The sequence below is a fragment of the Rhodococcus sp. JCM 9793 genome (assembly GCF_055380405.1).
In genome coordinates this window covers 2,637,870-2,695,540 of the sequence record NZ_AP043721.1, presented here as the reverse complement: position 1 = coordinate 2,695,540, position 57,671 = coordinate 2,637,870, and the positions used below count along the sequence as shown (strand labels likewise).

Here is a 57,671-nt window from a genome sequence, read left to right as displayed (position 1 = left end):
CTCGACGGAATCGACCTGACCGTTCCCCAGGGGACGGTGTTCTCACTGCTCGGCGCAAACGGCGCCGGCAAGACCACCACGGTCCAGATCCTGTCCACTCTGATCGGCGCCGACGCCGGTGAAGTCCGGGTCGCGGGTCACGACGTCGCCCGCGAACCCGACGCGGTACGTGCCGCAATCGGTGTCACCGGTCAGTTCTCGGCCGTCGACAACCTGATGACCGGCAGAGAAAACCTCGCGCTGATGGCAGATCTGCACCACCTCTCCCGCGGCGACGGGCAACGGCGCGCAGCGGAACTGCTCGAACAATTCGACCTGACCGGAGCCGCAGGGAAACCTGCATCCACATACTCCGGTGGCATGCGGCGGCGCCTCGACCTCGCGATGACCCTGATCGGCAACCCACAGGTGATCTTCCTCGACGAACCGACCACGGGCCTCGATCCGCGCAGCCGCCGGGACATGTGGCAGATCGTCCGCGATCTGGTGGCCACCGGTGTCACCGTCTTCCTGACCACCCAGTATCTGGAGGAGGCCGACGAACTGGCCGACCGGATTGCGGTCCTCGACCACGGTCGGCTGGTCGCCGAGGGAACCGCGGACGAACTCAAACGGCAAATTCCCGGCAGCCACATCCGTCTGCGATTCGCTGATTCACACAACCTCGAGGAGGCTGCACGCATCCTCGAGCAGACCTCGCGTGACGGCGACGCACTCGCCCTGCGAGTACCCAGCGACGGCAGCGTGCGGTCGCTGAAAACTGTGATCGATCGTCTCGACGACAAGGCCGTCGACGTCGAGGAACTCTCGGTGCACACTCCCGATCTCGACGATGTCTTCTTCGCCTTCACCGGCAACCGCGACGACCAGAAAGCGATCTCGTGATGAGCATTCCCGCCTATGCGTTCGCCGGGCCGGCCCCGGCAGATCTCCGGTTCCATCCGCTGCGCGACTCGGCAACGATGCTGCGCCGCAACCTGCGGCACATGCAGCGATATCCCTCGATGACCGTGACGCTCATCGGGATGCCGATCGTCTTCCTACTGCTGTTCGTCTATGTGTTCGGCGGCACCCTGGGCGCCGGGATCGGCGGAATATCCGGTGGCCGTGCAGAATACGTCAACTATGTCACGCCGGCCATCATCCTGATGACCGTGGCTGCGGCCGTCCAGGGAACTACGATCTCAGTCGCGATGGACATGACCGAAGGCATCATCGCACGGTTCCGCACCATGCACATCGCCCGCGTCTCGGTGCTGACCGGCCACGTCCTCGGCAGCCTCGTCCAAACCATGCTCAGCATCGCAGTCGTCATCGGTGTCGCACTGCTCATCGGTTTCAGGCCCTCGGCCGGGTTCGTCGAGTGGCTTGCCACGGCCGGCTTCCTGACGGTGGTGGCGTTCGCGCTCATCTGGCTCTCGGTAGCGCTCGGCCTGGCGAGCAAGTCCGTCGAGGCCGCAAGCAATGTGGGCCTGCCGCTCGTTCTGCTGCCCTTCCTCGGCAGCGGGTTCGTCCCCACCGACTCCATGCCCGCCGGGCTGCGATGGTTCGCCGAGTACCAGCCGTTCACCCCGATCATCGAAACCCTGCGCGGACTGCTCATGGGCACCCCCATCGGAAACAATGCGTGGATCGCACTCGGATGGTGCGCCGTCCTCGCCCTCGGCGGATACCTCTGGTCGAGAAAGCTCTTCGACCGCGAATACACACGCTGATCGAATTGCGCTCTGGCCTTTCCTCCAGTTCCACGGGTTCCCAAAGGTTCTGAACCAACGGAAACCCGCGGGACGGGAGGAAAGTTCAGTCGGGACTCGAGCACGTATCGTCGACGACGAACCGCCACCGAAGGAGCGCCTCGTGTACACCGCCGTGGGAATCATCGCTGTGCTGCTGCTCGTGTTCGCGATCGATCGTCTCGGCCTACTCGCCGAACGACGCGGCTGGGTCTACTGGCGCAAGCGCAACCGCCCCGCCGGCACGAGCGCAGGTGTGTTCGGGGAGATGCAATCGTTCCTCTCGCCGGCGTACCAGCACGTCGTCGAGGAGCAGCACCGGCAGCAGACATCGCGACAGGACCACTCCACGGGGGCTCCCCCGCTCGGCATCGATCTCGAAACAGGTACCGCAGGCTTGCCTGTCAGTATCCCGCGCCCGGTTCGACCCGAGCGAGCAACTCCTCCCCGGCGATGAAGCGGCGCACGTTCTCTCGCAGCGTCGGCGCGAAGTTCGCGGTGAGGTGACTCCGGGTGTTGGCGATGTGCGGGGTGATCACCACATTGTCGAGATCCCACAGCGGGTGGCCGTCGGGCAAGGGTTCGGGATCGGTCACATCGAGAACGGCCCCGGCGATCTGCCCCGATTGCATCGCGTCGACGAGTGCATCCGTGTCGACCAGGTTGCCGCGCGCGACGTTGACGAGCCACGCGGTGTCCGGCATCGCTTCGAGCACGGCGGCGTCGACGAGACGATCGGTTTCTCCGGTTGCGGGAGCCGCGATCACGAAATGATCGGCCATGGACCACACTTCGCCGGTGCGGCTCGCCGGCAATGTCACCTTCGCTCCATCGACCGGACGACCTGATCGATTGACGGCCACCACCTCCACACCGAGGGCGTGCAGCCGCGGGATCATGGCCCGGCCGATCCCACCGGCTCCCACGATCGCCACGGTCGATCCGTGGAGTGTCCGCACCATCGGGTCGATGTCGTCCTTGCGCCAACTCTTCGCGGCCAACGACGTGTGGAACTGCCGCAGACCGACGAGCAGACCCGCAACCGCGTACTCGGCGACATTGTCGGCATACACACCCGAGGCATTCGCCCAGAGGCGCCGATCGTCGATCAGACCCGCCCTGAAGAACGGTTCGATGCCCGCGTAGGTCAGCTGCACCCAGCGGATGCGGTCGGGCAGATCTCTCGGGAAATCATCGGGACCACCGTCCCACACAAGGGCGTCCGCGTCGTCGAGTTCAGCGAGGGTCCCCCCACCCTCGACGATCGCAGTCGCGAGATGGTCGTCGTGCCCGGGTCCGAGATGAATGCGCATGGATCGAGATTAGTGGCTCGCCGAACCGTGGGCAGGCCAACTGTCGATCGGACACCGCGCGGATGCTCGTCTGCCACTGCCACTGCCACGTCATCCGAATCCTGCTCGACGAACACAGCCGCCGCTGCCTGTTCGGCCGTACTCCCGAGTAGTGGTTCTCCCCCATCCGGAAATCAGGTTCCACACCTGATGTGTACACACTGGCCGACGACCAGGATCGAAGATGTGAAATTACTCGGGCGGATCGTGGCGACCCTGTTCGCCATCGGCGCGACGCTGATCCTCGGCGCGGCAGGCGCCGGACTCTACTTCTGGAACACGACCACGATGGACACGACAGGGCAGGTGGCCTTCGATCGGCCGCTGAAGATTCCCCCACTCGCCCAGAGCACGGTGTCCGACGACGGGACCCGAGTGTTCGACCTGGCTATGCAGCGGGGTACCAGCGATCTCGGGCACGGTCCGGACACGGAAACCTGGGGCGTGAACGGCGACTACCTCGGTCCGACCCTGCGTGCCGACCGCGGCGAGAACGTCCGGGTGAACGTGACGAACGACGTGGGTGAGACGAGCACACTGCACTGGCACGGGATGCATCTGCCGGCCGCGATGGACGGCGGCCCTCACCAGACCGTCGAACCCGGCACCACATGGTCTCCGCACTGGACGATCGACCAGCCTGCCTCGACGCTCTGGTACCACCCGCACCTGCACGGCTCGACGGCATCGCACGTGTACCGAGGTCTCGCGGGCATGTTCCTCGTCGACGAGCAGGACGGACCTGCACTCCCCGGCGAGTACGGTGTCGACGACATCCCGGTCATCGTGCAGGACAAGAAGTTCGATGGAAATCAACTCGACGAGGACGGCGCGATCTTCGCCAACGTCGGGACCCTCGGCGACGAGATCCTCGTCAACGGCACCCCCGGCCCGTTTTTGGACGTGACCACCGAACGTGTCCGGTTACGCCTGCTCAACGCGTCGAACGCTCGCATCTACAACTTCTCGTTCGACACCGGCCTGCCGTTCCGTCTGATCGGCACCGACGGCGGCCTCCTGGAGGCACCTGTCGCGCTCCGCAGCCTCCAACTCTCCCCCGGCGAACGAGCGGAGATCGTCGTCGAGGCACCGGCAGGCACCCGGAACGTGCTCCGCAGCACTCCGCCCGATCTGCGCGCCGATTTCTGGCAGACCCGCTTCTCGGGCGGCGACGACAGCGTCGACGTTCTCGAACTGCGCGCTGCGGCCACCCTGGAAGCGAACGAATCGGTCCCGGACCGATTGACGACACTCGAGGATCTCGGCGAGGCGACTGTCACCCGCACATTCGACCTCACCAGCACAACCGAGATCAACAGCCGCGAGATGGACATGACCCGCATCGACGAGGTGGTTGTCGCCGGCACCACCGAACTGTGGGAGATCAACAACGTGAGCGGGATGATCCACAACTTCCACATTCACGACGTGCAGTTCCAGGTCGTCGAGGCAACCGGGATGCCTGCCGACCATCCGACACTGACCGGCCGAAAGGACACCGTCTACGTTCCACCCGGTACGACGGTGCGTCTGCTCATGCGGTTCGACGACCACACCGACCCCAACGTGCCGTACATGTACCACTGTCATGTGCTCCGGCACGAGGACGACGGCATGATGGGCCAGTTCGTGGTCGTCGGCGCCGAAGAGGTCGATCAGGTGGGTGTCCTCCCCGTCCACTCGGCCCACGGCGGTGCCGGACACAGCGAAGAGGGCCACACCGGCTAGTCGATGTGTGCCTCATCGCACGACGCGGCACCCGGAATAGATCCTCGTACGACCGCGTTGACCCATTCGGATCGGCGCGTCGCGTACGCCCCGGAGCCAATGTGAATTGCCTTCGTGGGATACCGTCCGGCTGGAACCACGTTGCGCCCCGTGCCGTGAGGCATCCGGCGCGTCGGTCCGCCTTTCTTCCCGCCCAGCCCTGCTTCCCGCCCCCACCGAGGATCACCCACGTCCTGCTCGCGATTACAGTTGCCGTTCGGCAGCATCGAGCGAAGCGGGAGTACGTATGAATCGTTGGGCCGAGATCGTCGTGACGAGAAGCCGGTGGGTCCTCGCTGCCGTCCTGCTCGTGGTGCTCGCCGCCGGCGTCTGGGGGGTCGGGGTCTTCGGCAAGCTGTCGGGCTCCGGCTACTACGTCGCCGACAGCGAAGCCATGCAGGCCCAGCAGATCATCTACGACACGTTCGGATCGCAGACCGCCGACATCATCGCGATGTACACCGCGCCTGAGGGCAGCACCGTCGACGACATCCGGCCCGACATCGAACAGACACTCGCTGCGTTCGACGAGCAGTACCCGTCCGAGTCCATCACGACCTACTGGACGGCACCGCCACCGACGAATCAGCTGTTGCTCTCGACAGACGGGCAAAGCGTGGCGGCAACCATCACACTCGGCACGAACTCGGGTGTGACGTCGGCAGACTTCCAGTCTGCCCTCGACAAACTCGAAGTGCCCGGAGTCGAATCCCAGTTCGCGGGCAATACTGTCGTCTCTGTCGAATTCACGCACACTCTCGAAAGCGATCTCGTCAAGGCCGAGGCCATTGCCATTCCGATAACGCTCATCCTGCTCGTCTTCATCTTCGGTGGCGTGGTGGCTGCGGCCGTCCCCGTCTTCGTCGGTGTCCTGGCCATCTTCTCCTCCCTCGCGACGCTGCGCCTGCTGTCGACGGTCACCGAGGTGTCGTCGTACGCGCTCAACATCACGTCGCTGATCGGTCTGGGTCTGGCGATCGACTACGGGCTGTTCATCGTCAGCCGATACCGCGAGGAACTCGCATCCGGATCGGACCCCGCCGCCGCGACGAAACGAACGATGCTGACCGCGGGGCGCACGGTGATGTTCTCGGCTGCGCTGCTCATCTGCGCGTTCGCCGGCATGCTCGTGTTCCCGCAGGCGGTGCTCAGATCACTCGGCCTCGGCGCCATGGCGTCGGTGTTCAGCGCGGCCGTCCTGTCGCTGACGGCAGTGCCGGCTGTGTTGGCCCTCCTCGGTCACCGCATCAACTCGTGGACCTGGGACCGCGAGGCCTCGACACGTAGCGAGGCCCGCGCACGCAAGTTCTGGGGCGGCCTCGTACGCAAGGTGATGAAGCGGCCCGCCATCATCGCGATCACCATCACCGCAGGCCTGCTGTTCCTCGCCACCCCGGTCTTCCAGGCACAGTTCGGAGAGGTCGAGTACACCGCGTTGCCCGAGGACAGTGCCGCGCGCGCAGCCACCCAGACGCTCCTCGACGAATTCCCGAGCACCGGTAACGGCCCGACGCTCGTCCTGCGCGACGAAGACGGACAAGCAACCGACCCCGATGCCATCCGCACGGTGTCGCGTGAGGTCGCCGGCATCGACGGGATCTCACAGGTCGTCACTGTCGGACAGCAGGGCGACGTCGCCGTGGTGCAGGCCATCTACGCACAAGGTGTGGACGGCACGGATCGGGCCAGCGAGATCACCGACGAACTGCGGGCGATCCCTGTGCCGGACGGCACGGAACTGCTCGTCGGCGGCGGCCGAGCACTGGTCGACGACGCCAATACTGCGGTCTCCGACGCACTGCCGTGGATGGTCCTGATCATGGTGGTGTCCACCCTGATCCTGCTGTTCCTCGCATTCGGATCGGTGGTGCTGCCGATCAAGGCGGTTCTCATGGCGGGCCTGAGTCTCGCCGCAACCTTCGGCGTGCTCACCTGGGTGTTCCAGCTCGGGCACGGAGCGTCCCTGCTCGATGTGGTACCCAACGAACTCGAGCCGACGTTCGTCGTGCTGATCCTCGCCGTGGTGTTCGGTCTGTCCACCGACTACGAGGTGTTCCTGATGTCGCGCATGGTCGAAGCGCGCGCGGCGGGGGCGACGACGGTCGAGGCCGTCGAGTACGGCATCGCACGCACCGGACGTGTGGTCACGTCCGCTGCGTTGCTGCTGATCGTGGTGACCGGCGCGTTCACCATCTCAGGATTGTCGATCATGCGATTCCTCGGTGTCGGCATGATCATCGCCCTGGTCATCGATGCGACCGTCGTGCGCATGCTTCTGGTGCCGTCACTGATCAAACTCATGGGCGAAGCGAACTGGTGGGCTCCGCAGTGGATGAAGAGGATCCACGAGAAGGTCGGGCTCGGTCACTGACAACCCGTCACTGCAGCGGGTAGTCGGGCACGCTGTCGTCGGTGGCGAACAGATCGGTCAGGCGCATCATCGTGCGGAAGAGTGTCCGGTTGGCGAAGGTGAGGTCGTGCAGGCGAATCCGCAGCCGTGAGGGAGGCGCCAGGAACGGGCCGGCACTACCTCGGCGCGCCACCGCGGTCAGTGACCGCATCCGCTGGTCGTACGCGGCGAATGCGGCCACGTGGTCGCCGCGCGCAGCGACGAGTTCACCGGCGAGGACGTAGGCACCGACCATCGCGAGCCCGGTTCCGAATCCGCCGAGCGTGTTGGCGTACCCGGAGTCGCCGACGAGCGCGACACGACGGCGAGTGAACGACGTCATCGTGGTGCGGGCCAGTTCGTCGAGATAGAAGTCGTCGGCGACGAGGGCTGCGTCGAGCATGGTGGGTACCCGCCAGCCCGCGCCCCGGAAGTGCCGGGCAAGGAACTCCTTCTGCGTGCGCACGTCGTGTCGGTCGTAGCCCGGTACGTCGGGGTCGGTGCGGAAGACGAACATCTGCGAGGCTTTCGGTCCGCCGAGCGTCGCGAACCGCCCGGGTTCGTTGTAGCCGTATCCGACAGCTCGGCCGTCGGGCAGCAGGGTGACCAGGTCGTCCGTCGACATGTCGCCGTTGACGACGACGTAGTGATAGCCGAGCCGGCGCAGGTGGTCGGTCTCCGGCCCGAAGGCCAGGGCCCGAACGACGGAGTGGATTCCGTCGGCGCCGACTACGAGGTCGAAACGGTCGTCGCGGCCGTGGGCAAACGAGACCGCGACCCCGCCGGCGTCCTCGGTCAGTGCGATGATCTCGTCGTCGAAGACGAATCCGGCGTGCTGTGCGGCGTGCTCATGGAGCAGTGAGGCGAGGTCGCCGCGAAGGATCTCGACGTCTCCGCCGATGAACTCGCCGGGCATCACCGCCTTGATGCGCCCGTCCGCGTCGACCAACCGGATGTCCGTCTTCGGTGTCTGCGCGGCCAGTACGGCGTCCATGACGCCCATCCGCTCGAGTACCCGGCGGTGGGTACGCCCTTTGAAGTCGACGGCCTGCCCGCCGGGCCGTACGGCCGGCGCCCGTTCGACAACGGTGACGTCGTATCCGTTGCGTCCGAGCAGCAGTGCCAGTGCCGGTCCGGCGATGCTCGCTCCGGAGATCAAGATCTTGAGTGGAGACATGACACTCCCTTAATTGTGTCCGTTAGACGCTTTTAAAAGTAGCGTACGGTAGACGCAGTTTCAAGAGTTGGACGGGAGGAACCATGTCCGAGGCAGCGCCCGAGCCGGGGAGTCCAGCATCACTGACAGAGACCCTCTGGCCCGACCCCCCACGCACCAAACGCGGCCCGAAGCCCCGCCTGACCCGCGACGAGATCGTGGCAGCCGCAGCAGCAACCGCCGATACCGATGGGATCGACGCCGTCACGATGCAGCGGGTCGCCGACACGCTCGGCACCGCGAAAATGAGCCTGTACCGGTACGTACCGGGCAAGGCCGAACTCGTCGCACTTGCCCTCGACCACACCCTCGGCGACCCGCCTGCACTTCGATCCGACTCATGGCGCGACCGACTGCGCGAGTGGGCGATCGCATTACACGGCCGTATGCGCGCCCACCCGTGGTCGCTCGACGTCACTGCCGGCACCCGCGTACCCGGGCCGCACGAGCTCGCCTGGTTCGAGGAAGGGCTCCGTGCGTTGCGGGCGACACCACTGGACGGCTCACAACGCCTCGACGTCCTCGCCATGCTCACCTTCCACGTACGGGGAAGCGCGCAGCAGGGATCAGGCAGCGCACGCCCCGAGGCGGAACTCGCCGAGCTTCTCGGACCCGTGCTCGCCACCCACAGCGACCGGTTTCCCGAGACAGCGGCGGCGTTCGCGGATCCCGCCGGCAGAGCGCGGCGCGACGACGCATTCTCGTTCGGTCTCGACCGGATCCTCGACGGTGTCGCCACACTGATCGCCGAATGATGCTGCTCTCACCAGAGTTACAGGGCAGTCACTTTCGTGGCGACCACCGGATGCACGGGCTTGGGCGCGGCCCCACAACTCGCGGGTCGCGCGGCGAGCTCCCGGGTCTCGACGTCGACCCGCCAGGCCCGACCGTCGCGGTGTCGTACCAGCGGCTCCGTGCCGGTCTCGTCGACGGCGAAGGCATCCATCGAGTGGTCTCCGACAACGTCACGAACCGCGAGTTCGGCAACCTGGCCCGCCGCTCCCCACGTGCTGCGACCACGCGCGCCGGGCACATAGACCTCACCGCGTGCCGCCGCGCGCACCGCCTCGACGCTCTGCACAGCGTCGAGGCGACCGTACGAGTATCCGGTGGGTAGCACGATCATCGACGGGGCGAATCGGTGCCCGCCGGTGTGAGAGCACTCCCATATCGAGTCCGAGAATTCCGTCTGTAGCGCCGCCGCAATCGGGCGCCCGAGGACGGCACAGCACTGGTCGCGCTTGCCGTGCGCACAGACGAGCACAGTCGGGCCCGACACCGCCTCCCCCAGCCGCGGAGAGGGTCCGGCCACCACACGCGGCACGATATCGAGCAGCTCCGCCGGATCGGCGACTTCGAGACGTTCGCACCACGCGTTACCCGGTTCGGTGCGAGCGAGGAGCACGGCCTTAGCCGGTCGCGGCATGTCGCGGCCCGGACGTCGGATGAACATGATCCGTAACCCGGCAGCATCCGCGCGGGCCGAGAGTTCACTCGACAACTCTGCACCGAGCGCAGTGCCGTCGAGTACGTCGCGACCCCAAGCCGACGGGAATTCCAGGCATACGTAGCCGGGGGCTGTCGCGGTGGTGCCGGGCAGCGGTTCGTCGACGGCGGACAGCGCAGAGCAGGTGGGGGCAGCGGTGGTCACGTCGCCATTGTGTCCCGCCCGCACATCCGAAGAAAGTCGGGCGGCGACAGTGTCAGCGAGTGCGCCGCAGTCGCCTGACCCCCGCCTGCGTCCAGACTCTGAGGAAGCCCTGGGACAGATAGGCGAGGCAGCCGACGGCGAGCGTCCATTTGGTGACGCTGATCGTGGATGCGGCGCGCACCGTATCGTCGGTGATCTTGTCGCGGTGGTCGAGCAGGTACAGGCCGGCGACGTTCTCCGCGTAGTCGCCCGCCGCGGCGATCACGGGTGCGGTGAGCAGGATTCTGCGCACGGCCGGCGACAGCGACCGATGGTGATCGAGTGCGCGAGCACCGGCCCGCAACGCCACCGCGAAGGTCAGCGGATGGAACATGTCCCAGTAGTAGTGCTCTCGGTAACGGGAAATTTCACCGGGACCGAGATTGTCGAGGATCTTCCGGTACTTCGACGCCGAGAACGTCGTCTGCACCGTGCCGACGGTCAGCGCGGTGGAACCGAGGACGCGGGCGATGTTCGCCTGTGAGACGACGAACAGAGCGGAGGTCGCGAGAAGCTTCCGGTCGGGCGAAGACAAGGCCATGCCCCGATCGTAGGCCAGGTTCGACGAGCTCAGTCGGTGAGGAATGGCATCACCGCTGCTGCGAAATGCTCCGACCGATCGCGATGAATGCTGTGCCCGCACGGAATCTCCTGCACCACACCGTTCGGAAGCAATGACAGCGCGTCGGTGAGCAGACGCGGATCGACCATGCTTCCACGGCGCACGCCACGCAGCAGCATCGTCTGAGACTTCATCGACGGAAGTTGTTCCCACCAGACCGGATTCGGGGTACGGAACTGGAACATCACGGACTCGGTCATCGATCGGTCGAACGAGAACACCGCCCGCGGATTGAGCACCATGCTGGTCGTGGCGTGCCACAGTTCCGCGGGAGTGGGCCGGTGCGCAGGAATCTCGGGTATCGGATCACTCTCGCGCAACGGCATCGGCGCCTCCTCCAGGACAAGGCGGCGCACCAACCCTGGCTGATGCTGCGCCACCAACGAACCGGTGTGCCCGCCGAGGGAATGTCCGACCAGATCTACGGTGTCGAAACCCAGGTGCTCACACAGTCCTGCGACATCGGCAGCGAACTCCGAGAACCGGTACGACGACGCGCGCGCGCTTCGGCCGTGACCACGCAGATCGACAGCGACCACCCGACGCCCGGCTGCGGTCAGCCGCCGGGCGAGCCTGTCCCACGTGCGTCCGTCACCTCCCAGGCCGTGCACCAACACGACCGGAACTCCTGTGCAGGCACCTCGAGGCGCCGAGTCCCGGTAAGCCGTCGCGACGCCGTTCGGCGATGCCGTGAGCACAGAGGTTTCCACAACCCGCCAGAGTAGTCAGTCGTAGACACCCTCCACCTTCCAGCCGTCGGCTCCGCGGACGATCAGCAGAGCCCGCCCTCCGTCGAGCAGCACCTGCAGTCGCGCGATATCGCGGGCGGTCTCGGGATCCCACCAGTATTCGTCCACCGGCCAGGGCCCCGCCCATCCTGCCACCTGCCAGCTGCGACTTCCCCATCGCAACTGCGTAGGCCGACCGCTGAGCAGACCTCGCTCGGTGATCGTCACCTCCTCACCCACGTCGTCGTCCACCGTGATCGGCGGTGGCACGTGCATCACCATGGCGGGAGCCGGGGGCGGGAGCCGTCCCGGCCAGGGCTCATCCGGATCCGACGACGGCACCGCCTCCTCCCCTACCGGGACGAGCGTGATCCGTTCGACGGGCCCGCGCCCACCGCTGAGCACTCCCACTCTGACCGCGTCTCCTCCGAGCAGACCCTGTACTCGGACCAGCGCCCGTCGTGCCCGTTCGTCCTCGTCCCCGACGCCGCCCCACAGGCCCAACTGCAAGGCACCGGAGGTCACCACCTCCACAGGCTCGAGACGTAGCATCGTGACCCCCGCAGTGGGGCGGTCGGCGCTGCGCCCGGTGAGCCAGCCGTCGAGTTGCCAACGCACTCTGTCGGCGGTCCCCTCGGGGGTCAGCGGTTCGGCACAGCGCCACGTCCGCGCCAGTTCCTCCCCATTGCCGGTGCGGGCAGAGACGAGCAGCCGCGTGCATGCCACACCGGCCGCGGCAAGGCGGGTGTGCAGCAGTTCGGCAAGCATCCGGCCGATGAACGCCGCCGTGTCCACTCGCTCGACCGGAGGGTCGCATGCGTGCTCCACGGTGAGATCGGGAGGAACAGCGCGCCCCGCCGGCGGGCGTTCGGGTAGTCCACGTGCACTCCGGTGCGCCGCCACCGCGTCGGCACCGAACCTCGACGCCACATCGGATCCGGACAGCGCCGCAAACGCACCGACCGTGCGCACTCCGAGCCGACGAAGCAGATCCACCAGTTCGGCTCGTTCCGGAGCGGCCAGCGCCGGTTCCACCGACAGCTGGGATATCGGCAGCGGAGCGAGGAACTCGGGGCCGGCGCCGCTCGGCACCAACGTGGCCCGACGGGCGGCGAGCACAGCGGTGGACAGTTCGTCGGCGACACCCACCTGGCATTCCACTCCGACGGACGCGACCTCGTCGACGAGACGTTCGGCGGCGGACTCCTCCGATCCGAACCATCGCACGACGCCGCGCGCCGCGAGAACCACGAGGCCCGGACGTAACACCTCGACACCGGGGGCTGCCGCATCGATCGCCGCGACCACCGGTTCGAACAGTCGCGCATCACGATCCGGATCATTCTGTGCCACATGTAGTTCGGGGCATCTTCCTTGCGCTTCACGGCGCACCGCGCCTCGTACGACGCCGGCCGCCCGGGCCGACGCCGAACATGCAACCACCCGATTCGCGGACACCACTGCAATCGGGGTGGTCGCAGGAATACCCGCTACCGCAGCCGCAGCCACCGCAGGCCAGTCCGGGCACCACACCGCCATGACACGCGGCGACGGCCGGTCGCTCCGGCTCACCGGGCCACTTCGAGGTTCGGGGTGGCATCGATGTTCGCCGCGCGCCGTTGCTCCCCGGAGGCCCACCGCACGCCGCCGGGTTCGGCACAGACATCGATGCGCGCGGCCCGGGGAGCGGCGGCACGTCCCAGGGCTCGCACCGACAGTCTGGTACCGCACAATCGCGCCCGCCCGGGTCCGGTCAACCCCTCGTAACCGCTCACCTGCGCCTCGAGACGCACCTGCGCGCCGTCCCAGTGCCCGTCGGTGACCACCAGGACCGCACCTTTGCTCCGTACACGAGCAGCGACGACGCGGGTCCGCGACGGCGGAACCGACATTCCTCCCAGACCGAGTACCACCAGGTCCAGCCCGTCGAGCAGTACCGCGGCGACTTCCACCGGATCGGGTCCCGGGTCGGGGATCACCGCCACCCGGCTCAGCCGGGCCCCCATCTCCACTGCCGCGAGCAACCCGAGTCGCCGCTGGCCGATGACAGCGGCGTGCCCACCCGTCGCTGTCACCGCCGCCACCAGACCCAACAGCAACGATGCCGACCCTGACACGGACACCACGGTGCCGCGGACCAATCCTCCGCGCGGAAGCAGTTCGGTAAGGGGTTCCGGCACCGGAAGCAGCCTCTCGACCGGACTGTGTGCCGGAGCAGGCGCGGAGGCTTCGCCTTTCGCCGGAACCGCGGAGATCCGGCGTCTCAACGCCTCTATCCGCTCCGCTCGACTCGGTTCTCCACTGCCGTCGACCGCATCTTCGCCGACCGGAAATTCGGCCACTTCGCCCACATGTACCCCTGTCATCCGCCTGTCGCATTCGCTCACGACCTGCCGACCACGGGGAAGACGTGGCCCAGCCCGAATTGAATTCGAACGTATTTTCGAACTCCCTCAGTAGACCCGATGCCGGCACCTGCCGTCAAGTGACCACCCGCACCTCGATCCGTCGACCTGCCGAGGTATCCGTCCGGATCGATTACCCTCGTGAGGTGGCAGAACAGGAACGAGAGGGAAGGGTCGTCGGTCCGGATCACCTGGTGGCCGGGCGTTATCGACTCGATTCCAAGCTCGGTGGCGGAGGTATGGGCGCCGTATGGCTCGCCCGCGACAACCGACTCGGACGGAACGTGGCCGTCAAGCAGGTGATCTCCACCGCAGATCTCGATCCTGCCGCCGCCGAGGAGATCCGCCGGCGCGCTCTCCGCGAGGGCCGGGTCGCTGCCCAGCTCACCCACGAGCACGCGATCTCCATGTACGACGTCGCACTCCACTACGGCGAACCGTGGCTGGTCATGGAGCATCTGCCGTCCCGCAGCCTCGCTCAGGTCATGAACGCGATCGACACCCTGCCGCCGTACGTGGTCGCGCAGATCGGTGCCGACGTAGCCGATGCTCTCGCAGCAGCACACGAGGCCGGTATCGTGCATCGCGACGTCAAGCCCGGCAACATCCTCATCGCCGAACGCGGCAACGACGCAGGTGTCGTGAAGATCAGCGACTTCGGCATCGCCCGCGCCAAGGGCGACAACGACCCATCCAGCGTGATCATCGGCACTCCCGCATATTTCGCGCCCGAGGTCGCACGGGGAAGCGACCCCACCGAGGCCAGCGACGTATTCTCTCTCGGCGCCACCCTCTACACCGCGATCGAAGGGCAGCCACCCTTCGGCTACGAAGCCGACTCGATCGCACTCCTGCACCGTGTTGCCCGCGCCGAGATCATCCCGCCCACCAGAACCGGACTCCTCACCGACACCCTGCTCGCCATGCTCGAACCCGACCCGAAACGCCGGCCGACGATGATCGAGGCACACAATCGTCTCACCGAGGTGGTGCTCGGCCCCGGCGGGAGCCCGGCCATGCTCCGCGGCCGGCCGATCGTGTCCCAGGACGGCACTGTCCCGTCCTGGGCGCAACGTTCGACTCCGGTCGACGACCAGACACGCACCCGCAGTTCGTTCATGGACCAGCCCCTGACCATGCCCGCGACACCCCGGACCGGAAATACCGGTTCGCCCGCGTCCTGGATGGCCGGAGTACTCGACCGCCTGGCGCCCAAGGGCGACCTCCCGGAATCGACACAGGAAAAGGTCCTCGCGTATGCACCGATGGCGATGGCGGTGATGGCTGCGATCATCCTGGTCGCGCTCGTCGTCGCACTCGTCATCGCGTTCCTCGTGGCCTGATCCCCGCGCCGTGTCGGTGCCGTGTGCCACTCTTCGTCACACCCAGCGACACAGCGAGGAGACCCATGCCCGCCCCTGATCCGACCATGGCCGCCATCACCGAAGCCGTCACGGCAGGCCGCTCCGGCGACACTGCCGCCGCACGCCTTCGTCTCGAAAACCTGTGGGACGAGATCGGCCCCGGCGGCGACGCGCTGCACCGCTGCACTCTCGCTCACTTCCTTGCCGACCTGTACGACGACCCCGCCACGTCCCTCACGTGGGACATCAGGGCACTCGAGGCCGCCGACTCTCTCGACGACACCCGGGTGCAACAGGAGCACGTGTCGCTGCAGATTCGCGGGTTCTACCCGTCGCTGCATCTCAATCTCGCCGACGACCACCGCCGCCTCGGCGATTTCGATGCCGCTACCGAACATCTCACCGCGGCACGTATCTACACCGACGCCCTCGCTGATGACGGGTACGGCGCCACAGTCCTGTCCGGCATCGACAACGTGACCCAGGCGATCGCGGCGAGAAGCACCGAGCGCCTCGTCACGCACTGACGGAGTCTGCGAACACCCGGCCCCGCATCAGTCGATACGCCGCCGGTGCGCCCACCGGGTGAGCGCATTGCGGTTGGACTGCTGCGTCTTCCGCAACACATTCGACGCGTGTGTCTCGACGGTCTTCACCGAGATCACGAGCTCCTCCGCGATCTCTCGGTACGTGTATCCGCGGGCGAGCAATCTCAGTACCTCGAGTTCGCGCGGGGTCAGCGAATCGAGTTCAGGATCCAGCGGAGGCTCCGGCGCGGTGGACCTACCGGTGAACGAATCCAGCACGAACCCGGCCAACCTCGGGCTGAACACCGCGTCTCCCCCGGCCACCCGCCGGACGGCGTCGGCAAGATCCCGCCCGGAGATCGTCTTGGTGACGTAGCCGCGGGCACCCGCCCTGATCACCGCGATGACGTCCTCCGCAGCATCGGACACGCTCAGCGCCAAGCACACCGAGCCCGGGTCGATACGGCCGAGCACCGCAACACCGCCGCCGTCGGGCATGTGTACGTCGAGCAGCACCACATCGGGTTTCGTGGAGTCGATCCCCGTGACGGCCTCCACCACGCCGCCGGCTTCACCGACGATCTCCATGTCATGTTCACGCCCCAGTTCGGCTCGGACGCCGGACCTGAACACCGCATGGTCATCGACGAGAAAAACCCGGAAACGCCGGGTCGATTCAGAGATCTCGGACGGTGTCGAACTCACTGGGGCTGCTCCTCGTGGTGGGGCTGTGTCACCCCCCACTCTAGGGTCGTCTCCTCCGTACCTGTCGCCTCCGGGGTCGTCACTTCAGCGTCTCTCCCACCGGATCGCGGCATATGGATGCGGACCTCCGTGCCCTTCCCGAGCGCGGACTTGACCACGGTGCGTCCGCCTCGTCGCTCGATTCGTGCTGTGATCGAACGTGCCAGGCCCTGCCGGTCTTCCGGCACGGTATCCGGGTCGAAACCTATTCCACGATCGCGAACGAACACGCTGATCTCGTGAGATTCGACCTCTGCGAACAGGTCGATGTTGTCGACCTGTGCGTGCTTCGCAGCGTTGACAAGGGCTTCCCGTGTGGCGCCGAGCACCGCAGTCAACGCTTCGGCCGATACGTCTTCGTCGTCGGGTGCCACGTCGCCGACGATCACGGGAGCCACGGACACACCGCGCTGGTCCTCCACTTCCCCCGCGATGGTGCGCAGCGCTTCCGCCAGGGACGTGCGCGGAGTCTCGTCACCGCCGAAGAGCCAGCGCCTCAGCTCGCGTTCCTGGCTTCGTGCGAGCCGCACGACCTCCTGCGGGCTGTCCGCCTGCTTCTGGATCAAAGCCAACGTCTGTAAGACCGAATCGTGCAGGTGCGAGGCGATCTCGTCGCGCTCCTCGGTACGGACCCGCGCCGCGCGCTCGGTCTCCAGTGCCCGCCACATACGGATCCACAACGGTACGGACAGCAGCGCAGCCCCGACCAACGTCACGATGACGGCGAGCAGCGACGACCGCAGTGCCTCGACGTCCACCTGAGCGAGGACGACGACACCGAGACCGGTGACCACGAGGGTGAGGCCGCCGAGGACTCGCGCCCACGTGAGCACGGTCGGTTTCGCAGGCAGGCCGAACACCGAGCGGGGACCTTCGGCGTCGAACTCCCGCCAGATGAGGGCAGCGCCCACCGACACGACGACGACCGGCGCAATCGCCGAAGCCGCACCCCCGCTGAACACCCAGGACAAACCGATGGCCAGTGCGATACCCATGACCGCGAGCCCCACGGCGCGGCGGCGTTCGGTTCCGGACGGCCGATCGGTGTCGGCTCCGGGCGGAACGAACATCCACAAGAGCCCGTAGGCGACGATACCCAGCCCACCGAGAGCGGCGAGCACCGTGAACGCGACGCGTACCTTGGTGACGTCGATATCGAGATGGTCGGCGAGTCCACCTGCGACCCCACCGACGACTCGCCCGCCGACTCTCCGTTGGAGGCGGTCGACAGGCACGGGTAATCCGGATACAAGGTCCACATATCGATACTGACACGATGTACCGTCCCGGGGCATCGGGGATCAACCCTGAGGTCCAGGCCGACGATCACTGTCACGAAATCAGGGTTCGTCCCTGATGTGCGGAACGATCTCGGCCGACAGGATGGATGCCATGACCACGCGAACCTTCCCAGAACAACTCACAGATATGTGGCGCACCCGCCCTGTGCGGTTGCCCGAGCAGGGACACGTCGCCGGTGTGTGCGCCGGTATCGGCGTGCGGTACGGCATCGACCCTGTGCTGGTGCGGATAGCGTTCGTCGTGTCAGCGCTCTTCGGTGGCGCCGGCATCGTGCTGTACCTGGCGGCGTGGGTACTCTTCACCCGACACGGCGATCAGGTATCGGCGATCGAGTCGCTCGTCGGCCGCGGACACAGCTCCGATTCGAGCACCAAGGTGATCGTCCTTCTCGTTGCACTCGCCATCGCAGCAAGTGCGGTCGGTCCGGTCGGCGTCGGTTCGGGTGGATCCGGCTTCATCAGCATGGTGCTGATGCTCGGAGGCTGGTGGTTGCTGTATCAGCGCCGACCCGAACCTCCCACTCTCCCGCCACCTGCCAACGGGTTCTCCTTCCACCGCAACATGTTTCCGCCGCAGCCGTTCGGTCAACCGTTTCAGACACCGTACGCCCAGACACCGTACGCCGAACCGACGTTCACCGAGCCGTTCCAGTCACCGTTCGTGTCGGAACCCACGACCGCCCAGCGTGACGCCACCGGCGGTGCGACCGACAGTCCGGGCAACAGCGACCCGGACAACGACCACCCTGAGCACGACAGCACCGTCTCGTTGTCGAAGGACACACCCGAGTCGGACGACACCACACAGGTGCAGAAGGAACAGCCCTTCCCCACCGGTAGTGCAACCCCGCCCGCCTGGGATCCGCTCGGAGTCGCGCCGTTCGCGTGGGACCTCCCTGAGCCGGCACCATCTCACTCTCCGGTTCCCGTCGAGAAGAAGCCGCGGTCGCGCCTGACCACGATGATTCTGGGTTTCGCGGTGCTGGCCGCGGCGGCTGCCGGGACGGTCGCCGTCTCCACCGACATCCAGTGGCTGACCCCGGCACGGATCGGGGCAATCGCTCTGGCCGTGATCGGTCTGGGTCTGCTGCTCGGGGCGTTCCTGCACCGCGGATACGGCCTCCTCGTGGTGACCGGCCCGCTGATGGGGTTCGTCATCCTGGGATCCCTGGTCGGGCCGCTCGACATCCAGTCATCGGGCGAACAACGATTCGCACCCAGCACTGCCGCCGAGTTGGACTCCGAATACTCGGTACAACTCGGAGATCTACAGCTCGACCTGAAGAATCTCGATCTGAAGCAGGACCACGAGATCTCGATCGATACCCGACTGGGCGACTCGCAGATCTTCCTGCCGCCGAACCTCGACGTCGACATCACGTGCAACTCGACCGCCGCGTCACCGTGCACCATGCAGGGATTCGACGGTGGAGCCGACGGCCCCGGAGGACCGGTCCTGTCCATCGACATCGACACAGTTATGGGAAACACGGAGGTGCATCGTGGCTGATTTCGACACCACATTCGACGCCGGGACCGACGACGCCGGCGCAACCGACAAGTCACGACGCGGACCCTCGATCCTGCTTCTGCTCTCCGCAATCGCAGCACTGGTGGTCAGCGGATGGGCCCTCATCGGTCCCTTCTCCCTCGACTTCCTCGGCACATTCGACACCGGGTGGATTCTCGTCGGAGGCGCAATCGTCATCGGCGCGATCCTCGTGCTGATGCCGGGACGCCGGAAGAACCACCACTAGAGACGAATACGTCTGTGCCCCGGACCGTGAAGGGCGGGTTCTAACGGTGGTCGCAACACCCCGAGTTTCGGGAGGTTGCGACCACCGTGTCGTTTACAGACAAACGCGAGGAGTTCCTCGCCCTACTCGATGTGGTCAAGAGCGTCACTCCAGCAGCGCGAGACCTGGGTATCAATCGCAATACCGCGTACGCGTGGGCGCGTGCAGCTGGCGTCTCTTCGAGGCGAACCGAGGACCCTCGCAAAGCCGAATTCCTGTCGTTACGCAGGGAGGGCCTGACCAGGAAGGCCGCGGCAGAACGTGTAGGAATCAACATCCGGACGGCCAGGGACTGGGACCGTGGAGTCCGACGACTGAAACGCGGTCGGCTCTATCCCGACGGAACGTTTGTGGACTACACCACCAACACGACGACGATGAGATCCATGACGAGTCCACCGTCGACGGTTCCGGAGCAAGTCGGATCGCGGCTGCTGTCACTTCAAGAACGAGAGACGATCGCTGATCTCAAGCGGCTCGGCTGGTCATTACGGGCGATCGGCCGAAAACTGGGACGATCGGCATCGACGATCAAACGCGAGATCGACACGCGCTCGACGGACGGCGTCTATCTGCCGCATGGTGCTCATCGCGACGCCGCCACGAAACGGATGCGCCCGAAGCCGGCGAAACTTGCCCAGTCCGGGCGGCTGCGGGACTACGTGTCGGACCGGTTGAGGGAACAATGGTCTCCGGAGCAGATCAGCGGCGTCCTGTCGCGAGATTTCGCGGATGACGAGAGTATGCAGGTGAGCACGGAGACGATCTACCAGGCGATCTACGTCCAGGCTCGCGGCGGGCTGAAACGTGAGGTCGCTGACGCGTTGCGCACCGGCCGAGCCCGCCGTAAGCCGCATCGCTCGCCTGAGCAACGCACCAGCCGGTTCGTTGATCCGATGGTGATGATCAGCGAACGCCCGGCGGAAGTTGAGGACCGTGCTGTCCCAGGGCATTGGGAGGGCGATTTGGTGCTCGGCGCGGGCAACAAGACAGCGATCGTCACCCTCGTCGAACGGTCCACACGTTACGTCATGCTCGGGCATCTTCCCGGCGAACACACGGCCGAAGCCGTCCGCGACGTCCTCGTTACTCTGATCGGCACGCTGCCCGAGCATCTGCGCGGCTCGCTGACCTGGGATCAGGGTGCAGAGATGGCTGCGCACAAGGCGTTCCGAGTGGCCACCGGTGTCCCGGTCTACTTCTGCGATCCCGCGTCACCCTGGCAGCGAGGATCGAACGAGAATACCAATGGTCTGCTGCGCCAGTACTTCCCCAAGGGCACGGACCTATCTATCCACGGCCTCGAAGACCTCGAGCACGTCGCGCAGAAGCTCAATAGCCGCCCACGCAAGACGCTCGGCTGGGATACCCCAGCCGAGCGTCTGTTAGAACTTGTCTAGTTCGCTTGGTGTTGCGACGACCCCTGGAATCCGCCAAGGTCCGGGGCACAGACGTATCTCACGACACCGACAGTGCCGTCACTCCCACTCGATGGTTCCCGGCGGCTTGCTCGTCACGTCGAGCACCACGCGGTTGACGTCGGCCACCTCGTTGGTGATGCGTGTGGAGATCCGTTCGAGGGTCTCGTAGGGCAGGCGCGTCCAGTCGGCGGTCATCGCGTCCTCGCTGGACACCGGACGCAGCACGATCGGGTGCCCGTAGGTGCGTCCGTCGCCCTGGACTCCGACGCTGCGCACGTCGGCGAGCAGCACCACCGGGCACTGCCAGATCTGACCGTCCAGACCCGCGGAGGTCAGTTCCTCGCGGGCGATCGAATCGGCGTGCCGCAGGATCTCGAGGCGCTCGCGGGTGACCTCACCGATGATGCGGATACCGAGGCCGGGGCCGGGGAACGGCTGACGGCCCACGATCTCCTCGGGCAGGCCCAGCTGACGACCGACCGCGCGAACCTCGTCCTTGAACAGCAGACGCAGCGGCTCGACGAGCTCGAACTGCAGGTCTTCGGGGAGCCCGCCGACGTTGTGGTGGCTCTTGATGTTCGCGGTTCCGGATCCGCCGCCGGATTCGACGACGTCGGGGTACAGGGTGCCCTGCACCAGGAACTCGACTTTCTCGCCCTTCGATGCGCCTTCGCCGAGGACCTCGGACACTGCGCCTTCGAAGCTACGGATGAACTCGCGGCCGATGATCTTGCGCTTGGTCTCGGGGTCGGTGACGCCGGACAGTTCACTCAGGAACGTCTCGGATGCGTCGACGGTGACGAGTCTGGCGCCGGTCGCTGCGACGAAGTCGCGCTCGACCTGCTGCCGCTCGCCCTCACGCATCAGACCGTGGTCGACGAACACACAGGTCAACCGGTCGCCGATGGCGCGTTGTACGAGCGCGGCCGCCACCGCCGAATCGACACCGCCGGACAGCCCACAGATCGCGCGGCCGTCGCCGACCTGCTCGCGTACCTGCTCGATGAGCGCGTCCGCGATGTTGGCGGCGGTCCACTCACCGGGGATGCCCGCGATCTCGTGCAGGAACCGGCTCAGGACCTGCTGGCCGTGCGGCGAATGCAGCACCTCGGGGTGGTACTGGACGCCGGCGAGCCGACGTGCGCGGTCCTCGAACGCGGCGACGGGTGCACCTGCGCTGGTGGCAGTCACCTCGAATCCTTCGGGTGCGACGGTCACGCCGTCACCGTGACTCATCCACACCGGCTGCGTCGCGGGCAGACCTTCGTGCAGCACACCGCCGGACACCGACAGGTCGGTGCGGCCGTACTCGCGGGCTCCGGTATGCGCGACCGTGCCTCCGAGGGCATTCGCCATCGCCTGGAAGCCGTAGCAGATCCCGAACACCGGAATGTCCAGGTCGAACAGCTTCGAGTCGAGTTTCGGGGCGCCGTCTTCGTACACGCTCGAGGGGCCGCCGGACAGGATCACCGCAAGGGGTTCCTTGGCTGCGATCTCTTCGATGCTCGTGGTGTGCGGAACAACTTCCGAATAGACATTGGCCTCGCGCACGCGTCGTGCGATCAGCTGCGCGTACTGGGCTCCGAAGTCGACGACGAGTACGGGTCGGGACTGCTGGGTTTGCGACACCCGAACAGTCTAAGCGGCCGCGCCCGGCCATCCGGACGCGGCCGCTCAGGTCCCACGTAGATCACATGTGAGGTGGCGCTCAGGCCGCTCCCGACCCGCCGGTGATCTCGACGATCGGCAGGGACAGCGCGCCGGGCGCGCCTTCCGGGACAACGGGATTCTTCGGCGCGGTCGGCTGCAGCCGACCGTACGACTCGCCCTGCGCGGGACGCAGATCCTGCTCACCCTTGTTCGGCCACAGCGACGCCGCACGTTCCGCCTGTGCCGCGATGGTCAGTGAGGGATTGACTCCGAGGTTCGCCGAGATGGCAGCCCCGTCGACAACACTCAGCGTCGGGTAGCCGTACACCCGGTGGTACGGGTCGATGACACCGTGCTCCCGGTCGGTTCCGATGACCGCGCCGCCGAGGAAGTGCGCGGTGAGGGGGATGTTGACGATCTCGCCCCAGGTGCCGCCGGCGATACCGTCGATCTTCTCTGCGATCCGGCGCGTCGCCTCGTTTCCGGCCGGGATCCACGTCGGGTTCGGCTCTCCGTGACCCTGCTTGCTGGTCACCTTGCGTCGTCCGAACACGCCCTTCTTGGTGTAGGTGGTGATGGAGTTGTCGAGGTTCTGCATCACCAGCGCGATGATGGTCCGCTCGCTCCAGTCCTTCACCGAGAGCATCCGCAGCATCTTGGCGGGGTTCTTCGCGACCTGGCCGAGGAACTTCACCCAGCGCGGAACCGGGCCGTCGCCGTCGGTCATCAGTGTCTGCAGCAGACCCATCGCGTTGGAACCCTTGCCGTACCGAACGGGCTCGATGTGGGTGTCCGAGGTGGGGTGGAACGACGAGGTGATCGCGACACCGTCGGTCAGGTCCATCTCGGGATCGACCTTCAGCTTGCCCGCGCCGACGATGGACTCGGAGTTCGTGCGGGTGAGTTCACCGAGGCGGTCGGACAGTTCCGGCAGTGCCCCGGTGTCCTTGAGATGATGCAGCAGGTGCTGTGTGCCCCAGGTTCCGGCGGCCAGCACGACGTATGACGCTGTGAAGTTCCGCTTGCCCTTGCGCACCGACGCCCCGGTGCGTTCGGTGTGCACCGTCCACGTACCGTCCACGCCCTCGCTCAGATCGGTCACGGTGGTCATGGGGAGGATGTCCGCACCCGCGCTCTCGGCGAGTCCGAGGTAGTTCTTGATCAGGGTGTTCTTCGCTCCGTGGCGGCACCCCGTCATGCATTCGCCGCATTCGATGCAGCCGGCACGGTCCGGGCCGACGCCGCCGAAGTACGGGTCCGGGACAGTCCTCCCGGGTTCACCGAAGTACACACCCACCGGTGTCTGGATGAACGTGTCGCCGACGCCCATGTCGTCGGCAACTTCCTTGATCACTCTGTCCGCCGCGGTCATTCGGTGGTACTGCACGACGCCGAGCATGCGTCGCGCCTGGTCGTAGAACGGACTCAGTTCGTCGTGCCAGTCGGTGATCTCCGCCCACTGCTGGTCCTGGAAGAACGAGGCCGTCGGCTTGTACAGCGTGTTGGCATAGTTGAGCGATCCACCGCCGACGCCCGCTCCCGCGAGGATCAGGCAGTCGCGAAGGAGGTGGACCCGCTGAATACCGAAACATCCGAGCTTCGGCGCCCAGAGGAATCGCTTCAGATCCCAGCTGGTCTTGGCGAAGTCCGCGTCGGCGAATCGGCGACCGGCCTCGAGAACACCGACCTTGTATCCCTTTTCCACCAACCGCAATGCGGTGACACTGCCACCGAAACCCGAACCGACGATCAGAACGTCGTAGTCCGTGACCTGTTGTCCACCCATAGGAGCACCTCCGCCGAACCTGCGTTGTTACCGGCCAGTATGCACTCCCCGACTGTGACTACGCACACAAGGGCATCCTCACTGTTACGGAGAGTTGCAGAAACTGCAGGTCACTCGATACAAAAGTGGCCGGATGCGACATCTGTGCACTACAACGCACACATAGTCACATCCGGCCACAACGTCACGGCGGATCGGGTCAGGCTCGCACCGACAACCCGACCTTCTGGAATTCCTTGAGATCCGAGTAACCCGACTTCGCCATCGCCCGTCGCAGGCCACCGACGAAGTTGAGCGAACCGTACGGGTCGTCGGACGGCCCGGTCAGCACACGCTCGAGGCTCGGTCGCTCGTCGAACGCGACCTGGAGTGCTGCGCCACGCGGAAGCGACGGATGCGCGGCTGCGGACGGCCAGTACCATCCACGCCCCGGCGCCTCTGCGGCGATGGCGAGCGGTGCACCCAGCACCGCAGCATCAGCACCGCATGCGATCGCCTTCGCGAGGTCACCGGAGGTCTCGATGTCGCCGTCGGCTATGACGTGGACGTACCGACCCCCGGTCTCGTCCAGATAGTCGCGGCGAGCCGCAGCAGCATCCGCGATCGCGGTCGCCATGGGAACACCGATCCCGAGTGATGCGCTCGTGGTGGTGGCTCCGTGCGTCGATCCGAAACCGACGATGACGCCCGCGGCACCCGTACGCATCAGGTGCAGAGCCGTGCGGTGATCGCTCACACCACCTGCCACGACCGGAACATCGAGTTCCGAGATGAACGTCTTCAGGTTGAGTGGTTCACTCTCATTGTGTGCCACATGCTCCGCGGAGATGATCGTGCCGTGCACAACTAGAAGGTCGACGCCGGCCTTGACCAGCTCCGGTGTCAACGTCCGGGCGTTCTGCGGACTCACGCGCACAGCGGTGGTGACACCCGAGTCGCGTACCTGCGCGACGGCCGCGGCCAGCAGATCGGCCTGCAGCGGCGCTGCGTGCAGCTCCTGCAGGTACGCGATGGCCGCGCTCGGATCGGGATCGCTCTCGGCGATGTCGACGAGACGGGAGATCACTGCGTCGACATCGGCGTGACGTCCCCACAGTCCCTCACCGTTGATCACACCGAGGCCACCGGCGTTCCCGAGTTCCACGGCGAAGGCCGGTGACACCAGCGCGTCGGTCGGGTGCGCGAGCACAGGGATGTCGAATCGGTAGGCGTCGATCTGCCACGCGGTCGACACTTCCTTCGACGACCGGGTACGACGCGATGGCACGATGTCCACATCGTCCAGCTCGTACGTGCGGCGGGCCGTCCGGCCCATGCCGATTTCAACGAGGTCGCGCACGCGCGCCCCTTTCTCGTGAGAATGCGGTTGTCCCGTCGACCGAGACGGGACCTACTGCGAACGCACCGAACCTACCGAGCGGCGTAGTTCGGCGCCTCGGCAGTGATCGTGATGTCGTGCGGATGGCTCTCCTTGAGTCCCGCAGCGGTGATCTGCACGAACTGAGCGCGCTGCAGTTCCTCGATGGTCGATGCTCCGGTGTAGCCCATCGCGGCACGCAGACCACCGATGAGTTGGTGAGTAACCTGCTGCAGCGGCCCACGGAAGGGTACCCGTCCTTCGATGCCTTCCGGGACGAGTTTGTCCTCCGACAGGACGTCGTCCTGGAAGTAGCGGTCCTTGGAATACGACTTGGCCTCGCCTCGGGTCTGCATGGCTCCGAGCGAACCCATTCCGCGGTAGCTCTTGAACTGCTTACCGTTGACGAGGATCAATTCACCCGGCGATTCTGCGGTACCAGCGAGAAGTGAGCCCAGCATCGCGGTGGACGCACCGGCAGCAAGAGCTTTCGCGACGTCGCCCGAGAACTGCAGCCCACCATCGGCGATCACCGGCACACCGAGGGCCGTCGCGGCCGCGGTGGCTTCGAGGATCGCCGTGATCTGCGGCGCCCCCACGCCTGCGATGACGCGGGTCGTGCAGATCGAGCCCGGTCCGACACCGATCTTGACAGCATCGACACCGGCTTCGATGAGCGCAGTGGCTCCGGCGCGGGTGGCGACGTTTCCGCCGATGATCTGCACGCGGTCACCGACCTCGGCCTTGAGCTTCGAGATCATGGCCAGCACCCCGGCGGAGTGTCCATGGGCGCTGTCGACGACGATCACGTCGGCTTGGGCGTCGGCGAGCGTCATCGCGCGGGTCCAGGCCTCGTCGCCGACACCGACGGCAGCACCGACGAGGAGCCGCCCGTCGCGGTCCTTCGTGGCGTTGGGATGTTGTTCGGTCTTGACGAAGTCCTTGACCGTGATCAGACCGGTGAGCTTGCCCTGCCCGTCGACGATCGGCAGCTTCTCGATCTTGTGGCGACGCAGAAGCCCGAGTGCGGCCTCCGCCGTCACGCCTTCACTCGCGGTGACGAGCGGTGCCTTGGTCATCACCTCGGCAACCGGTCGGTTCTGATCCACCTCGAACCGCATGTCACGGTTGGTGATGATGCCGACGAGCTGGCCTGCATCATCGGTCACGGGCAGACCCGAGATCCGGAAACGCGCGCACTTCGCGTCGACGTCGGCGAGGGTGTCGGTGGGCTTGCAGGTCACCGGATCGGTGACCATGCCCGCCTCCGAGCGCTTGACCGTCTCGATCTGCGCTGCCTGCGTCTCGGCAGGCATGTTGCGATGCAGGACGCCCATGCCACCGGCGCGCGCCATGGCGATGGCCATACGCGATTCGGTGACCGTGTCCATGGCGGAACTGACCAGCGGGATCCTCAGTCTGATCTCCCGGGTCAGCTGACTCGAGGTGTCGACCTGGCTGGGAACGATGTCCGAGGCCGCGGGCAGCAGCAGCACATCGTCGAAGGTCAGACCGAGCATTGCGACCTTGTTCGGGTCGTCGCCGCCGGTGTGCACATGCCCTCCGGTACTACTCATGCGGTTCGGACCCTCCGTGGTGATCGATGGGTGCGGACGGACGGACCGTCCGGCAGTGGGATTGTGTGAACGACAGCGCCGAAGGTGGCGTAGCCGTCGACGACCATGGTATCTGTTTGCAACCGCGCGACTTGCCGCAACCCTGGTCGGCGTGCTCGAGATCTCGCTGATACGCCCCGTTCATCGGCGTGTCCACCCTCGACGGCTGGCGCGGACCCCCTCGAACTGCGTACCGTGGTGGCGTGCGTGATCAGTTGCCCCCCGGTCTGCCACCGGATCCGTTTGCAGGAGATCCCGACGATCCGTCCGCCGCATTGGACGCGATCGAGCCGGGTCAGCCCTTGGACCCTGCCGAACGACTCGCGGTCGAAGAGGATCTTGCCGACCTCGCGGTGTACGAGGCGTTGCTGGCTCCGCGCGGAGTCCGTGGCCTCGTCGTGTGCTGTGAGGATTGCCATCAGGAGCACTACCACGACTGGGACATGCTCCGCGCGAACCTGCTCCAGCTGCTCGTCGACGGCACGGTCCGCCCCCACGAGCCCGCTTTCGATCCGTCCCCCGACGCGTACGTCACCTGGGACTACTGTCGCGGCTACGCCGACGCGTCGATGAACGAGGCCATGCCGGTCGATCCCTACGGACTCGATTCCTGACGACCCGACCCGACGACGCAGCGACGAAAGGCCCGGCAGCTCACACTGCCGGGCCTTTCTCGTTGGTCCGACGTCAGGCGCCGCCGGACGTCGTCTCGTCGATGTCCAGGTCGGCCGATGAGGGCTGTGCGGTGCTCGAGCCCTGCGTGTCGGACCCGGACGACGTACTCGGTTCCGGCGTGGACACCGTGGTCGTCGGAGCGGGTTGGGTCGTCCCGGTCGAATCCGGGGTGGATGTATCGGTGGCCGGCGGCACGGACGGAGAGGTTGTCTCCACCGGCGACGTAGGCGCATTCAGGATCGTCGGATCCACGGTCGACTCCGGCTTCGCCGTGGGTTCGACAGGTGCCGACGTCTGCGGTCCACCCGGGGTGCTCTGCTGCACCGGTGGGACAACCCCGGCTTCGGGACCGGGAGGCAGTGGCATTCCCGGGAGGGCGGGCGGTACCGGCAGCGTCGGCACGATGCGGTTCATCTCTTCGGTGAGCCGCTGCATCCAATCGCCGAGCTCGTTGCGTTGACCCGTATCCTTCACGCCCGACGAACGGGCCTCCGCCGATCGAAGTAGTTCGTTCGCGGCCTCGGTATCGCCTTCTGCAATCAGTTCCTCGGCCCTCTGCAGGCTCGAACTGGTGTCGAGCCTCGCCATGGTCGACTCGGCCTGTTCGCTGAACACGACTTCCTTGACGCCCCAGAGCGCGTCTCCCGGTTCCGCGCTGTACGAGACCGTGGCGGCACCACCGATGGCGGCTGCGATGAGCGCAGCGGCCCCGGCGAGAGGGCGAATGAGTCGAAGCTGTCCCTTGGAGCGTGAAGGCGGTTGCGCCGCCAGGGCCTCGCGCGCGCCGAGTTCACGGTTGACCGCTGCGACGACCTCATCGAAATCGGGGCCGGCAGGTAGGGGATCTGCCAGGATCTCCGCCCGCCACCCTGCGAGCATCGTGGCGAGTTCGTACTCCTCGGTCGACTGGGTCTCCACTGGACCATCGCCCGAGATCGCATCGATGAGGGCGTCATCGCGCCGCACTGCCGCGATGTCCACGGGGGTGCCGTCGTCGGGAAAATCGTCGGATATGCCGTGCCCCGCGCCGCGCCTCCTACCCATTCCTCTCACCTGCTCTCGTCACTTCCTTCTTGAGTTTCGCGATGGCCCGGTGCTGGGCCACACGGATCGCACCTGCAGTACTCCCGAGCGCCGACGCCGTCTCTTCGGCCGACATCCCCATGACCAGACGCATGATCAGGATCTCCCGCTGCTTCTCGGGCAGCGTGCCGAGCAGATCCTTCATCTGCCGGCTCGCTTCCGAGTTCAACGCGTGTTCCTCGGGACTGTCGTCGAGCGACATCACTTCGGGTACATCGGCTACCGGATCCGCACGGTTACGTGCAGAGTTGCGGTGCGCATCGGCGACCTTGTGTGCGGCAATGCCGTACACGAACGCCATGAAAGGACGCCCCTGATCCTGGTAACGGGGCAACGCCGTCATCACCGCCAGGCACACCTCCTGCGCCACATCGTCTGCCGAAAGCTGTCCACGCTCGGCAGATCCGACCCGCGCCCGGCAATACCGGACGACGAGAGGCCGAATACTTGCTAGTACTCGAGCGAGAGCAGTCCGATCGCCCTGCGCAGCCGCAGCAACGGCGGAGCCCAACTCCTCACCCATAACAGTCATCGAATGCGCAAGTCCTGGCGTTACAAGTGGCACGGTCCCCCAACCGGGCGTGCTTCCACCTGGCAGTGGAACTCCTCCAGAGTAACGACACCCCTTGCCTAACCATTGCGTGCGGGCACCGAACTAGGGCCGGATCGTTGCGAAGTTGCCACCACCACGCGCCACAGCCGTGGCGCATTCGCTCCGCACACGTTCGGCGTCGGTACCCGCACCCAGCCCGACGAGCAACATCGACGCCGCCCACCGCAGCGGAATCAACCCGTGGACAGCAGCCCGATCACACACTTCGGCCGCAAGTTCGAGAGCCGGGGTCGGGTCTGCAGAATCGGTGAGTGCGGCGGCCCGGAGAAGGTCGGACTTCACCCGGTGGCGCACCGACCCGAATGTCTCGGAGTCCGCCGCACCACGCGCCGCGAACGCTCGCGCGGTCTCGAAGTCGCCGGAGGCCAGGGCGGTCTCCGCCGTGACCCAGGACAACCGGATCCGCTGACGCAACAATCTGTCGTCACCCGGCCGAGACCCGGCGAGAATCTCGGCACACCGATGGAGCAGCCGATGTGCCTGCGCAAGTCGCCCGCGGCCGAGCGCATCGGCTGCAAGGCCGGTCAGTGCGTCGCAGCGCGCCTCGGCGACTCGCGCCCTCAGGTCGGAACCGCGGGCACCGGCGGCACCGGCGTCGATTCCTGACACTGCCGCCAGGGCGCGACCGTCATGCACCGCGGCAGCGCGGTGCCACCCGAGTTGACGCAGGAACGATGCTTCGGTGCTCTCGGCGAGCGACGCCCATACCCCCCGTGAGGCCGACCGCCTCACCAGTGCCAGTTCTGCGCGGGCAGCACTGTATCGACCCTGACCGCCGAGCGCGACCGCACGCAACCAGTGCTCTTCGGGTGCGGAAGCAGTCCATGGGGGCACGTGAGCAGGGACATCACCGAAAGCGGCTGCGCGCAACGACGATGTGGCGCCCGGTGGCACCGTATCGATTTCGGATTCCGAGTTGCTGAGGATCGACATAGGGAGAATCATTGCACCGGCACTGCAAAGTTTCCCATTCCTCAGATTCGACAATTTCGCACTGGGAGCGCAACAATTCTCAAACAATGGATTCGGACCTTTCTCCGGTCCTGATACCGACATCCAGTTGAACAAAACATGAATTGCATACATATTGCATGTATGTTCACCGAAGGTAAATCGCGAGCCCACACACCGAATACCACGGCCCATCCAAGGCTGCACTTCAAGCATAAACCCAGGTCAAGCACCTTAAACATCCACATCGTGGCGCCATTGCGGCCATTCGGACCCGTCGGCACGCTCACACTGCAATCATGATCACCGACCAAAGTAAATATTGCCGACGTTAATTCTTTCCAGTTTCGTTATGGACTTTGCCACTGATCGAAGCCATTGACGAATAATCGATACCGCTTTTACGGTTAGGGGGCCGGACATAATTTGGATCCGGCTCGGAAGGACGCCCTTCCCGAACGATGGTCCGCTCGCCTGGCCCAGGCGAGCACGCTGCAAAGGAGTGCACATGCCCGCACCTCACACCCTGCCCGGTCCGAACGCTGACCTCTGGGACTGGCAGATGCATGGCACCTGCCGAGGCGCGGACTCCTCCGTATTCTTCCACCCGGACGGCGAGCGTGGACGCGCCCGCAGCCAACGCGAGAACCGCGCCAAGGAACTCTGCCAGAGCTGCCCCGTCCTCATTCAGTGCCGCGAGCACGCTCTCCGCGTCGCGGAGCCGTACGGAATCTGGGGTGGGATGTCCGAGAGCGAACGTGAGCTGTACACACGTCATCATCGCCGCAAGGTTGCGGTGTGACCGTCGGCCGGGCCGAGGTTCCCCCGCGCCCGCTGCGGGGGTGACGGCCCCGCCGATACAGCGATGGACTGCACTGGGATACGACGAAGCCCCGCACGGAGAAATCCGTGCGGGGCTTCGCGCATCGTGACCCCTCGGAGCCGGCCGAGGGACCCGCGATACCTAGTGAGCGTGTCCGTGCCCGTGGCCGTCGTCCTCGACCGGCTCGGGCTTCTCCACGATTGCGCTCTCGGTGGTCAGAATCATCCGTGCCACGGAAGCAGCGTTGACGACCGCGGAGCGGGTCACCTTCACCGGGTCGACGACACCGTCGGCGATCAGGTCACCGTAGGTGAGGGTGGCCGCGTTGAATCCGTGCCCCTTGGGCGCCTCGGACACCTTGTTCACCACGACAGCACCATCGAGGCCGGCGTTCGAAGCGATCCAGTACAGCGGTGCGGTGAGGGCGGTCCGCAGCACTGCGACACCGGTTGCCTCGTCGCCGGACAACGAGTCCTCGAGCTCGGCAAGCGCCAGCGATGCCTGCACCAGTGCAGAACCACCGCCGGGGACGATGCCTTCCTCGACGGCAGCCTTCGCGGCATTGACCGCATCTTCGACGCGGAACTTGCGTTCCTTCAGATCGGTCTCGGTGGCAGCACCGACCTGAATGACGGCGATTCCACCCGCGAGCTTGGCGAGCCGCTCCTCGAGCTTCTCCCGATCCCAATCGGAATCGGTGTTCTCGATTTCGCGACGGAGCTGAGCTGCGCGGTTCTCGATATCCTCGGCCGAGCCTGCACCGTCGACGATCGTGGTGTTGTCCTTCGTCACCACGACACGCCGAGCCGAGCCGAGCAGATCGAGTCCGGCCTCCTTCAAGGACAGACCGATGTCGGAGTTGATCACGGTACCGGCGGTCACGACCGCGAGGTCGTCGAGGAACGCCTTGCGACGGTCACCGAAGAACGGAGCCTTCACCGCGACGGCCTTGAGAGTCTTGCGGATCGAGTTGATCACCAGGGTCGAGAGCGGCTCACCCTCGATGTCCTCGGCGATGAGCAGGACCGGCTTACCCGATTCTGCGATCTTCTCGAGCAACGGCAGGAAGTCGGGCAGCGAGCTGATCTTCTCGCGGTACAGCAGCACGAGGGCATCCTCGAGGACTGCTTCCTGAGTGTCGACGTCGGTGATGAAGTACGGCGACAGGAAACCCTTGTCGAACTGAACTCCCTCGGTGACGACGAGGTCGGTGCTCAGGGTCGAGGATTCCTCGATCGTCACCACACCGTTCTCGCCGACGACGGTGAGGGCCTCGCCCACCATCTCGCCGATCTCCGCATCACGCGAGGACACAGTGGCAACCTGGGCGATCGCCGTCTTTCCCTCGACGGGAGTCGCGGCAGCGAGAAGCGCCTCGGAAACCTTCTCGGCTCCCTTGGAAATCCCCACGCCGAGTGCGATGGGGTTGGCACCCGCCGCCACGTTCTTCAGACCGGCCTTGACGATCGCCTGCGCGAGGACCGTCGCGGTGGTCGTGCCGTCGCCTGCAACGTCGTTGGTCTTGGTGGCGACGCTCTTCACGAGCTGAGCGCCGAGGTTCTCGAACGGATCCTCCAGCTCGATCTCACGGGCGATGCTGACACCGTCGTTGGTCACTGTGGGGCCGCCGAACGCCTTGGCGAGCACCACATGCCGCCCACGGGGGCCGAGGGTGACCTTGACGGCGTCGGCGAGCTGATCGACACCACGCTCGAGAGCACGGCGCGCGGTTTCGTTGAACTCGATTTGCTTGGACATGTTCTCCGACTACTCCTGGGTTCGGATGATCCCCAACGGACTCCGCCCCGGGTCCGTTACGGAACTCCGGGGCGGAACTGTTGCGGCCTACTTTGCGACGACAGCCAGAACGTCGCGGGCCGAAAGGATCAGGTACTCCTCGCCGGCGTACTTGATCTCGGTTCCGCCGTACTTGCTGTAGATGACGACGTCGCCTTCCTTGACATCCAGCGGGATGCGCTTGTCGCCATCCTCGACCCAGCGGCCGGGGCCGACGGCGACGACGGTGCCCTCCTGGGGCTTTTCCTTCGCCGTATCAGGAATAACCAGGCCGGAGGCAGTCGTCGTCTCAGCCTCATTGGCCTGGACGAGGATCTTGTCCTCGAGCGGCTTGATGTTCACGCTCGCCACGATGAGCCCTCCACTTTCAGGGGTACTTGGGTCCGAGGCTCTCGTCGTCCTCGAACTCGGGTTTGTTCAGTCACCAGAGTGACTCCTCGCGCAGTCCCGTCGTCGCGGGTGCCGGGCCGGCGCTCGGTGTCACTAGCACTCTATACATGCGAGTGCCAGCGCTCAAGGGTTGCGGGTGCTGACACGCGCAAAGCGAACAGAGCGCCTCACATGTTACGGTTCAATAACGGAAACCGAGAGCGTGACCATTCGGTGACCACGACGGCGAGCGACCCTTGCCTCAGCGGTCATCAGTCACGCACGAGAGGTGAACAATGCCAACGTCGCTAGGGATCTCCGTCGGCGCCTCCGGCGTCGGCGCTGCCCTGCTCGTCGACACTGCCACCGGGCTCACGTCCGAGTACCGCAGGCTGGCGGTCGATTCCGGCCGGCACCGTGATGTCGGCGATCTCGTCTTCGATGCAATCTCATTGATGACCACACAGGTCGTGGATCAACCGGTCCCCGACGCCGTCACCGTCGCCTACCGCACCGAAGAGCAGGCAGACGCCATCCGCACCGCCGCGGAGCGCCGCGGAAAACTCGTGCGACTCGTTCCCGAGACCACCGCTCTTCTCGCATACCTCCGCACCGTCGGAGTGCGCAGCGAGCCCGGCTCGGTCGCCATCGCCGACATGGGCGCGTCCGGCACCACCGTCTCGGTCCTCGATCAGGGATCCGGCACCGTACTGCGATCTGCACGTACAGAGGACGTCAGCGGCAATGCGGTCGGCACCGTGATCTACGACCACGTCCACCGCGCCACCAACCGCATGCGAACGCGTATGCCGGTTGATCCCGCACTACTGAAGGCACGCTGCCAGGGCGCCCAGGAAGTGCTCACCACTTCCGAGCGAACCCGGATCGACATTGCCGAAGCGGGGCCCGATGCATCGGTGACCTTGACACGCGCCGATCTCGCGGCGCTCGCCGCCGATCTCTCCGCGACCGCTGCCACGTTCACCCACCAGGTCACGACCCAGGCGTTGCCGCGTCCGCGCACCCTCGCCCTCGTCGGCGGTACCGCGGCGGTTCCGGCCTTGGTCACCGCCGTCACCTCCAGTTTCGACGGTCACGTCATCACTGTCCCTGAACCGGCGTCCGCAGCCGCCCAGGGCGCCGCGCACCTGTCGGGATCCGCGCAGTTCGGCGGCTACGACGTCGTCGGCTCCGCGAACGCGTCCACGGGGTCGGCCGGAGCGCGCATGTCGGGTGCCGTGGCGGCGGCACTCGTGCTTGCCGCGGTTGTCGCGGGATTCGCCACCGACAAGTTCACCGACCGGTCCGCCAGTACACCGGTGTCTCCTGCCGGAACCAACGGCGTCGTCGTCACGGAAGACCCGGCCCAGCCGGTGAACCCGAGCGAGACCGACATCCCGTCGTCCGATCCCGACCCGTCGCTGTCTCCGACGGAGACCACTGACGGCGACCTCGACGGAACGCCACTTCCGGCTCCGCCACCGTCGACCGTTCAGCCGACGGACATCCCGGTATCGAACGGCGGCCCCACGGCCACCCCGACCCCGATCGATCAGGTGCAGACGCTCGAGGCGTCGCCGGACGAAACCACCGACAGATGGCACTCGACGACGTCTCCGACGCCGACCCCCACGGACCCGACCGATCCCACAGTCACGACGGACCCCACAAGTCCGACCGACCCCACGGAACCGACAGATCCGACCGACCCCACAACCCCGACCGACCCCACGACTCCGACGGACCCCACAGACACAACCGAGCCCACGGAACCCACGACTCCGACCGATCCCACAGACACAACCGAGCCGGAACCGGGCATCACACCAGAGCCGTCCACCCCAGCGCTGACGACCTCGCCGGGACTGAACTCGCCCGGACTGAACTCGCCGACACCGACCATCGAGGAACGATCGGCAACCGAGAGCAGCACCGGTGAGGATCCGGCAACCTCGGACACCTCGACGACGACCGGCTAGGAGTAGTCGCCCTGTCGGCCGAGACTCAGGCCGACACCTGCGCCACCGATACCGACAGCCCCGGATCCGTCCCCACGGACAGAGACGACGGGGTCGCTCCACCCGCGATGAGATGCGCGCCCAGAGCTGCGATCATCACGCCGTTGTCTGTGCACAGCCGTGGTCGGGGTACACGCAGGGTCATGCCGGCCTCCGCGCAGCGTTCCTCGGCGAGCTCACGCAGCCGTGTGTTCGCTGTCGCGCCCCCGCCGAGCACCAGCGTGTCGACACCGACGTCACGGGCCGCCCGCACAGCCTTCATCGTGAGCACGTCGGCCACGGCCTCTTGGAATCCCGCAGCAACATCGGCGACCGGCACCGGTTCACCGGCGCGCTCCTTCGCTTCGACGAACCGCGCCACGGCCGTCTTGAGCCCGGAGAACGAGAAGTCGTTGCGGGCATCTCGCGGCCCTGTCATACCGCGCGGGAACACCACAGCGGTCCGGTCTCCTTCTCTCGCGAGTCGATCGACTTCCGGGCCTCCGGGATAACCGAGTCCGAGCAGTCGCGCGACCTTGTCGAAGGCTTCGCCCGCCGCATCGTCGACGGTGGTGCCGAGTTCGACGATCGGCTTGCTCAAGTCTTCGATATGCAGCAGATGGGTGTGCCCGCCCGAGACCAGGAGCGCGACGCACGGCGGCATCGGTCCGTGCTCGAGCGTGTCGACGGCGACATGGCCGGCAAGATGGTTGATCGCGTAGAAGGGGACGTTCCACGCTGCTGCATACGCCTTGGCTGCGGCAACTCCGACGAGAAGTGCACCCGCCAATCCGGGGCCGATCGTGACACATACCGCGTCGGGCTTGGCGATACCGGCCGAGGCGAGCGCCCGCTGCATCGTGGGTACCATCGCCTCGAGGTGCGCTCGGGATGCGATCTCGGGAACCACGCCACCGAAGCGGGCGTGCTCGTCGACGCTCGAGGCCACCTCGTCGGCGAGAAGTTCGAGGGTGCCGTCACCGGCGAAACGGACGATACCGACGCCGGTCTCGTCGCACGAACTCTCGACCCCCATCACGATCGGTCCGGTCATGGTCGTGGCTCCTCTCGCCGATCCGGGCGGCGCATCGTGTATGCATCGGCCCCACTCGGCTGGTAGTAACGTTTCCTCGTCCCCACGACCTCGAAACCCTCGCGTCGATACAACGCGATTGCCGCGTCGTTGTCGGTGCGGACCTCGAGGAAAACCGGGCCACCCCACCGATCCGCGACACGCAGCAATTCGGTCAGCAGAGCCTTGCCGATCCCGCGTCGCCGCGAGCCGGGGTCGACGCCGATCGTATGTACCTCGGACTCCGGGTCGACCCCGGTGCCGAGCCGTGCCAGCCCGGCGTAGCCGAGGAGAGAGCCCGATTCGTCGCGTGCAGCGACATAGTGATTGTGGGGCGAGGCGAGTTCTGAACGGAACGCGTCGGCGCTCCACGGGTCGTCTCCGGGAAACAGCAGGGTCTCGAGTTCTGCGCACCTGCCCACGTCGTCGCCGCGGAGCGCGTCGATGAGCACGCTCATGTGCGACGACGATCCGCGGTGGCAACGGCATCGGGGCGGCGCAGGTACAGCGGCACCAGCGGCTCAGGATCCGTCGCCGCGCGCAGATCGACCGAAGCCGCAGCAACCAGACCTGCGGGCGACGGTGAATACACGGGCACCGAGGGAAGTTCGAACAGGTCGACATGCTGGGCCGATCCCGCGACCCGGCGCGACGGTACGGACGGCACCTCGGCGGGCTTGCGGACATCGGGGCCCTCGACACGACTCCGGGATCCGTCGTACCGAGCGAAGTACACCTCCCGACGCCGCGCGTCGGTGACCACGAGCAGATCGCCGCCGCCGGCTGCTTGATCGTGCACGTCCTGCGCGATCGCATCGAGGCTGCAGACACCGTGGACCGGAATCCCGAGGGCATCGCCGAATGCCGCGGCGGTCACCATCCCGACCCGCAACCCGGTGAACGGCCCCGGCCCGACACCCACGACGATCGCGTCGAGGTCGGCCGGTAGGTATCCGGCCTCCTCGAGGCACTCGAGGATCTGCGGGGTGAGGATCTCCGCGTGAGCACGAGGATTGTCGGTCAGTCGCACGGCGAGCGTGGAGATGTGGGCTGCGTCTCCCTCATCGCCGAGTCGGACGAGACCCGAGGTCACCACGGGTGTTGAGGTATCGACGGCGAGCACAAGCACGATTCACCAGGATACCCGGTCCGCTGTCCTGCCAGGACCTCAGCGCCGGTCAGTCGACCCAGGCCCACTCCGCCCGGCGCACATCGGACTCGGGATCACGACGCAATCGCACCCGCAGGTGCCGGTCGGTGAGCTTCTCGACGAGCCCTCCGCCCCACTCGACCACGACGACGGCCGCACCGAGATCGGTGTCGAGGTCCAGTGCATCGAGTTCGTCGAGGGCGTTCGGGCCGTCGCCCAGTCGGTATGCATCGACATGGATCAGCCCCACCGGTGGTGCACCGTCACGCGGCCCCGGCCGGTGTTCGCGGGCGATGACGAACGTCGGCGACGTCACACGGCCCTGAACCCCGAGGCCGTCTGCGAGCCCCCTGGTCAACGCGGTCTTGCCGGCCCCGAGTGGACCATCGAGGACTACGAGGTCGCCGGCCCGGAGGTCTCGGGCGAGTCGGCGCCCGAACGCCTCGGTGTCCTCGACGGTCGGCAATTCGATGTGGCGTGCGGAATCAGACAATTGCGGCTCGCCTCGTCGAGATGTCATGTGCGAAGCCCCGCTGGATCAGCCGGTCGATCCCACGGTTGACGACCTCCGGGAACTCGAACTGCACGAGATGCCCACCGCCGCGAACCCGCTTGAGTTCGGATCCGGGGAGCGCCTCGGCGAGTTTCTCGGAGCTCGCGAACGGAATCACCATGTCGGCGTCGCCGCAGAGCACGAGTGACGGCACCGAACCCAGCACGGACAGCGCAGCGGATTCGTCGTGCAGTTCGAGGGTGCGTAGGAAGTTCACGATCGTCACTACCGAGGTCTCGTCGAGCATCCGATCCGACAACGCGACGAGGCGCGGACTGACCACCGTCCCGTACGACGCCGCGCGCAGTATCGGCGTGACGACCGCACGCGCCATACCGCGTGCCGCCTGCACGAATCCGGGCGCGGTTCGCGCCGCATATCGAAAGGCATCGATGACGGGGTTCTCGAGATTCCGGCCGAGCCCGGTCCGGCTGAGACCCGCCGCGGTGGTCGCAAGCAACCCCGCCCCCACGATCCGGGACTCGAACAGATCGGGGCGCTGCGACGCCAGCGCGATCGTCGTCATGCCGCCCATCGAATGTCCGATCACCACGACCGGCCCGCCGGGGATCGTCTCGTCGATGACCCGGCCGAGGTCTCGTCCGAGTTGAGCGATGGTGCACGACTTGGGGTCGGGCATGCCGGACTCGCCGTGGCCGCGCTGGTCGTAGAACACCATCCGGACGTCCTCGCCCCACCGCTCGAGCACGTGCCGATACTGCAAATGCCACGACTGCATGCGCAGGCAGTAGCCGTGCACGAAAACGACGGTCAGCGGAGCACGTGACGATCCGGATTCGCGCACGACGAGAGGGACACCGTCATCTGTCATGACGATCCCCTTCGGTAGACGGAGAACGGCGTCGAAATCCTCGTCCCGATACAGCTCGTGTGCAGGCATCCCGGCGCTCCGCACGGCGTACAGCCCTGCGGATGATGCAAGCGTCACCAGGCTCGCGCCCAGCAGACCCATTCGACCCATCAGCGTCATCGCAACTCGCCTCCTTCGCCACCTATATAGGTGCGGACGGTTCGGCCACCGATCCCGGTCACGATCTCGTAGTTGATCGTGTCCAGGAGTTCGGCCCAGTCCTGGGCTCCGGATTCTCCGAGACGTCCGTCACCGAAGAACAACGCTTCGTCGCCCTCCTGTACTCCCCCACCGTCCGGGCCGAGGTCGACGACGATCTGGTCCATGCACACGCGGCCCAGCTGGGGACGTCGACGCCCGCCGAGGAGAACGTCGATCCGGCCACTGAGATTGCGGCGGATCCCGTCTGCATACCCCATCGGCAGAAGGGCGACGGTCGTGTCGGCAGGGGCGATCCAGCGGTGCCCGTACGACACGCCCGAACCTGCAGAAACCCTCTTCACCAGCGCCACTCTCGATCGCAGTGTCATCACCGGCCGGAACCCGAAATCGCCTTGCTCGGGGATCGGCGTCAGCCCGTATATCGCAATTCCGGGCCGAACCATGTCGAATCGCAGGTCGGGGCGGGTAACGGTGGCCGCAGAGTTCGCCAGATGAACAACCTCGGGGGGCAACGACACCCGCCGGAGATCATCGGCGGCCTGGTGGAGCCTGTCTCGTTGTGAATCGATCTCGGGGTGACCGAGTTCATCGCCGTGGGCAAGGTGTGAGAACAGTCCTCGCAGCCGCACCGCTCCGGCCGCCTGCGCGCGGGCGACGTCCCGCACGAATTCGGGCCACTCGTCGTGTGCTACGCCGTTGCGGTTGAGTCCGGTGTCGACCTTCGCGGTGATGACCGCCGTTTCACCGATGCTCTCGGCCGCCGCGACAATGGCCGCGAGGTGCCGCGGCGACGACACACCGAGTTCGATTCCCGCCGCGATCGCGGGTGCGTAATCGGCGTCGACGGTGTGCAGCCACGACAGCACGGGCGCGTCGATTCCGGCAGCGCGCAGCTCGAGCCCCTCGGTGAGAGTGGTGACGCCCAGTTCGCGTGCGCCGGCCGCGAGCGCGGCGCGCGCGACGGGCACGGCACCGTGGTTGTAGGCGTCGGCCTTGACAACCGCCATGACCGCGGCGTCGCCGGCGTACTCCCGAAGGCGCCTGACGTTGTGAGCGACCGCGTCCAGATCGATGATCGCTTCCGCTTGGGGAATCGATCGGCGGCCGGTGGACGGGGTGCGTTGTAGGGCGGTCACATGGATTGATCCTGCCACCGCGGCGATCGGTGCTGTCAGGGAGCCCGGGTGTGTCCGATCACGATTCGGATGCGTGGGTCCGCAGAATGCGCACCGCGGCACGGAGATATCCGGCGATGATGCTCGCCGATACCGGTGCGGTCCCGGCACTCTCGCCGTCCTCGCCGCGTGCTGCGAGATTCGCCGCAAGTGCGTGGGCGCGTGCACCGACCGCCGCAGCAAGGCCGATCGGCATGCCCGACGACATCAACGCCCCCACGATCCCGGCCAGTAGGTCACCGGCGCCCGCAGTCGACGCCCACGATCCACCCGCGTCGTTGGCGAACGTGTGTCCGTCGGGGCGGGCGATCAGCGTTACGCGGCCTTTGAGCAGCACATGCACCTGCCAGTCCGCGGCGAGGGCCCGTACGGCAGCGACCCGGTCGGGCTGCGGATCGGTGCCGGTGAGCCGCGCGAACTCTCCGGCGTGCGGGGTCAGCAGTGTCGGCGCAGAGCGACCCCGCACGAGTGACGGGTTGCGCGCGAGGATCGTCAGGCCGTCGGCGTCGACGAGTACCGGCAGACCGGTCGCCAGAACATCGCGCAGCGTCGTCTCGGCCTGCGCGCCGGTGCCACCGCCCGGTCCGACCACCCATGCTTGTGCCCGACCTGCAGCGTCGAATGTCGGGGCCGCGACGACCTCCGGATAGCGCGCGAGCACCTCCGATGCCGCACTCCCGACGTAGCGCACCATGCCGGAAGTCGCGGTCACTGCGGCACCCGTGCACAGCACCCCGGCTCCCGGATATCGCGCGCTGCCTGCCACGATGCCGACCACGCCCTGGCTGTACTTGTCGTCGTCGGCACCGGGGACCGGCCAGATCGCGCCCAATTCGGCGGGCTCCGCCGACACCAGGTCGGCCGGCGGTAGATCGAGACCGATGTCGATCAGTTCGACGCGGCCGCACCGCGCAGGCGCGAGAATGTGCACGGGTTTCCGGGCGCCGAACGTGACTGTCAGATCCGCGGTCACTGCCGGACCGTCGATCGCGCCGGTGTCCGGGTCGACGCCGCTCGGGGTGTCGATTGCGACGATCGGTGCGGTGATCGCGTCGACGAGAGCGGCCGCAGCCGGGCGCAACGGACCGTGACCGGAGATTCCGACGATGCCGTCGAGGACGAGGTCGGGATCGCCGAGATGCTCTGGTATCGCCGATGCCGTGCGGCCCCCGACGGCGCGTAGTGCTGCGAGTCCCGCGGGATGCGCGCGATCCGGGGTGAGCAACAGTGCTGTCACGCCGACCCCGCGCCGACGGAGGTACACGCCGGCCCACAGCGCGTCGCCGCCGTTGTCGCCGGAACCTACGAGCAACGTCACCGTCCGGCCGGCAACGGCGCCGGTGCGTGCGTGGAGTTCCTCGGCCACCACCCGTGCGAGCCCATATGATGCTCGGCGCATCAGCGTGCCCTCGGGCAGGGCTGCCAGGAGCGGCGCCTCCGCGGCGCGTATCTGCTCACACGGGTAGTAGCTGCGCATCGGGGCTCCCGGTCGCTCGGCCTGTGCTTCTCGTGACTATCCGTGGTGCTCTATTCCACGGTGACGGACTTGGCGAGGTTACGGGGCTTGTCCACGTCGTACCCGCGCGATTGCGCGACCTCCGCAGCGAACACCTGCAACGGCACGGTCGACAACAACGGCTGGAGCAACGACGGCGACGCCGGGATCTCCACGAGATGATCCGCGAACGGACGCACCGTCTCGTCACCCTCCTCCGCGATCACCACCGTCACCGCGCCACGCGCCTGGATCTCCCGAATATTGCTGAGCAACTTGCTGTGCAGAACGGCACGCCCCTTGGGCGACGGCATGACGACGATCACGGGCAACCCGTCCTCGATCAACGCGATCGGCCCGTGCTTGAGCTCACCGGCCGCGAACCCCTCCGCGTGCATGTACGCCAACTCTTTGAGCTTGAGCGCACCCTCGAGCGCCACCGGATACCCCACATGCCGTCCCAGGAACAACACTGCCGGCGACGCCGCCAGCTCCCGCGCCAACTCCCGCACCGGCTCCATCCCGAGCAGCAACTGCTCGATCTTCGCGGGCATCGCCTCGAGATCCTGATACTCGCGCGCCACCTCATCGGGATACTTGGTGCCCCGCGCCTGCGCCAACGCCAACCCCACCAGCAGGTTCGCCGCCATCTGCGCCAAGAACGCCTTCGTCGACGCCACCCCGATCTCCGGACCGGTCCGCGTGTACAACACCGCATCGGCCTCACGCGGAATCTGCGCACCGTTGGTGTTGCACACCGCCAGCACCCGCGCCTTCTGATCCTTCGCGTGCCGCACCGCCTCGAGCGTGTCGGCGGTCTCCCCCGACTGCGAGATCGCCACCACCAGCGTCGACCGGTCCAGCACCGGATCCCGGTACCGGAACTCCGAAGCCAGCTCGACCTCGACGGGCAGCCGCGTCCAATGCTCGATCGCGTACTTCGCCACCAGACCCGAGTGATACGAGCTGCCACACGCGACGACGAACACCTTGTCGATGTCGCGCAATTCCTGATCCGACAGGCGCTGCTCGTCGAGCACGATCCGGCCGTCGACGAAATGCCCACGCAACGTGTCAGCGACCGCGGCGGGCTGCTCCTCGATCTCCTTGAGCATGAAGTAGTCGTGGCCGCCCTTCTCCGCGGCCGCAAGATCCCAGTCGATGGTGAACGGCTGCGTCGGCACGTCGGTGTTGCCGTCGAAGTCGGTGACCTCGTACGAGTCCTTCGTGATCACCACGACCTGATCCTGGCCCAGCTCGACGGCGTTGCGGGTGAACTCGATGAACGCCGCGACATCCGAGGCGATGAACATCTCCCCGTCTCCGACACCGACGACCAGCGGCGTCGAGCGTCGGGCCGCGATGATCGTCCCGGGATGATCGGCGTGCACGAACACCAGCGTGAACGCGCCTTCGAGGCGGCGCAGCACACTGCGGGCGCTCTCCACGAAATCACCGGCCGTGGGCCCCTCGGCGTACGCGCGCGCGACCAGGTGCACCGCGACCTCGGTGTCGGTGTCCGATTCCAGTTCGATACCGGCCGCTTCGAGTTCGGCGCGCAGCGGCGCGAAGTTCTCGATGATGCCGTTGTGGACCACCGCGAGCCGGCCGCCGGCATCGCGATGCGGATGCGCGTTGCGGTCGGTGGGGCGACCGTGCGTCGCCCATCGCGTGTGTCCCATCCCGGCCGTACCGTCGAACCGGTCCTCACCGATCTCGGCGAGTTCCGCTTCGAGGTTCGCGAGCCGACCGGCCTTACGTTCGACGGCGAGCCCACCGGCGCCGTCGAGAACGGCGATACCGGCCGAGTCGTAGCCTCGGTACTCCATCCGCCGAAGGGCCTCCACCACGACGTCGAGGGCACGGCGGTGCCCGACATACCCCACGATTCCGCACATGGTTAGCAGGGTACTTGGCAGGGTCGGCTCATCGACAACGCGCTGGTGACCAGGTGGCAAGCGCTACACAGGACCGCTGCGGGACGCGTATCCCGATCACCGCACCCGTCTTCCACGTCGATCGGCTAACGTTCTCGCCGTGGCGGCGAACCTGAAATCCTTGGCTCGGCAACTCTCGAAGCGCGGCCCGCACACGGTGTTGCGCGGCGACCTCGCGCTCGCCGGTCTCCCCGGCATCGTCTACACCCCTGCGGAGGGCTTCAACCTTCCCGCGGTGGCGTTCGGTCACGGCTGGCTGACCGGAGTGAGCAGGTATTCCGGGCTGCTCGAACACCTCGCGTCGTGGGGGATCGTGGCAGCAGCGCCCGGCACCGAACGCGGGCCTGTCCCCTCCTCCATCGGATTGGCCACCGATCTGCTGACCACCCTCGACATCTGTACCGGTGTCCGCCTGGGTACCGGTCGCATCAGCGTGCACCCGCACCGTCTGGCCCTCGTCGGACACGGTCTGGGTGCCGGTGCCGCGATCCTGGGTGCGGCGCAGCGCAGGGTGGGCGCTGTCGCGGCGCTCTACCCCGCCCCCACCACTCCCTCCGCAGCCGAGGCCGCTGCTCGCGTCGCGGCACCCGGGTTGGTGCTCGTCGGAGAGAAGAGTTTCGGATCGATGAACAGCGACGCGGTGTCGGTGGCCCAGAAGTGGGGTGGCGAGGATCTGCAACTACGCGTCGTCGACGGCGCCGACGACCAAGGGCTCGTCGAGGGCCGCCGTCTGCTCGGGGCACTCGGGTTCGGTGGGGCCGAGCGGAAGACGCAGGAGCGCACCCGGGCTCTGCTGACCGGATTCCTCCTGAATCGCCTCACCGACGACAAGACCTACGCGGCGTTCGCCGACCCCACCGCCGAGGTCCCCGGCTCCACTGTGATCACGGATCCCTCTCTTGTCGAGCAGGATCTCGGTAGCCGACTCAACAAGCTGCTCAGCAGCTAGGGGCTGGGAGGGTCACAGCGGGCCGGCCTCGGCCAGCACGACCCCGTCGCCATCGTCCGCGCGCGGCTCTGCTTCGGGGTCGGTGGTCGCGGCACCGGCGTTCGCTTCCGTACGACGGTGGGCCGCTCGGCCGCCGATCGGTACCTGAGCGAGCACGGGACCGGACGGCAGCCTCGCGCCGTCGGGCGAATAACCCTCCGAGGGCACTGTGCTGCCCGAGAGCACTGTCCCGGAGGAACGGTTCTCCGAGGAAGGGAGCTCCGGGGGTGTGGTGGGCACCGGCTGCGGAGCAGAGGCTCGCTCCGCCGAATCCGGCACGAATTCGGTCGGTGCTGCCGGGTCTGTCGGAGCCGGGTCGGTCGGTGCCGCCGGGACCGGTGAGGGCGCTGAATCTTCGACGTTGCACGCGACGATACCGAACGTGACGGCCTCGGTGAAGGCGGTCGCTCCCTCCACCGCTGTCGTCGCGAGATCGGCGACCGCGCCGGTCAGATCCACGACGGCCTCGACCAATTCTCGCCCGGCGTCCACCAGATGGGCCGCCTCTCGCAGGACGTCGCCCGGTCCGCCGGCCGTGTCGTCGTCGGTACCACGGGAGCCACCTCCCAGGTGCCTCGCCGACTCGGACGCCGGTGCCGGTGTTTCGAGCAGGTCGAACGCCCGGGCAACCGCGGCGAGGTGCTCGTCGACCGCGGCGTCGGCGATATCGCACACCTCGATGAACCGATCGATTCGTGCCTGAATCGTCGGTGCGAACACCTCGTGCAGCCATCGCGTACACCACGCCGCGACGCCGTCCGGACCTGCAATGTCCGGCCCGGTAGCGGGCATGCCGGCTTCAGCGCACCACAGCGCCACCTGCTCGGCGGTGGGGCCCTCCGTGTCGCCGCGCGCGCCCGCGATGATCGTGTCGATGTCCTCGGGGGTCCGGCCCTCGACCGACGTGTCCGCGAACGATCCGATCGCATACGACTTCTCGTTCACCGCACAGGTAATGCCTTCGACGGCGTCCCTACACGCGCGGGCCAGCGCGTACACCGCGTCGGACAGCATCGCACCGCGCTGCACGGCTCGTTCCAGATCGTCGCGGGCCAGGTCGCCGGCGTCGCCGCGCCACGCGGAGCGTAATGCGCGTACCCCGTCCGTCTGCTCCTCGACTCGGCTCTCCAGATCGGCCGAAAGCCGGGTCAGTGCGGTCGCGTCGTCCGCGAGTACCGACACGTCGAGCCCGTTCTGCTCGTCGTAGCGGCCGCGCAGACCGTCGACGGTGACGCGCCCGGCGATACCGACGCGGTGGGCGCGCGGAAGGTAGGCGGCGAAGAAGTCGAGACCGCGGGCACCGGCTTCGAGCAACTCGACCAGACCTACGCTCGGTGAACTCACCGAGCGAGGCCCGTCCGGATGTCGCGCAGTGCGCCGAGTGTGGCCCGTTCCTGGTCGTGGTATCCGTCCGCTGCTTCTGCTGCAGCGTCGGAACAGCGGTTGGTCGCCGCAGTCCACTCGTCCAGGGCACGACGTAGGCGCTGGTACCCGTCTTCGACGGCCACCCCACGCGATCGATATCTCTCCCCGGCACACCGAGGCCCGAATTCCAGTGCACCGAGGGCACGACGACATCCCCGGTCCGCGGCCACCGCGGAACCGGTCACCGTCGTAACGACAGCTCTGACCGCTGCGTCGTCGAAATACAGGCCGTCGAAATACAGTTCGGATCGTGGCTCCACGTCCACTCCTTCACGTGTCGGTCGACACCGTCACAGAGTTGGACGCAGCGCAGGACGATCCGGTTCCCTCACCGTCGAAGAGAATCGACCGGCCTTCGGTACGACGATCGTTCAGACGCCGGCGACAACCTTGGCCAGTCGATCGGCAACCGCCTGCGCGTGAGTGTCCTCTGAAGCCTCGACCATGACGCGTACGAGCTGTTCGGTGCCGGACGGGCGCAGCAGCACTCGCCCGGTGGCGCCGAGTTCCCGTTCGGCTTCCGCAACAGCATCCGCAACCGCCCGGTTCGCAGCGACCGCTGCTTTGTCGGATACGGGGACGTTGACGAGGACCTGCGGGAGCGATCGCATCACCGCGGCAAGGTCTGTCAGGGACGTACCGGTCGCTGCGATCCGTTCCATCAACCGCAGCCCGGTCAGGACGCCGTCGCCGGTCGTGCCGTGCGCGGGGAAGACGATGTGCCCGGATTGCTCGCCTCCGAGGGAGAATCCGCCGCGACGCAGTTCCTCGAGCACATACCGGTCGCCGACTCCGACGGTCACGACCTCGATACCGGACTCCCGCATCGCTATGTGCAGGCCCAGATTGCTCATCACTGTCGCGACCAGCGTGCCCTCGCGCAGCTCACCGCGGTCTCGCATGCTCAGTGCCAGCACCGCCATGATCGCGTCGCCGTCCACGACGGCTCCGGACGCATCGACCGCGAGGCAGCGGTCCGCGTCGCCGTCATGTCCGAGACCGAGGTCGGCGCCGTGCTCGACCACAGCTCTCTGCAGGGAATCGAGATGCGTCGACCCGCAGCCGTCGTTGATGTTGAGACCGTCCGGTTCTGCGCTGATCGCAATCACTCTGGCGCCGGCGGCTGCATAGGCTGCGGGACCGACGTGCGACGCCGCGCCGTGCGCGCAGTCGACAACGACCGTCACACCTTCGAGCGACACAGTCGTCGCACTCGCGAGGTGTGCCAGATAACGATCTGCAGCGTCGTCGGCGGGCCGAACCCTTCCGACACCGGCCCCGGTCGGCCGTGCCGGAGTCGTTCCGTCGCGCAATGCCGCCTCGATCCGATCCTCGGCGGCATCGTCGAGCTTGTGACCGCCCGTGGCAAAGATCTTGATTCCGTTGTCCGGCATGGGGTTGTGCGACGCCGAGATCATCACGCCGAGATCCGCAGCGTACTCACCGGTGAGATACGCGACCGCCGGAGTGGGCAGCACTCCGACCGATACGACGTCGACACCGGCTGCGGCCAGCCCCGCTGTGACTGCAGCTTCGAGCATCTCGCCGCTGGCACGCGGATCGCGACCCACCACCGCGACCGGACGACGACCGTCATGGCCGGGCGCGAGCACGGTCGCAGCCGCCCCTGCGAGTTGCATCGCCAATTCCACCGTCAGACCGCCGTTCGCCATCCCGCGAACCCCGTCCGTGCCGAACAACCGGGCCATACACACGTCCTTCACTTCGAGCCTTCGGAAGACAAACCGCCACGAGCGCTGTCGTCGGAATCAGAATGCACGAAAGCAGGCGACCGGTAGTAATTCTCTACCGGCGCCTGCTCTCGTGGCCGAACAGGTGCCGAGGCTGACAGGGTCAGCGTCGGCGACACATCAGCGCTTGGAGTACTGGGGTGCCTTACGGGCCTTCTTGAGACCGTACTTCTTACGCTCGGTCGCACGCGGGTCACGCGTGAGGAAGCCGGCGCGCTTGAGCGACGGGCGATCCTCGGGGGTGACCTCGATCAGCGCACGCGCGATAGCGAGACGCAGAGCGCCGGCCTGGCCGGACGGTCCGCCGCCGTGCAGGCGCGCGTGGATGTCGAACGACTCGCTGCGCTCGACGGTCACCAGCGGCGACTTCACGAGCTGCTGGTGCACCTTGTTCGGGAAGTAATCCTCGATGGTGCGACCGTTGAGCACGAACTTGCCGGTGCCCGGCACGAGGCGGACGCGAGCGACTGCCTCCTTACGGCGGCCGACGGTCTGGATCGGGCGATCGAACACGATCGGCTCGACGACTGCCTCGACGAACTCCTCGGCAACCTCCTCGGCCACGTATTCGTCCGCGGCAACCTCGACGTTGTCGACGTCGACGTTGTCAGCGAACTCTTCGGGATTCACGCTCTGCTCCTCCGGCGCCGTCACTGGGCCACCTGCTTGATCTCGAACGGCACCGGCTGCTGCGCGGCGTGGGGATGGTTCGGGCCCGCGTACACCTTCAGCTTCTTGGCGATGGCGCGGCCGAGCTTGTTCTTCGGGAGCATGCCGGTGACGGCCTTCTCCACGAGGCGGTCGGGGTTCTTCTCGAGAACCTCGCCCACGGAACGAGCGCGGAGACCACCCGGGTGACCGGAGTGGCTGTAGAGGAACTTGCCCTCGCGCTTGTTGCCGGAGATGGCAACCTTGTCGGCGTTGATGATGACGACGAAGTCACCACCGTCGGCGTGCGGGGCAAAGGTGGGCTTGTGCTTGCCACGGAGCAGGTTCGCCGCCTGCACCGCGAGGCGACCGAGCACCACGTCAGTGGCGTCGATGACATGCCACTGGTGGGTCAGGTCGCCGGCTTTCGGTGTGTACGTAGACACAGATCTTCCTCGTCTATCGTCTTGTTGCTGGCCCGCGCGCCGCGCATAGTCGTCCTCGGCGGCCAGTTGAGACCCGAGAGACGACGCTTGCCGCGCACGTGGCTACGACAGCGTGCGACACGCCGATCGCACACAATACCCGTCCCCCAGCTACCGGGTCAAAACACGTCCATCATGCCTGCCGGAAATCTCGATGTCCCGGTGGCCTCTCCACCACCGGGACATCGTGCGGTGTACCCCTGCCACTCACATGGCAGCGGACATCACCTGCCGGGGAAGGACCGCCCGATCGCATGGTTGACCATCTGCATGTTCTCGCCGCCCCTCCCGACGACAATGCCGACCTCGGCCAACACCTGGTTCAGCCCGTCTATCGCCTGATCCCAGCGCCGCTGGCAATCCAGATAAGCCCCCGCGGCCTCGCCTTGCCAGCTCTCCGCCAGAGGTTTCACCTCCGCCACGATGCCGTCGAGAATCGCGGTCATCTCATTGTTGACCCCGGAGATTCCGGTTCGAAGATTGGAGATACCTTCGAAGTTGTAGCCCAACTGACCATCGGACATTTATGTGCTCCTCGTCTTCATTCAGTGGCCGACCGTGGTCGGGTGTTCAGTGATCAGCGCGTTCGAGCACCGAGTCAGAAGGATCCGTTGAGCGCTGAATCGTTGTTCGCCGCGACCTTGGCAACTTCGTTGGCGTGTTCGTCTTCTTGGGCGGCGTAACGGTTACCGCCATTGCGGACGAGCTCGACGATCTCGAGGAGGGCATCGTCCAACTTCCTCGCATTGTGGTTCCAGCGCTCCATGATCCGACCGAACTCACGGTTCGCATCGCCTGTCCAATCCCCGGACGAACTCGCAATCCTGTTGCCGAGCGCCGTCACCACACCCCCGAGGTTCTCGCGTGAATCGTCGAGCCGGTCCGCCGTCATTCCCAAGACGACCGGATCTACTTGGAGCTGCCCGCTGCCGGTTTCGCCCTCACTCATCGTCTACCCCTCCATTGCTCTGCGTCGCAGTTGTCTCGGCCCCCGTTGGTCCGACCGCTTCGCCCCTACATCTGATTCGACGCAGCCCGCACCGGATCGGTTCCACTAGATCCGAACTACGTCGACAGTTTCTTCACACCGGCTCCACTGTGTGGACGGCCTGCTCGCATTCACTTCTGATTCCGGTCCATTCGTCGGCGAGGAACTGGCAGCCGATAGAAATCTGCAGGCCTGGCACGACGACGACCGACCACCTCACCGTGGAGAACTCGTCGGGCACCTCGACGTAAGAGATGACCGGGCGGTCACCGAAGCGCGTGTCCGGGTCCACATCTCGGATGACTTCGCTGCGCTCCATCGCGCGGGCCGCGAGACTCCGCGCCACCGCATCCTGATTCATCCCGTCCGCGAGTTGTGAGTACACGACCACGATCCTGCGGTCCGGGCCCGAATCCGGCAGGAGTTCAGTCCTTCCCGGATCCTGCACACCGGAATCACGTATGCGCCAGTACGACGGGAGGTCCAGGCGTACAGGACCGAGGTCGATCGTGGTGAAGGCGGTTTCATCCGGATCCGGCGAGGCCGTGGCCGGTGCGTCGTCGGACGGTTCGGTCCGGACGGTCTCCGTGCTCTCGGCAACACCCCTTTCCGCGACCACCCCGTGGGTGCCCTCATCACCCGAGGTGAACACCATCGCGGCCACCACGACGACCACGATCATTGCGCCAGCGATCACCCACCCGAATCTGGGTGCACGTGATGGCTCGGGCATGGGTGCACGGACGTCCTGCAACCACTGTGCGGTGGACCACTCGCCCTCGGTCTCGGGTGCCGCGACCCGCGCAGTACTCGGCTCGGGTATTCCGGTGAGTGGCGCAAGCATTTCCGAGGCCGCGACCGGCACGACCCTGATCCCACGTCCGATCCGCGCGGCCAACCGACCGCACAGTTCGACGCCCGCAGACTCACCTGGAATCCCCGTCACCAACAGCACATCCGGATCGATACGTCCGGAGACCGATTCGATCAGAGACCTGAGACGAGACGCACCGTCGTCCGAATCCACCTCCTGTGCCGCCAGGTCCGGATTCCTCGCAACACGGTCGATCACAGCCCGTCCGCCGCGAATCGGTTCGAACGAGGTCGCGGTGACCCCGTCCGACGTGACTTCGAGGGTCACACATCGCGCGTCCGCATCCACCTCGACTGCGGCACATGCAGCGACCGCAGCCGGAACCAACTCCGCATTGCGTGCGACACTCCGCGCGGCGGTGTACAGCGCGTCGCGGCGCCGCGCACTCCACTTCGTCGGATGCACTGCGACGACAGTTCCCGTGTCGGGGGACGCGCCGACCGCGGCAGCTGCATAACGCACCAGGCCCGTCAGTAACTCGGCGGAGTCGACTGCCCGGACCGGGTCCAGCACATCGGTCGGCCCGAGCGCCGACGCAGCGTCTCCGAAGACCCACCCGTCGCCCAGCCTCGCGGCAAAGGCAGGCACATGCCGGATGCGCTCGGCCCGGCGTACACACACGCCGGTCGCCCCGATGTGGAGCCCCAGTACATCCACGCTCACGACTGTTGCAGCCATGCCGTCTGGACGAGTTCGTTACCGTTGCGTCGCACGAGAATTCCGCGACCGGGCGGCATCGGTCCGGGTCTCGCCGTTCCTACCAGCGCGCCTTCGTCGCGACTCCCACTCATGACCAGGCCGGGGGTGGACAGTTCACGCAGCCGTGCGATGACCGGTTCGTACAGCGCGCGGCCCGCTCCGCCCGCGCGCCGCGCGATGATCAGGTGCAGACCGATGTCCTTGGCCTGCGGCAGATAGTCGAGCAACGGCGTCAACGGGTTCTGGCCGGATGACGCAACCAGGTCGTAGTCGTCGACGATGACGAACACTTCGGGGCCCGCCCACCACGATCGGTCACGCAGCTGCTGTTGTGTGGTGTCGGCTCCCGGGAGTCGACGTTCGAAGATCCCGGCGAGTTCGGTGGTCATGGCGGACAGGACGGACGCGCCCGGCGCGTAACCGCCGAGATGGTCGCCTTCGACGACCCCGAGCATGGTCCGGCGGTAGTCCCCCACGATGATCCGTGCCTGTGCACCGGTGTTCGACTCCATGAGGCTCCGGCAGATCCCGCGGAGCAGCGCGGTCTTCCCACATCCGGAGTCGCCGAACACCAGCAGGTGCGGGCTGTCGGCGAAATCGAGGACCACCGGCGCGAGCTCGGCTTCGTCGATTCCGATCGGCACACACAATCGCTGTGCGACCGGTGCGCTGATCGGTACCGGCCATCCGTCGGGAAGCGCTGCGAGAACGGCCGCTCTGTCGATTTCCTCGGGAAGCATCCGGACCGCAGGCGCGTGGCCATCCGGAGTTGCGGCAGTGATTCCGGCGATTGCGGCGGCGACGCCCTCACCGAGATCGTCGATGGCGGAGCTGCCGTCGAACCGTGGCAGTGCGGCCAACACGTGAAGTCCGTCCCGATCGATACCCCGGCCGGGTCTGCCCTCGGGCACCAGTGCCGCTCTCTTACGCCCGTATTCCGAATCGGCCGGGTCGCCGAGACGGAGTTCGAGGCGGGTTCCGAGGTGATCGCGTAATGCAGGTCGGACATCCCACCACCGCGGAGCGCTGATCACGACATGAATTCCGTAGGACAACCCGCGCGATGCCAGTACGCCGATACTCTGCTCGAGTGGTTCGAAATCCTCCCGGATGCTGGGCCAGCCGTCGATCACGAGGAAGACATCGCCGAACGGATCGGCGGAGACATGATGCGCTCCGTCGGAGCGCAAGCGGCGCAGTTGCGACATCGATTCGATGCCCCATTCGCCGAACTGTCGTTCTCTCCGCCGCAGCAAACCCATGAGTTCCGCGACGGTACGACGGACCCGGTCTGCTGCGAGGCGATTCGCCACGGAGCCGACATGTGGGAGACCTGCGAGCCCGGCAAGGGTGCCGCCCCCGAAATCGAGGCAGTAGAACTGCACCTGTCCGGCCGTGTGGGTGGCGGCCATCGACATGATCAAGGTGCGCAGCAATGTCGATTTCCCCGACTGCGGACCTCCGACCACGATCGCGTTGCCTGCGGCCCCCGACAGATCGACGACCAGAGGGTCTCGACGCTGTTCGAAGGGCCGGTCGACGATCCCGATCGTCGTGCGCAAGGTGGACCGGCGCAGGAGATCTCCGGTGAGGAGCGAGTGCGACAACACCATATCGAGGCTCGGGGACTCGTCGAGCGGCGGCAACCACACCTCGTGTGCGGGCGTGCCGTGCCCGCGGACCCTGCCGACGACGACGTCGAGGACACTGCGGCCACCCCCGGACGGGTTCGGCGCGGAGCCCGGAGGCGGGTCGCCGACCGTCGGCGGCGGCAGTGGAACACCGCGATCAACGGGTACGTCTCGCGCCGTGAACACCCGCGGACCCGGAGTCCCGGCGGCTGCCGCCCGAGTCCGACGCGCCGGACGGCCCGGTTCGTAGGGTCCCGACACGTAGGCCGCGTCGAAGCGCACGATTTCGGCCGAATCACATTTGAGGTAGCCGGCACCCGGTGTCGGAGGCAGGTTGTAGGCATCCGGAACTCCGAGGACACTCCGGGATTCGTTCGCGGAGAATGTCTTCAATCCGATCCGGTACGACAGGTGACTGTCGAGACCGCGTAGCTTTCCTTCGTCGAGTCGCTGGCTCGCCAGCAGGAGGTGCATGTGCAGCGACCTGCCGAGGCGGCCGATCGCCGCGAAGAGATCGGCGAACTCGGGCTGCTGGGACAGCAGTTCGGAGAACTCGTCGACGACGATGAACAATGCAGGCAGTGGCGCCAGCGGAGCACCTGCGACGCGCGCCTTCTCGTAGTCACCGACGTTCGCGAAATTGCCGGCCGCTCGCAGCAGTTCCTGCCGGCGATTCATCTCCCCTTCGAGTGCGTCCTTCATCCGCTCGACCATCGCGAGTTCGTCGGAGAGGTTGGTGATGACCGCCGCAACGTGGGGGCTCCGATCGAGCCCCAGGAAGGTCGCACCACCCTTGAAGTCGACGAGCACGAGATTGAGTGCATCGGGTGAGTGCGTCGCGACGAGACCGAGCACGAGTGTCCGCAGGAACTCGCTCTTTCCCGAACCCGTCGCGCCGATGCACAGTCCGTGCGGACCCATGCCGTTCTCGGCGGATTCCTTCAGGTCGATCTCGACCGGTGCGCCATCCGCACCGACACCGATCGGCACCCGCAGCCTGTCGCGCCCGGATCGCAGCGCCCATGCCTGCTGCGGATCGAGACGCGCGATGTCGCCGAGTCCGAGCAGGTCCTGCCATGTCTCGATGCTGCCGTCATCGGCACCGTCGTCCGTTGCGAGCTGAGTTGCGGCACGGTACGGGGCGAGTCGTCGCGCCAGGGCCTGCGATTGTGGGGCACTGATCCCGTCCACTTCTGCGAACGTCTCCACCGAGCTGCCCGTTCTCGCCCCGAGTCGGCCGTCCTCCGCAACGAGTTGCAGCCCACGAAGTGCCGCGAGCCGCGGGGCGAACCCGGAGAGGTCGAGCAGGGTCACGGAGTCGAGCCCGTCGTCGAGCAGTCCGGTCCCGGACCCGGAGACCCCACCGTCGATGACGATCAGCAGCTGCGGCACCCCATCGACGGCGGGGGTATTGCGGACGAACCGTCCACGTGCGGACAGGTGCACGCCGAGGACCGTCTCGAGTTCGAGGACGGAACCGAACAGCATGCGAGTACTGCCGGCACCGTCGCGTGCCTCCGGATGCTGGGCGTGGGGAAGCCACTTGACCCACTCCCACTCCGCGGCGGTGTCCGGTCCGCAGATCACTGCGACCTGGAGCACGTCGGGTGCGTGGAAGGTGCACAGCTGCGCGAGCATCGCACGCGCAAGTTGCTGCGCCGCCTCACGGTCTCCGCCGATACCGACCGACGCGAATCCCCGTAGCGATACGGCCGTCGGGAGTGCGGGTACCACCGAGTGCGCACGCACGAATCGGCGCAACGACACCGCGGCAACGGGTTCGAGATCCTCGATCGGACCGGTTTCGGGAGCGATCAGCTTCGTGGCGAGTCGCTGTCCGCCCCGGCCCACCCGCACGTGGCAGAAGTCGGCGTCGGTCGTGCGGCGTTCCCACATCCGGACCGTCCCGACGAGGGTCCACAACAGCGCCGGATCCGGGTGAGTCCACTCGAGTGCGCGACGCTGCGCCGAGCCGGTTTCGGCGACGTCGCTGCGAAGGGTATCGAGGTAGCGCAGGTAGTCCTTGCGATCCTCGTTCGCCTCGGCAGTTTTCGCTCCGCCTCCGCGACCACCGTTGGCAAGCATGCCGATCATCGACACCATCATCATCAGCGGAAAGACCAGGGCCATGGGACTGCGTGCCATACCTGAGCCGAACATGAGCGCGACCATGCCGATCATCGCCGCAACCATCACCAGCGGCAGCAGCTTCATGAGCAGATTGCCCGGTGTGGCTCTCGGAATATCGGGCGGTGCCTGCAGACTCACTTCACCACCGGGTGCGCGCGGCGCATCCCGACGCGCTCTACGCGCGAACCGTACAGTGCTCAAGTTCCCCAACCCCCCGTACAACACCGAGCGCCGACAGCGCCCTTCCCCCCACGGTTGTGGAAGAGTAGCGCACCGTCGCGACAGTTACATCCGCGGCGATACCGTCGGCACTTCCACTTCGATGTCGTAAGGTCTGCGTCGTCGAAAGGTCCGCGCCACGTTCAGTCGCCGGACCGGCGCTCGAACGACGGGGGGAACAATTCCATGACGGCTGCATCCACGAGCCCGAACGTACCCGGTGCGATAGCAGCACCGGAACTGTGCCGGATCACAGTGCTCACCAAACACTCCGAGGTCGATCTCGCTCTGCCACTGGGTGTTCCGGTTGCCCTACTGCTCGCGGGAATCGTCGACCTCGTGGCCGCTCACCGCCCCGACAACGAATTCGACGTCACGCCGGAGCGAGTCGAGCCGGAAGCATGGACCCTCGCCCGGATCGGCCAGGCTCCGCTCGCAGGCGCGTTGAGTCTCGACGAGCTCGGAATCCGCGATGGTGAGGTGCTCCTCCTCGAGGAATCTTCCGCACCGTCGTCGCCACCGTTGTTCGACGACGTGATGTACAACGTGGCGGTTGCGGGCCGCGACCGGTTGCACCGCTGGTCCGATCGCACCGCGGCCATGGTCGGTGCTGCGATCGCAGCGGCTGCGATCACGATCGGGTGCGGCTCGTTGCTCCTGCTGCCACCTTCCGGCGGCGAGCGGGTGGTCGCGGGGATCGCTACTGCAGTGCTGACGCTGCTGCTCGTGACCGCGGCCGCCGTCATCGCACGCGTCTACCTCGACCGGCCGATCGGTTTACTGCTCGCGGTGTGCGCGGTCCCCGCGTCCTTCGTCACCGGAATGCTTCTGGTGCCCGGCGACTTCGGTGCACCACACCTGCTGTTGGCCACTGTCCTGACCGGCGCGGTCGGTGCGGTCACGGTGAGCGTCACGACGGTCGGGCTCGCAACATTCACCGCGATCCCGACGATCTCGGCGGTAGCCACGACTGCCCTGATCGTCGGCACCGCCACCGACGTACCGGTTCAGGCGCTCGGGGCCGGGGTCGTCGCGACCGCGCTGCTGCTCGTGACATTCGCCGCTCGCGCGGCCACGCTCCTCGCTCGACTTCCCCTTCCTCCGGTTCCCGCGCCCGGAACTTCCCTGGACCCCGTGGTTCCCGATCCGGACGACGAGAACCCGCCGCCCACGTTCGAGGAACTCGAGGCCAAGACCGCGCGTGCCCGAGCTCATCTGACGGGGTGGGTGTACGCGGTGGTCGTACTCGCCACGGCAGGTGCGTGGTACGCGGCGTGGCCGGTGCCGGATGCGGGTGTCTCGTGGCCCGGGGTCGCGTTGGCCGTGGCGACGGGAATCGTCTTGATGTTCCGGGGTCGCACGTACATCGGGGCCGAACAGGCGGCTCCGATGATCGTCGGTGGCGGGGTCCTCATCCTGGGCCTGGTCGTCGGCGCTGCTCTCTCCGGAACCGTTGCTCCGCAAGCACTCTTCGGGGTCACAGTCGTAGTGTTCGCCGGTGCCCTGATCTTCGGGGTCTTCATGCCGCGCCGCACCTTCACGCCGGTGCAGCGCCGGATCAGTGAGCTCACCGAGTACGCGGTCATCGCCACTATCGTGCCGCTGGCATGCTGGGTCGCCGGTCTCTACTCGGCGGTCCGTGGACT

The 57,671-nt window shown here is 66.6% G+C and carries 51 protein-coding genes and 1 pseudogene (3 of these 52 running past the window's edge); 17 read left to right on the top strand and 35 right to left on the bottom strand.

The window, feature by feature from the left end:
* The 3 genes from ACZ46K_RS14475 to ACZ46K_RS14465 form a co-directional block, all read left to right on the top strand.
* Positions 1–885, top strand: partial view of an ATP-binding cassette domain-containing protein gene (locus ACZ46K_RS14475; RefSeq protein ID WP_054805778.1) — the 3' portion only. Its footprint begins 72 nt before the window's first position; 885 of the gene's 957 nt are visible here — the last part of the coding sequence; its start codon lies beyond the left edge, outside the window; it ends in the stop codon at positions 883–885.
* A complete protein-coding gene (locus tag ACZ46K_RS14470) occupies positions 885–1,715 on the top strand; it encodes an ABC transporter permease (protein ID WP_464748896.1) in 831 nt (276 codons plus the stop codon). The genes ACZ46K_RS14475 and ACZ46K_RS14470 overlap by 1 nt, the downstream gene beginning before the upstream one ends.
* 142 nt (positions 1,716–1,857) lie before the next feature.
* Positions 1,858–2,190: a DUF6191 domain-containing protein gene (locus ACZ46K_RS14465; RefSeq protein WP_054805777.1), complete on the top strand. Its 333-nt coding sequence runs from the start codon at positions 1,858–1,860 to the stop codon at positions 2,188–2,190.
* On the opposite strand, the gene ACZ46K_RS14460 is transcribed toward ACZ46K_RS14465, so the two are convergent.
* A complete protein-coding gene (locus ACZ46K_RS14460; RefSeq protein WP_464748894.1) occupies positions 2,138–3,046 on the bottom strand; it encodes a D-isomer specific 2-hydroxyacid dehydrogenase family protein in 909 nt (302 codons plus the stop codon). The two genes, ACZ46K_RS14465 and ACZ46K_RS14460, sit on opposite strands and share 53 nt — an antisense overlap.
* A 189-nt stretch (positions 3,047–3,235) precedes the next feature.
* Here ACZ46K_RS14460 and ACZ46K_RS14455 point away from each other — a divergent pair, with 189 nt between their 5' ends.
* Together ACZ46K_RS14455 and ACZ46K_RS14450 are read left to right on the top strand one after the other, a co-directional pair.
* The gene (locus ACZ46K_RS14455) at positions 3,236–4,813 is read left to right on the top strand and encodes a multicopper oxidase family protein (RefSeq protein WP_464748892.1); all 1,578 of its coding nucleotides are present in this window, start codon (positions 3,236–3,238) and stop codon (positions 4,811–4,813) included.
* Between the two features lie 286 nt (positions 4,814–5,099).
* Positions 5,100–7,223: an MMPL family transporter gene (locus ACZ46K_RS14450; RefSeq protein WP_054805775.1), complete on the top strand. Its 2,124-nt coding sequence runs from the start codon at positions 5,100–5,102 to the stop codon at positions 7,221–7,223.
* A gap of 7 nt (positions 7,224–7,230) precedes the next feature.
* Here the strand turns inward: ACZ46K_RS14450 and ACZ46K_RS14445 are convergent, their stop codons facing one another.
* Positions 7,231–8,418, bottom strand: coding sequence for an FAD-dependent monooxygenase (locus tag ACZ46K_RS14445; protein WP_054805774.1), 1,188 nt, complete (start codon positions 8,416–8,418; stop codon positions 7,231–7,233).
* A gap of 83 nt (positions 8,419–8,501) precedes the next feature.
* Between ACZ46K_RS14445 and ACZ46K_RS14440 the strand changes: the two genes are divergently transcribed.
* Entirely contained in the window at positions 8,502–9,212 is a 711-nt protein-coding gene (locus ACZ46K_RS14440) for a TetR/AcrR family transcriptional regulator (RefSeq protein ID WP_464748890.1), read from the top strand.
* A 17-nt stretch (positions 9,213–9,229) separates the two neighbouring features.
* Here the strand turns inward: ACZ46K_RS14440 and ACZ46K_RS14435 are convergent, their stop codons facing one another.
* The 5 genes from ACZ46K_RS14435 to ACZ46K_RS14415 are packed head-to-tail and all read right to left on the bottom strand — an operon-like array spanning position 9,230 to position 13,848.
* Positions 9,230–10,108: a sucrase ferredoxin gene (locus tag ACZ46K_RS14435; RefSeq protein WP_464748888.1), complete on the bottom strand. Its 879-nt coding sequence runs from the start codon at positions 10,106–10,108 to the stop codon at positions 9,230–9,232.
* A gap of 52 nt (positions 10,109–10,160) precedes the next feature.
* Positions 10,161–10,688: a hypothetical protein gene (locus ACZ46K_RS14430; RefSeq protein WP_054805771.1), complete on the bottom strand. Its 528-nt coding sequence runs from the start codon at positions 10,686–10,688 to the stop codon at positions 10,161–10,163.
* Between the two features lie 29 nt (positions 10,689–10,717).
* The gene (locus tag ACZ46K_RS14425; protein WP_464748886.1) at positions 10,718–11,479 is read right to left on the bottom strand and encodes an alpha/beta fold hydrolase; all 762 of its coding nucleotides are present in this window, start codon (positions 11,477–11,479) and stop codon (positions 10,718–10,720) included.
* 15 nt (positions 11,480–11,494) lie between these two features.
* The gene (locus ACZ46K_RS14420) at positions 11,495–13,036 is read right to left on the bottom strand and encodes a DNA polymerase Y family protein (RefSeq protein ID WP_464749318.1); all 1,542 of its coding nucleotides are present in this window, start codon (positions 13,034–13,036) and stop codon (positions 11,495–11,497) included.
* Between the two features lie 29 nt (positions 13,037–13,065).
* Positions 13,066–13,848 (bottom strand): hypothetical protein, encoded by a 783-nt coding sequence (locus ACZ46K_RS14415; protein ID WP_464749317.1) that lies wholly within the window; start codon positions 13,846–13,848, stop codon positions 13,066–13,068.
* Between the two features lie 200 nt (positions 13,849–14,048).
* Here ACZ46K_RS14415 and ACZ46K_RS14410 point away from each other — a divergent pair, with 200 nt between their 5' ends.
* A complete protein-coding gene (locus tag ACZ46K_RS14410) occupies positions 14,049–15,245 on the top strand; it encodes a serine/threonine-protein kinase (protein ID WP_464748884.1) in 1,197 nt (398 codons plus the stop codon).
* A 65-nt stretch (positions 15,246–15,310) separates the two neighbouring features.
* Positions 15,311–15,793: a hypothetical protein gene (locus ACZ46K_RS14405; protein WP_054810049.1), complete on the top strand. Its 483-nt coding sequence runs from the start codon at positions 15,311–15,313 to the stop codon at positions 15,791–15,793.
* A gap of 27 nt (positions 15,794–15,820) precedes the next feature.
* On the opposite strand, the gene ACZ46K_RS14400 is transcribed toward ACZ46K_RS14405, so the two are convergent.
* Both ACZ46K_RS14400 and ACZ46K_RS14395 read right to left on the bottom strand, forming a co-directional pair.
* Positions 15,821–16,498, bottom strand: coding sequence for a response regulator (locus ACZ46K_RS14400; RefSeq protein ID WP_464748882.1), 678 nt, complete (start codon positions 16,496–16,498; stop codon positions 15,821–15,823).
* Positions 16,495–17,832, bottom strand: coding sequence for a PspC domain-containing protein (locus tag ACZ46K_RS14395; protein ID WP_054806105.1), 1,338 nt, complete (start codon positions 17,830–17,832; stop codon positions 16,495–16,497). The genes ACZ46K_RS14400 and ACZ46K_RS14395 overlap by 4 nt, the downstream gene beginning before the upstream one ends.
* Positions 17,833–17,929: 97 nt before the next feature.
* Here ACZ46K_RS14395 and ACZ46K_RS14390 point away from each other — a divergent pair, with 97 nt between their 5' ends.
* The 3 genes and pseudogenes from ACZ46K_RS14390 to ACZ46K_RS14380 all read left to right on the top strand — a co-directional run bounded on the left by ACZ46K_RS14390 (position 17,930) and on the right by ACZ46K_RS14380 (position 21,034).
* A complete protein-coding gene (locus ACZ46K_RS14390) occupies positions 17,930–19,348 on the top strand; it encodes a PspC domain-containing protein (RefSeq protein ID WP_054806106.1) in 1,419 nt (472 codons plus the stop codon).
* Positions 19,341–19,595 (top strand): hypothetical protein, encoded by a 255-nt coding sequence (locus tag ACZ46K_RS14385; RefSeq protein WP_054806104.1) that lies wholly within the window; start codon positions 19,341–19,343, stop codon positions 19,593–19,595. The genes ACZ46K_RS14390 and ACZ46K_RS14385 overlap by 8 nt, the downstream gene beginning before the upstream one ends.
* A gap of 193 nt (positions 19,596–19,788) precedes the next feature.
* Positions 19,789–21,034: pseudogene (locus tag ACZ46K_RS14380) on the top strand (IS30 family transposase).
* Positions 21,035–21,112: 78 nt separating this feature from the next.
* Here the strand turns inward: ACZ46K_RS14380 and guaA are convergent.
* The 4 genes from guaA to guaB all read right to left on the bottom strand — a co-directional run bounded on the left by guaA (position 21,113) and on the right by guaB (position 27,425).
* Positions 21,113–22,684 carry a glutamine-hydrolyzing GMP synthase gene (guaA, locus tag ACZ46K_RS14375; RefSeq protein WP_464748880.1) on the bottom strand — a complete coding sequence of 524 codons (1,572 nt, stop codon included), beginning with the start codon at positions 22,682–22,684 and terminating at the stop codon, positions 21,113–21,115.
* A 79-nt stretch (positions 22,685–22,763) separates the two neighbouring features.
* Positions 22,764–24,491, bottom strand: a complete 1,728-nt coding sequence (locus ACZ46K_RS14370) for an FAD-dependent oxidoreductase (protein ID WP_464748878.1) — start codon at positions 24,489–24,491, stop codon at positions 22,764–22,766.
* Between the two features lie 199 nt (positions 24,492–24,690).
* Complete coding sequence (locus tag ACZ46K_RS14365) at positions 24,691–25,830, bottom strand: GuaB3 family IMP dehydrogenase-related protein (RefSeq protein ID WP_054810048.1); 1,140 nt, start codon at positions 25,828–25,830, stop codon at positions 24,691–24,693.
* A gap of 71 nt (positions 25,831–25,901) precedes the next feature.
* Positions 25,902–27,425 carry an IMP dehydrogenase gene (gene guaB, locus ACZ46K_RS14360; protein WP_464748876.1) on the bottom strand — a complete coding sequence of 508 codons (1,524 nt, stop codon included), beginning with the start codon at positions 27,423–27,425 and terminating at the stop codon, positions 25,902–25,904.
* A 242-nt stretch (positions 27,426–27,667) separates the two neighbouring features.
* On the opposite strand from guaB, the gene ACZ46K_RS14355 reads away from it, so the two are divergent.
* Complete coding sequence (locus tag ACZ46K_RS14355) at positions 27,668–28,078, top strand: DUF5319 domain-containing protein (RefSeq protein WP_054806103.1); 411 nt, start codon at positions 27,668–27,670, stop codon at positions 28,076–28,078.
* 73 nt (positions 28,079–28,151) lie between these two features.
* Here the strand turns inward: ACZ46K_RS14355 and ACZ46K_RS14350 are convergent, their stop codons facing one another.
* The 3 genes from ACZ46K_RS14350 to ACZ46K_RS14340 form a co-directional block, all read right to left on the bottom strand.
* A complete protein-coding gene (locus tag ACZ46K_RS14350; RefSeq protein ID WP_464748874.1) occupies positions 28,152–29,183 on the bottom strand; it encodes an anti-sigma-D factor RsdA in 1,032 nt (343 codons plus the stop codon).
* On the bottom strand, positions 29,176–29,754 hold the full coding sequence (locus ACZ46K_RS14345; protein WP_054806102.1) for an RNA polymerase sigma factor ShbA: 579 nt from the start codon (positions 29,752–29,754) through the stop codon (positions 29,176–29,178). Before ACZ46K_RS14345 ends, ACZ46K_RS14350 begins: the two co-directional genes overlap by 8 nt.
* Positions 29,755–29,877: 123 nt before the next feature.
* Positions 29,878–30,768: a hypothetical protein gene (locus tag ACZ46K_RS14340; RefSeq protein WP_464748872.1), complete on the bottom strand. Its 891-nt coding sequence runs from the start codon at positions 30,766–30,768 to the stop codon at positions 29,878–29,880.
* Between the two features lie 526 nt (positions 30,769–31,294).
* On the opposite strand from ACZ46K_RS14340, the gene ACZ46K_RS14335 reads away from it, so the two are divergent.
* Complete coding sequence (locus ACZ46K_RS14335) at positions 31,295–31,588, top strand: WhiB family transcriptional regulator (RefSeq protein WP_054807538.1); 294 nt, start codon at positions 31,295–31,297, stop codon at positions 31,586–31,588.
* Between the two features lie 162 nt (positions 31,589–31,750).
* On the opposite strand, the gene groL is transcribed toward ACZ46K_RS14335, so the two are convergent.
* Positions 31,751–33,367 (bottom strand): chaperonin GroEL, encoded by a 1,617-nt coding sequence (gene groL / locus ACZ46K_RS14330; RefSeq protein WP_464748870.1) that lies wholly within the window; start codon positions 33,365–33,367, stop codon positions 31,751–31,753.
* A gap of 87 nt (positions 33,368–33,454) precedes the next feature.
* Positions 33,455–33,757, bottom strand: a complete 303-nt coding sequence (gene groES, locus ACZ46K_RS14325) for a co-chaperone GroES (protein WP_054807539.1) — start codon at positions 33,755–33,757, stop codon at positions 33,455–33,457.
* Positions 33,758–34,071: 314 nt separating this feature from the next.
* Here groES and ACZ46K_RS14320 point away from each other — a divergent pair, with 314 nt between their 5' ends.
* A complete protein-coding gene (locus ACZ46K_RS14320; RefSeq protein WP_464748868.1) occupies positions 34,072–35,754 on the top strand; it encodes an Hsp70 family protein in 1,683 nt (560 codons plus the stop codon).
* A gap of 25 nt (positions 35,755–35,779) precedes the next feature.
* Here ACZ46K_RS14320 and tsaD read toward each other — a convergent pair whose 3' ends face one another.
* The 8 genes from tsaD to glmS are packed head-to-tail and all read right to left on the bottom strand — an operon-like array spanning position 35,780 to position 44,148.
* Positions 35,780–36,826, bottom strand: coding sequence for a tRNA (adenosine(37)-N6)-threonylcarbamoyltransferase complex transferase subunit TsaD (tsaD, locus tag ACZ46K_RS14315; RefSeq protein WP_054807798.1), 1,047 nt, complete (start codon positions 36,824–36,826; stop codon positions 35,780–35,782).
* Complete coding sequence (rimI, locus tag ACZ46K_RS14310; protein WP_464748866.1) at positions 36,823–37,302, bottom strand: ribosomal protein S18-alanine N-acetyltransferase; 480 nt, start codon at positions 37,300–37,302, stop codon at positions 36,823–36,825. Before rimI ends, tsaD begins: the two co-directional genes overlap by 4 nt.
* Positions 37,299–37,973, bottom strand: a complete 675-nt coding sequence (tsaB, locus tag ACZ46K_RS14305; RefSeq protein ID WP_464748865.1) for a tRNA (adenosine(37)-N6)-threonylcarbamoyltransferase complex dimerization subunit type 1 TsaB — start codon at positions 37,971–37,973, stop codon at positions 37,299–37,301. The genes rimI and tsaB overlap by 4 nt, the downstream gene beginning before the upstream one ends.
* 49 nt (positions 37,974–38,022) lie before the next feature.
* Positions 38,023–38,487, bottom strand: coding sequence for a tRNA (adenosine(37)-N6)-threonylcarbamoyltransferase complex ATPase subunit type 1 TsaE (gene tsaE / locus ACZ46K_RS14300; RefSeq protein ID WP_464748863.1), 465 nt, complete (start codon positions 38,485–38,487; stop codon positions 38,023–38,025).
* Positions 38,480–39,538 carry an alpha/beta fold hydrolase gene (locus ACZ46K_RS14295; protein WP_054810715.1) on the bottom strand — a complete coding sequence of 353 codons (1,059 nt, stop codon included), beginning with the start codon at positions 39,536–39,538 and terminating at the stop codon, positions 38,480–38,482. The genes tsaE and ACZ46K_RS14295 overlap by 8 nt, the downstream gene beginning before the upstream one ends.
* Positions 39,535–40,716 (bottom strand): alanine racemase, encoded by a 1,182-nt coding sequence (gene alr, locus ACZ46K_RS14290; protein ID WP_464748861.1) that lies wholly within the window; start codon positions 40,714–40,716, stop codon positions 39,535–39,537. Before alr ends, ACZ46K_RS14295 begins: the two co-directional genes overlap by 4 nt.
* A gap of 58 nt (positions 40,717–40,774) precedes the next feature.
* Complete coding sequence (locus ACZ46K_RS14285) at positions 40,775–42,232, bottom strand: NAD(P)H-hydrate epimerase (RefSeq protein ID WP_464748859.1); 1,458 nt, start codon at positions 42,230–42,232, stop codon at positions 40,775–40,777.
* Between the two features lie 50 nt (positions 42,233–42,282).
* Positions 42,283–44,148: a glutamine--fructose-6-phosphate transaminase (isomerizing) gene (gene glmS, locus ACZ46K_RS14280; protein WP_054807850.1), complete on the bottom strand. Its 1,866-nt coding sequence runs from the start codon at positions 44,146–44,148 to the stop codon at positions 42,283–42,285.
* Positions 44,149–44,287: 139 nt separating this feature from the next.
* On the opposite strand from glmS, the gene ACZ46K_RS14275 reads away from it, so the two are divergent.
* The gene (locus tag ACZ46K_RS14275; RefSeq protein WP_464748856.1) at positions 44,288–45,136 is read left to right on the top strand and encodes a dienelactone hydrolase family protein; all 849 of its coding nucleotides are present in this window, start codon (positions 44,288–44,290) and stop codon (positions 45,134–45,136) included.
* A gap of 12 nt (positions 45,137–45,148) precedes the next feature.
* Here ACZ46K_RS14275 and ACZ46K_RS14270 read toward each other — a convergent pair whose 3' ends face one another.
* The 9 genes from ACZ46K_RS14270 to eccCa form a co-directional block, all read right to left on the bottom strand.
* The gene (locus ACZ46K_RS14270; RefSeq protein WP_464748854.1) at positions 45,149–46,519 is read right to left on the bottom strand and encodes a hypothetical protein; all 1,371 of its coding nucleotides are present in this window, start codon (positions 46,517–46,519) and stop codon (positions 45,149–45,151) included.
* On the bottom strand, positions 46,516–46,860 hold the full coding sequence (locus ACZ46K_RS14265; RefSeq protein WP_464748852.1) for a hypothetical protein: 345 nt from the start codon (positions 46,858–46,860) through the stop codon (positions 46,516–46,518). Before ACZ46K_RS14265 ends, ACZ46K_RS14270 begins: the two co-directional genes overlap by 4 nt.
* A gap of 111 nt (positions 46,861–46,971) precedes the next feature.
* Complete coding sequence (gene glmM, locus ACZ46K_RS14260) at positions 46,972–48,309, bottom strand: phosphoglucosamine mutase (RefSeq protein WP_464748850.1); 1,338 nt, start codon at positions 48,307–48,309, stop codon at positions 46,972–46,974.
* A 162-nt stretch (positions 48,310–48,471) separates the two neighbouring features.
* Positions 48,472–49,005, bottom strand: a complete 534-nt coding sequence (gene rpsI / locus ACZ46K_RS14255; RefSeq protein ID WP_464748848.1) for a 30S ribosomal protein S9 — start codon at positions 49,003–49,005, stop codon at positions 48,472–48,474.
* Entirely contained in the window at positions 49,002–49,445 is a 444-nt protein-coding gene (gene rplM, locus ACZ46K_RS14250) for a 50S ribosomal protein L13 (protein WP_054806972.1), read from the bottom strand. Before rplM ends, rpsI begins: the two co-directional genes overlap by 4 nt.
* 263 nt (positions 49,446–49,708) lie before the next feature.
* Positions 49,709–50,008, bottom strand: coding sequence for a WXG100 family type VII secretion target (locus ACZ46K_RS14245; RefSeq protein WP_054806973.1), 300 nt, complete (start codon positions 50,006–50,008; stop codon positions 49,709–49,711).
* Positions 50,009–50,082: 74 nt separating this feature from the next.
* Complete coding sequence (locus tag ACZ46K_RS14240) at positions 50,083–50,433, bottom strand: WXG100 family type VII secretion target (protein WP_464748846.1); 351 nt, start codon at positions 50,431–50,433, stop codon at positions 50,083–50,085.
* Positions 50,434–50,566: 133 nt separating this feature from the next.
* Positions 50,567–52,024 carry a type VII secretion-associated protein gene (locus ACZ46K_RS14235; RefSeq protein ID WP_464748844.1) on the bottom strand — a complete coding sequence of 486 codons (1,458 nt, stop codon included), beginning with the start codon at positions 52,022–52,024 and terminating at the stop codon, positions 50,567–50,569.
* Entirely contained in the window at positions 52,006–56,007 is a 4,002-nt protein-coding gene (gene eccCa, locus ACZ46K_RS14230) for a type VII secretion protein EccCa (RefSeq protein ID WP_464748842.1), read from the bottom strand. Before eccCa ends, ACZ46K_RS14235 begins: the two co-directional genes overlap by 19 nt.
* A gap of 204 nt (positions 56,008–56,211) precedes the next feature.
* On the opposite strand from eccCa, the gene eccD reads away from it, so the two are divergent.
* Positions 56,212–57,671, top strand: the 5' portion of a protein-coding gene (gene eccD, locus ACZ46K_RS14225; protein WP_464748840.1) for a type VII secretion integral membrane protein EccD. It continues 4 nt past the right edge of the window; only the first 1,460 of its 1,464 coding nucleotides appear in the window; the start codon lies at positions 56,212–56,214; its stop codon lies beyond the right edge, outside the window.
* Positions 57,633–57,671: the 5' end (the start) of a type VII secretion-associated serine protease mycosin gene (mycP, locus tag ACZ46K_RS14220; protein ID WP_464748838.1), read on the top strand. Its footprint extends 1,443 nt past the window's final position; 39 of the gene's 1,482 nt are visible here — the first part of the coding sequence; the start codon lies at positions 57,633–57,635; the stop codon falls past the right edge of the window. Before eccD ends, mycP begins: the two co-directional genes overlap by 43 nt.

Coding starts and splice junctions, on each gene's coding strand:
- groL (WP_464748870.1), bottom strand. CDS start 33,367: ATGTCCAAGCAAATCGAGTTCAACGAAACCGCGCGCCGTGCTCTCGAG.
- guaB (WP_464748876.1), bottom strand. CDS start 27,425: ATGAGTAGTACCGGAGGGCATGTGCACACCGGCGGCGACGACCCGAAC.
- ACZ46K_RS14460 (WP_464748894.1), bottom strand. CDS start 3,046: ATGCGCATTCATCTCGGACCCGGGCACGACGACCATCTCGCGACTGCG.
- ACZ46K_RS14335 (WP_054807538.1), top strand. CDS start 31,295: ATGCCCGCACCTCACACCCTGCCCGGTCCGAACGCTGACCTCTGGGAC.
- tsaD (WP_054807798.1), bottom strand. CDS start 36,826: ATGACCGGACCGATCGTGATGGGGGTCGAGAGTTCGTGCGACGAGACC.
- ACZ46K_RS14340 (WP_464748872.1), bottom strand. CDS start 30,768: ATGTCGATCCTCAGCAACTCGGAATCCGAAATCGATACGGTGCCACCG.
- glmS (WP_054807850.1), bottom strand. CDS start 44,148: ATGTGCGGAATCGTGGGGTATGTCGGGCACCGCCGTGCCCTCGACGTC.
- ACZ46K_RS14370 (WP_464748878.1), bottom strand. CDS start 24,491: ATGGGTGGACAACAGGTCACGGACTACGACGTTCTGATCGTCGGTTCG.
- ACZ46K_RS14420 (WP_464749318.1), bottom strand. CDS start 13,036: ATGGCGGTGTGGTGCCCGGACTGGCCTGCGGTGGCTGCGGCTGCGGTA.
- ACZ46K_RS14390 (WP_054806106.1), top strand. CDS start 17,930: ATGACCACGCGAACCTTCCCAGAACAACTCACAGATATGTGGCGCACC.
- ACZ46K_RS14350 (WP_464748874.1), bottom strand. CDS start 29,183: ATGGGTAGGAGGCGCGGCGCGGGGCACGGCATATCCGACGATTTTCCC.
- ACZ46K_RS14395 (WP_054806105.1), bottom strand. CDS start 17,832: ATGCCCCGGGACGGTACATCGTGTCAGTATCGATATGTGGACCTTGTA.
- ACZ46K_RS14345 (WP_054806102.1), bottom strand. CDS start 29,754: ATGACTGTTATGGGTGAGGAGTTGGGCTCCGCCGTTGCTGCGGCTGCG.
- ACZ46K_RS14455 (WP_464748892.1), top strand. CDS start 3,236: ATGTGTACACACTGGCCGACGACCAGGATCGAAGATGTGAAATTACTC.
- ACZ46K_RS14405 (WP_054810049.1), top strand. CDS start 15,311: ATGCCCGCCCCTGATCCGACCATGGCCGCCATCACCGAAGCCGTCACG.
- rimI (WP_464748866.1), bottom strand. CDS start 37,302: ATGAGCGTGCTCATCGACGCGCTCCGCGGCGACGACGTGGGCAGGTGC.
- glmM (WP_464748850.1), bottom strand. CDS start 48,309: ATGGCCCGGTTGTTCGGCACGGACGGGGTTCGCGGGATGGCGAACGGC.
- ACZ46K_RS14240 (WP_464748846.1), bottom strand. CDS start 50,433: ATGAGTGAGGGCGAAACCGGCAGCGGGCAGCTCCAAGTAGATCCGGTC.
- ACZ46K_RS14445 (WP_054805774.1), bottom strand. CDS start 8,418: ATGTCTCCACTCAAGATCTTGATCTCCGGAGCGAGCATCGCCGGACCG.
- ACZ46K_RS14245 (WP_054806973.1), bottom strand. CDS start 50,008: ATGTCCGATGGTCAGTTGGGCTACAACTTCGAAGGTATCTCCAATCTT.
- ACZ46K_RS14320 (WP_464748868.1), top strand. CDS start 34,072: ATGCCAACGTCGCTAGGGATCTCCGTCGGCGCCTCCGGCGTCGGCGCT.
- ACZ46K_RS14440 (WP_464748890.1), top strand. CDS start 8,502: ATGTCCGAGGCAGCGCCCGAGCCGGGGAGTCCAGCATCACTGACAGAG.
- ACZ46K_RS14470 (WP_464748896.1), top strand. CDS start 885: ATGAGCATTCCCGCCTATGCGTTCGCCGGGCCGGCCCCGGCAGATCTC.
- ACZ46K_RS14285 (WP_464748859.1), bottom strand. CDS start 42,232: ATGCGCAGCTACTACCCGTGTGAGCAGATACGCGCCGCGGAGGCGCCG.
- ACZ46K_RS14450 (WP_054805775.1), top strand. CDS start 5,100: ATGAATCGTTGGGCCGAGATCGTCGTGACGAGAAGCCGGTGGGTCCTC.
- ACZ46K_RS14235 (WP_464748844.1), bottom strand. CDS start 52,024: ATGGCTGCAACAGTCGTGAGCGTGGATGTACTGGGGCTCCACATCGGG.
- ACZ46K_RS14295 (WP_054810715.1), bottom strand. CDS start 39,538: ATGACGCTGATGGGTCGAATGGGTCTGCTGGGCGCGAGCCTGGTGACG.
- ACZ46K_RS14430 (WP_054805771.1), bottom strand. CDS start 10,688: ATGGCCTTGTCTTCGCCCGACCGGAAGCTTCTCGCGACCTCCGCTCTG.